The sequence below is a fragment of the Moraxella sp. CTOTU47616 genome (assembly GCF_032017465.1).
Taxonomy (GTDB): Bacteria; Pseudomonadota; Gammaproteobacteria; order Pseudomonadales; family Moraxellaceae; genus Faucicola; species Faucicola tetraodonis.
On the sequence record NZ_DALZPU010000004.1, the window covers coordinates 1 to 57,671 of the forward strand.

Annotated in this window: 51 protein-coding genes and 5 tRNA genes (1 of these 56 running past the window's edge); 17 read left to right on the plus strand and 39 right to left on the minus strand. The window is 43.9% G+C overall.

The window, feature by feature from the left end; translation table 11 throughout:
- Window positions 1-309: 309 nt before the first annotated feature.
- The 8 genes from RTS10_RS05685 to gspN form a co-directional block, all read right to left on the minus strand.
- Window positions 310-384, minus strand: a tRNA-Thr gene (locus RTS10_RS05685).
- A 20-nt stretch (window positions 385-404) separates the two neighbouring features.
- Window positions 405-478: transfer RNA gene (locus RTS10_RS05690), tRNA-Gly, on the minus strand.
- A gap of 75 nt (window positions 479-553) precedes the next feature.
- Window positions 554-637 (minus strand) — tRNA-Tyr (locus tag RTS10_RS05695).
- 43 nt (window positions 638-680) lie between these two features.
- Window positions 681-756: transfer RNA gene (locus RTS10_RS05700), tRNA-Thr, on the minus strand.
- Window positions 757-907: 151 nt separating this feature from the next.
- On the minus strand, window positions 908-1,759 hold the full coding sequence (locus tag RTS10_RS05705) for an FHA domain-containing protein (protein ID WP_312383940.1): 852 nt from the start codon (window positions 1,757-1,759) through the stop codon (window positions 908-910).
- Between the two features lie 63 nt (window positions 1,760-1,822).
- Window positions 1,823-4,264: a type II secretion system secretin GspD gene (gene gspD, locus RTS10_RS05710; RefSeq protein WP_312539571.1), complete on the minus strand. Its 2,442-nt coding sequence runs from the start codon at window positions 4,262-4,264 to the stop codon at window positions 1,823-1,825.
- An 83-nt stretch (window positions 4,265-4,347) separates the two neighbouring features.
- Window positions 4,348-5,361 carry a type II secretion system protein N gene (locus RTS10_RS05715; RefSeq protein ID WP_312539572.1) on the minus strand — a complete coding sequence of 338 codons (1,014 nt, stop codon included), beginning with the start codon at window positions 5,359-5,361 and terminating at the stop codon, window positions 4,348-4,350.
- A gap of 22 nt (window positions 5,362-5,383) precedes the next feature.
- Window positions 5,384-6,208, minus strand: coding sequence for a type II secretion system protein N (gspN, locus tag RTS10_RS05720; protein WP_312539573.1), 825 nt, complete (start codon window positions 6,206-6,208; stop codon window positions 5,384-5,386).
- Window positions 6,209-6,593: 385 nt separating this feature from the next.
- On the opposite strand from gspN, the gene RTS10_RS05725 reads away from it, so the two are divergent.
- The gene (locus RTS10_RS05725) at window positions 6,594-7,634 is read left to right on the plus strand and encodes an NADP(H)-dependent aldo-keto reductase (protein WP_312539575.1); all 1,041 of its coding nucleotides are present in this window, start codon (window positions 6,594-6,596) and stop codon (window positions 7,632-7,634) included.
- Window positions 7,635-7,770: 136 nt separating this feature from the next.
- On the opposite strand, the gene ssb is transcribed toward RTS10_RS05725, so the two are convergent.
- The 3 genes from ssb to RTS10_RS05740 form a co-directional block, all read right to left on the minus strand.
- Window positions 7,771-8,421, minus strand: a complete 651-nt coding sequence (gene ssb / locus RTS10_RS05730; protein WP_312539576.1) for a single-stranded DNA-binding protein — start codon at window positions 8,419-8,421, stop codon at window positions 7,771-7,773.
- A gap of 137 nt (window positions 8,422-8,558) precedes the next feature.
- Window positions 8,559-9,923: an MFS transporter gene (locus RTS10_RS05735; protein ID WP_312539737.1), complete on the minus strand. Its 1,365-nt coding sequence runs from the start codon at window positions 9,921-9,923 to the stop codon at window positions 8,559-8,561.
- A 180-nt stretch (window positions 9,924-10,103) separates the two neighbouring features.
- Window positions 10,104-11,093: a hypothetical protein gene (locus RTS10_RS05740; RefSeq protein WP_312539577.1), complete on the minus strand. Its 990-nt coding sequence runs from the start codon at window positions 11,091-11,093 to the stop codon at window positions 10,104-10,106.
- A 146-nt stretch (window positions 11,094-11,239) separates the two neighbouring features.
- On the opposite strand from RTS10_RS05740, the gene RTS10_RS05745 reads away from it, so the two are divergent.
- From RTS10_RS05745 to RTS10_RS05760, 4 genes are all read left to right on the plus strand, one after another.
- Window positions 11,240-12,253 carry a DUF2971 domain-containing protein gene (locus tag RTS10_RS05745; protein ID WP_312539579.1) on the plus strand — a complete coding sequence of 338 codons (1,014 nt, stop codon included), beginning with the start codon at window positions 11,240-11,242 and terminating at the stop codon, window positions 12,251-12,253.
- A gap of 131 nt (window positions 12,254-12,384) precedes the next feature.
- Window positions 12,385-15,339, plus strand: coding sequence for an excinuclease ABC subunit UvrA (gene uvrA / locus RTS10_RS05750; RefSeq protein WP_239741525.1), 2,955 nt, complete (start codon window positions 12,385-12,387; stop codon window positions 15,337-15,339).
- 217 nt (window positions 15,340-15,556) lie between these two features.
- Window positions 15,557-16,090, plus strand: coding sequence for a chalcone isomerase family protein (locus tag RTS10_RS05755; RefSeq protein WP_219330816.1), 534 nt, complete (start codon window positions 15,557-15,559; stop codon window positions 16,088-16,090).
- A gap of 396 nt (window positions 16,091-16,486) precedes the next feature.
- A complete protein-coding gene (locus RTS10_RS05760) occupies window positions 16,487-17,587 on the plus strand; it encodes a potassium channel family protein (protein ID WP_312539581.1) in 1,101 nt (366 codons plus the stop codon).
- Between the two features lie 99 nt (window positions 17,588-17,686).
- Here RTS10_RS05760 and RTS10_RS05765 read toward each other — a convergent pair whose 3' ends face one another.
- Entirely contained in the window at window positions 17,687-19,276 is a 1,590-nt protein-coding gene (locus RTS10_RS05765; protein ID WP_219330814.1) for an isocitrate lyase, read from the minus strand.
- 451 nt (window positions 19,277-19,727) lie between these two features.
- Here RTS10_RS05765 and RTS10_RS05770 point away from each other — a divergent pair, with 451 nt between their 5' ends.
- Window positions 19,728-20,765, plus strand: coding sequence for a LysR family transcriptional regulator (locus RTS10_RS05770; protein WP_007116083.1), 1,038 nt, complete (start codon window positions 19,728-19,730; stop codon window positions 20,763-20,765).
- 33 nt (window positions 20,766-20,798) lie between these two features.
- On the opposite strand, the gene RTS10_RS05775 is transcribed toward RTS10_RS05770, so the two are convergent.
- Together RTS10_RS05775 and nhaA are read right to left on the minus strand one after the other, a co-directional pair.
- Window positions 20,799-21,203: a hypothetical protein gene (locus RTS10_RS05775; RefSeq protein ID WP_312539583.1), complete on the minus strand. Its 405-nt coding sequence runs from the start codon at window positions 21,201-21,203 to the stop codon at window positions 20,799-20,801.
- 99 nt (window positions 21,204-21,302) lie between these two features.
- Window positions 21,303-22,520, minus strand: a complete 1,218-nt coding sequence (nhaA, locus tag RTS10_RS05780; RefSeq protein WP_409455592.1) for a Na+/H+ antiporter NhaA — start codon at window positions 22,518-22,520, stop codon at window positions 21,303-21,305.
- A gap of 347 nt (window positions 22,521-22,867) precedes the next feature.
- Between nhaA and RTS10_RS05785 the strand changes: the two genes are divergently transcribed.
- Window positions 22,868-24,325: a C13 family peptidase gene (locus tag RTS10_RS05785; protein ID WP_312539585.1), complete on the plus strand. Its 1,458-nt coding sequence runs from the start codon at window positions 22,868-22,870 to the stop codon at window positions 24,323-24,325.
- 199 nt (window positions 24,326-24,524) lie between these two features.
- Here RTS10_RS05785 and rpmG read toward each other — a convergent pair whose 3' ends face one another.
- The 4 genes from rpmG to RTS10_RS05805 form a co-directional block, all read right to left on the minus strand.
- The gene (gene rpmG / locus RTS10_RS05790) at window positions 24,525-24,680 is read right to left on the minus strand and encodes a 50S ribosomal protein L33 (RefSeq protein ID WP_007116087.1); all 156 of its coding nucleotides are present in this window, start codon (window positions 24,678-24,680) and stop codon (window positions 24,525-24,527) included.
- Between the two features lie 35 nt (window positions 24,681-24,715).
- Window positions 24,716-24,952 carry a 50S ribosomal protein L28 gene (gene rpmB / locus RTS10_RS05795; RefSeq protein WP_007116088.1) on the minus strand — a complete coding sequence of 79 codons (237 nt, stop codon included), beginning with the start codon at window positions 24,950-24,952 and terminating at the stop codon, window positions 24,716-24,718.
- A gap of 301 nt (window positions 24,953-25,253) precedes the next feature.
- On the minus strand, window positions 25,254-25,955 hold the full coding sequence (gene bioD / locus RTS10_RS05800; protein WP_312539586.1) for a dethiobiotin synthase: 702 nt from the start codon (window positions 25,953-25,955) through the stop codon (window positions 25,254-25,256).
- Window positions 25,955-26,077 carry a hypothetical protein gene (locus RTS10_RS05805; protein ID WP_257619540.1) on the minus strand — a complete coding sequence of 41 codons (123 nt, stop codon included), beginning with the start codon at window positions 26,075-26,077 and terminating at the stop codon, window positions 25,955-25,957. Before RTS10_RS05805 ends, bioD begins: the two co-directional genes overlap by 1 nt.
- A 134-nt stretch (window positions 26,078-26,211) precedes the next feature.
- Here RTS10_RS05805 and RTS10_RS05810 point away from each other — a divergent pair, with 134 nt between their 5' ends.
- A complete protein-coding gene (locus tag RTS10_RS05810; RefSeq protein ID WP_219330809.1) occupies window positions 26,212-27,180 on the plus strand; it encodes a ketopantoate reductase family protein in 969 nt (322 codons plus the stop codon).
- Window positions 27,181-27,309: 129 nt separating this feature from the next.
- On the opposite strand, the gene RTS10_RS05815 is transcribed toward RTS10_RS05810, so the two are convergent.
- Window positions 27,310-27,948, minus strand: a complete 639-nt coding sequence (locus RTS10_RS05815; protein WP_312539587.1) for a glutathione S-transferase family protein — start codon at window positions 27,946-27,948, stop codon at window positions 27,310-27,312.
- A 155-nt stretch (window positions 27,949-28,103) separates the two neighbouring features.
- A complete protein-coding gene (locus RTS10_RS05820; RefSeq protein WP_312539588.1) occupies window positions 28,104-30,092 on the minus strand; it encodes an oleate hydratase in 1,989 nt (662 codons plus the stop codon).
- 458 nt (window positions 30,093-30,550) lie between these two features.
- Between RTS10_RS05820 and RTS10_RS05825 the strand changes: the two genes are divergently transcribed.
- The 3 genes from RTS10_RS05825 to RTS10_RS05835 all read left to right on the plus strand — a co-directional run bounded on the left by RTS10_RS05825 (window position 30,551) and on the right by RTS10_RS05835 (window position 33,265).
- Window positions 30,551-30,847: a Trp family transcriptional regulator gene (locus RTS10_RS05825; RefSeq protein ID WP_309595553.1), complete on the plus strand. Its 297-nt coding sequence runs from the start codon at window positions 30,551-30,553 to the stop codon at window positions 30,845-30,847.
- Window positions 30,848-31,098: 251 nt separating this feature from the next.
- On the plus strand, window positions 31,099-32,511 hold the full coding sequence (locus RTS10_RS05830) for an anthranilate synthase component I family protein (protein WP_409455588.1): 1,413 nt from the start codon (window positions 31,099-31,101) through the stop codon (window positions 32,509-32,511).
- 109 nt (window positions 32,512-32,620) lie between these two features.
- Window positions 32,621-33,265: an anthranilate synthase component II gene (locus RTS10_RS05835; protein WP_312539589.1), complete on the plus strand. Its 645-nt coding sequence runs from the start codon at window positions 32,621-32,623 to the stop codon at window positions 33,263-33,265.
- 121 nt (window positions 33,266-33,386) lie between these two features.
- Here the strand turns inward: RTS10_RS05835 and RTS10_RS05840 are convergent, their stop codons facing one another.
- Both RTS10_RS05840 and speC read right to left on the minus strand, forming a co-directional pair.
- A complete protein-coding gene (locus RTS10_RS05840; protein ID WP_312539590.1) occupies window positions 33,387-33,899 on the minus strand; it encodes a hypothetical protein in 513 nt (170 codons plus the stop codon).
- A 199-nt stretch (window positions 33,900-34,098) separates the two neighbouring features.
- Entirely contained in the window at window positions 34,099-36,252 is a 2,154-nt protein-coding gene (speC, locus tag RTS10_RS05845) for an ornithine decarboxylase (RefSeq protein WP_312539591.1), read from the minus strand.
- A 223-nt stretch (window positions 36,253-36,475) separates the two neighbouring features.
- Between speC and RTS10_RS05850 the strand changes: the two genes are divergently transcribed.
- From RTS10_RS05850 to RTS10_RS05860, 3 genes are all read left to right on the plus strand, one after another.
- Window positions 36,476-36,664, plus strand: coding sequence for a hypothetical protein (locus tag RTS10_RS05850; protein ID WP_007116099.1), 189 nt, complete (start codon window positions 36,476-36,478; stop codon window positions 36,662-36,664).
- A 26-nt stretch (window positions 36,665-36,690) separates the two neighbouring features.
- On the plus strand, window positions 36,691-36,876 hold the full coding sequence (locus RTS10_RS05855) for a hypothetical protein (RefSeq protein WP_062333798.1): 186 nt from the start codon (window positions 36,691-36,693) through the stop codon (window positions 36,874-36,876).
- A 248-nt stretch (window positions 36,877-37,124) separates the two neighbouring features.
- Window positions 37,125-37,200: transfer RNA gene (locus RTS10_RS05860), tRNA-Glu, on the plus strand.
- Between the two features lie 184 nt (window positions 37,201-37,384).
- On the opposite strand, the gene RTS10_RS05865 is transcribed toward RTS10_RS05860, so the two are convergent.
- The 3 genes from RTS10_RS05865 to eno form a co-directional block, all read right to left on the minus strand.
- A complete protein-coding gene (locus tag RTS10_RS05865; RefSeq protein ID WP_312539592.1) occupies window positions 37,385-38,194 on the minus strand; it encodes an IspD/TarI family cytidylyltransferase in 810 nt (269 codons plus the stop codon).
- A gap of 76 nt (window positions 38,195-38,270) precedes the next feature.
- A complete protein-coding gene (locus RTS10_RS05870; RefSeq protein WP_312539593.1) occupies window positions 38,271-38,621 on the minus strand; it encodes a septum formation initiator family protein in 351 nt (116 codons plus the stop codon).
- Between the two features lie 174 nt (window positions 38,622-38,795).
- A complete protein-coding gene (eno, locus tag RTS10_RS05875; RefSeq protein ID WP_312539594.1) occupies window positions 38,796-40,136 on the minus strand; it encodes a phosphopyruvate hydratase in 1,341 nt (446 codons plus the stop codon).
- Window positions 40,137-40,275: 139 nt separating this feature from the next.
- Here eno and RTS10_RS05880 point away from each other — a divergent pair, with 139 nt between their 5' ends.
- The gene (locus RTS10_RS05880) at window positions 40,276-40,728 is read left to right on the plus strand and encodes a hypothetical protein (RefSeq protein WP_219330801.1); all 453 of its coding nucleotides are present in this window, start codon (window positions 40,276-40,278) and stop codon (window positions 40,726-40,728) included.
- Here RTS10_RS05880 and RTS10_RS05885 read toward each other — a convergent pair.
- The 3 genes from RTS10_RS05885 to copM are packed head-to-tail and all read right to left on the minus strand — an operon-like array spanning window position 40,720 to window position 44,050.
- Window positions 40,720-43,014 (minus strand): heavy metal translocating P-type ATPase, encoded by a 2,295-nt coding sequence (locus tag RTS10_RS05885; protein ID WP_312539596.1) that lies wholly within the window; start codon window positions 43,012-43,014, stop codon window positions 40,720-40,722. The genes RTS10_RS05880 and RTS10_RS05885 overlap by 9 nt on opposite strands.
- Window positions 43,015-43,053: 39 nt before the next feature.
- Window positions 43,054-43,266 (minus strand): heavy-metal-associated domain-containing protein, encoded by a 213-nt coding sequence (locus RTS10_RS05890; protein ID WP_062333783.1) that lies wholly within the window; start codon window positions 43,264-43,266, stop codon window positions 43,054-43,056.
- Between the two features lie 40 nt (window positions 43,267-43,306).
- On the minus strand, window positions 43,307-44,050 hold the full coding sequence (gene copM, locus RTS10_RS05895) for a CopM family metallochaperone (protein WP_312539597.1): 744 nt from the start codon (window positions 44,048-44,050) through the stop codon (window positions 43,307-43,309).
- Between the two features lie 107 nt (window positions 44,051-44,157).
- On the opposite strand from copM, the gene RTS10_RS05900 reads away from it, so the two are divergent.
- The gene (locus tag RTS10_RS05900) at window positions 44,158-44,595 is read left to right on the plus strand and encodes a MerR family DNA-binding protein (protein ID WP_312539598.1); all 438 of its coding nucleotides are present in this window, start codon (window positions 44,158-44,160) and stop codon (window positions 44,593-44,595) included.
- A 12-nt stretch (window positions 44,596-44,607) separates the two neighbouring features.
- Here the strand turns inward: RTS10_RS05900 and RTS10_RS05905 are convergent, their stop codons facing one another.
- The 6 genes from RTS10_RS05905 to RTS10_RS05930 all read right to left on the minus strand — a co-directional run bounded on the left by RTS10_RS05905 (window position 44,608) and on the right by RTS10_RS05930 (window position 52,695).
- Window positions 44,608-44,901 (minus strand): heavy-metal-associated domain-containing protein, encoded by a 294-nt coding sequence (locus tag RTS10_RS05905; RefSeq protein WP_135888454.1) that lies wholly within the window; start codon window positions 44,899-44,901, stop codon window positions 44,608-44,610.
- Window positions 44,902-45,052: 151 nt separating this feature from the next.
- A complete protein-coding gene (gene kdsA / locus RTS10_RS05910; protein ID WP_312539599.1) occupies window positions 45,053-45,916 on the minus strand; it encodes a 3-deoxy-8-phosphooctulonate synthase in 864 nt (287 codons plus the stop codon).
- A gap of 117 nt (window positions 45,917-46,033) precedes the next feature.
- Window positions 46,034-47,662 (minus strand): CTP synthase, encoded by a 1,629-nt coding sequence (locus RTS10_RS05915; protein ID WP_312539600.1) that lies wholly within the window; start codon window positions 47,660-47,662, stop codon window positions 46,034-46,036.
- Window positions 47,663-47,809: 147 nt separating this feature from the next.
- Window positions 47,810-48,772 (minus strand): porin, encoded by a 963-nt coding sequence (locus RTS10_RS05920; RefSeq protein WP_312539601.1) that lies wholly within the window; start codon window positions 48,770-48,772, stop codon window positions 47,810-47,812.
- A 401-nt stretch (window positions 48,773-49,173) separates the two neighbouring features.
- On the minus strand, window positions 49,174-50,277 hold the full coding sequence (locus RTS10_RS05925) for a porin (protein ID WP_312539602.1): 1,104 nt from the start codon (window positions 50,275-50,277) through the stop codon (window positions 49,174-49,176).
- Between the two features lie 240 nt (window positions 50,278-50,517).
- The gene (locus tag RTS10_RS05930; RefSeq protein ID WP_312539604.1) at window positions 50,518-52,695 is read right to left on the minus strand and encodes a malate synthase G; all 2,178 of its coding nucleotides are present in this window, start codon (window positions 52,693-52,695) and stop codon (window positions 50,518-50,520) included.
- Window positions 52,696-52,964: 269 nt separating this feature from the next.
- Between RTS10_RS05930 and RTS10_RS05935 the strand changes: the two genes are divergently transcribed.
- The gene (locus RTS10_RS05935; protein ID WP_409455593.1) at window positions 52,965-53,612 is read left to right on the plus strand and encodes a MiaE family protein; all 648 of its coding nucleotides are present in this window, start codon (window positions 52,965-52,967) and stop codon (window positions 53,610-53,612) included.
- A 129-nt stretch (window positions 53,613-53,741) separates the two neighbouring features.
- Here RTS10_RS05935 and RTS10_RS05940 read toward each other — a convergent pair whose 3' ends face one another.
- The 5 genes from RTS10_RS05940 to mtgA form a co-directional block, all read right to left on the minus strand.
- Window positions 53,742-53,996 carry a hypothetical protein gene (locus RTS10_RS05940; RefSeq protein ID WP_312539607.1) on the minus strand — a complete coding sequence of 85 codons (255 nt, stop codon included), beginning with the start codon at window positions 53,994-53,996 and terminating at the stop codon, window positions 53,742-53,744.
- A gap of 63 nt (window positions 53,997-54,059) precedes the next feature.
- Window positions 54,060-54,410, minus strand: coding sequence for a hypothetical protein (locus tag RTS10_RS05945; RefSeq protein ID WP_312539609.1), 351 nt, complete (start codon window positions 54,408-54,410; stop codon window positions 54,060-54,062).
- Window positions 54,411-54,537: 127 nt separating this feature from the next.
- Window positions 54,538-54,741 carry a hypothetical protein gene (locus tag RTS10_RS05950; RefSeq protein WP_099833492.1) on the minus strand — a complete coding sequence of 68 codons (204 nt, stop codon included), beginning with the start codon at window positions 54,739-54,741 and terminating at the stop codon, window positions 54,538-54,540.
- Between the two features lie 338 nt (window positions 54,742-55,079).
- A complete protein-coding gene (gene ppk1 / locus RTS10_RS05955) occupies window positions 55,080-57,278 on the minus strand; it encodes a polyphosphate kinase 1 (protein ID WP_312522694.1) in 2,199 nt (732 codons plus the stop codon).
- A gap of 87 nt (window positions 57,279-57,365) precedes the next feature.
- A protein-coding gene (gene mtgA / locus RTS10_RS05960) for a monofunctional biosynthetic peptidoglycan transglycosylase (protein ID WP_083710758.1) crosses the window boundary here: on the minus strand, window positions 57,366-57,671 show its final stretch. Its footprint extends 435 nt past the window's final position; the window shows 306 of its 741 coding nt (coding positions 436-741); its start codon lies off the right edge, out of view; it ends in the stop codon at window positions 57,366-57,368.

The following is a 57,671-nucleotide window of genomic DNA, read 5'->3' on the forward strand; positions in this document are numbered from 1 at the left end:
GTTAACGTGTGGTTTAGTACGTTCAAACTTGGCCTTTGCCATAATTTAATCCTCTGATCATTGTTAAACTGTTAGCAATACCCTAGCTCAAAGCTATAAACCAACTGGTGTATCTGTATTGCCAGTGCTGGTGTTGCCAATTTGAGTGTTGCTAGGTCACTAAAATAGCAAATTTAACATAAATTTCAAGTTTTTTCCATAGCCTTCATCTTTATGGGTAAACTTTTTTGTTATTGCTAAAACAAAAGGCAACACATCTGTGCTGCCTCAACTATTTTTTGGTTTATCTCAATGTATTTTCTATAAAACTGGAGCTCATACCGAGAGTTGAACTCGGGACCTCTCCCTTACCAAGGGAGTGCTCTACCTCTGAGCTATATGAGCAAAACTTTGGTTTAGAATAATGGAGCGGGTGGCGGGAATCGAACCCGCACGATCAGCTTGGAAGGCTGAAGTTCTACCACTAAACTACACCCGCAATGCGACCCGCCCAAGCATACTGGACTTACTGTTAACGTGATTAGGGAATATTCAGATAACAATAGCAGGCAAATGGTGGTGGGGGAAGGATTCGAACCTTCGAAGCTCTCGCAACGGATTTACAGTCCGTCCCCTTTGACCGCTCGGGAACCCCACCATAGTTGTCTTTCAAGGTACGCTTAACACGATGTGTTAAAGGATGGTGCCGGCTGCCGGAGTCGAACTGGCGACCTACTGATTACAAGTCAGTTGCTCTACCAACTGAGCTAAGCCGGCGTATCGCTTGAAAGTGGTGAGCATTTTAGCAAATATTTTTAATCTTGCAAGCGTTTTTTTAGTTTTTTTTCATTTTTTTTGCTAAAACGTAAATTTAATGATTCAAATCCCCATTTTAGGCGCTGTGCACCGCTTATTTGCTACCTAAACGCTAATACATCAACAACACGGATGCAATAATCAGCGCAATAATTACCACGATTATTATCGCGACTGTGGCGTTTTTCTTTGCTGCAGGTTTGATTGCATCAGCTTCTACTGTACTAACTGGCGATGGTTGCGCTGGCTGAACGGCTGAGACCTGAACGGATGGGACAACGGGCTGTGATGGTATTGCCTCAGTGACGACAGGCGTCTGAGCCGGCGTATTGAGTAGCGGCGATGGTGAGTTATCAACGCTTGCTACATCCACTGTTGTCGGTGTAGAAGGTACGGATTTTTCGACGTGAGTGTTGCTCATCTGCTCGCTAGGTAAAAAATCTTGCGTGGTAACGACATCTATCACAGGCGAGGCGTTGGATGCAGCGTTCGGTGATATGGGCTCAACCGATGCAGTCGATTCAGTTTGGGTATGAATGTCAGTGGTGGGTGTGAAATTCTCAATATCTTGTAAACTACCGAGAAAACTATCATCATCCAGTGCGTCGACTGGGGCATTTACTACCAAAAATACCAAGTCAGCAAAGGCAAGTTCATCGGTGGCTTGCAAAGCATGGGCGTCTGTAGCGATACGCTCACCATTGATAAAGGTACCATTGCTTGAGCCTAAGTCTTGCACATACAGCTGCTCACCAATACGGTTAATCTTGGCGTGTTGGCGAGAGATTTGTGAGGTTGCTAATACCAAATCATTGCTATCGCTACGCCCGATGCTTAAGCTTTTATCAATATCTATGGTTAAATCCGCCAACGCTGGTGACAGTCCAATGAGTTGCCATGAAGTGCCTTGCGAGTTGTCGGTGAGGTTCATCGTATTTACTGCATTAGTTTGCTGATTATCCATGCAAGTCTCCTACTCCTAAGGGGTATTTAATAGTATCATTATGCTTGGCATTATGGGACATTTTTAGGGATTTGTCACGGTGATGGTCTGCACCGCAGGCGGGGTCGCAATCACCACAGGCGTTTGAGCCATCTTTGCGCCCTGCCCTGTCTGCGCTTTAGATTGGGTAACGGTAGATTGGGTAACGGTAGATTGGGTGACGGTGTTGCTCGCTGGGCGAGTGACAGTTGTGGTCGATGAACTGCCTTTGCGAGACACGTTTGATGACGCCGGCGTGACGATATCGACACCATTGGCATACACTCTTGGCGTGTTTGATAAACTTTGCGCGGCTGGGGTAACCAAGTCGTCTGTTGGCAATTTGATGCCATTTTGCACCCTGTTGGTATTGGGGAACATGGCATTGATATTAAGTGGGATTTGTTTGAGCGTACCGTTTTTGTCAATTACCAGTTGCATGGTACGAATACCGTCTAAGCTTTTTTCTGTCACGCTTGCCACCGCGCTACCATTTCGCAAAATGGTCGGCTGTAAAAATACAATCAGATTGGTTTTGTCCGAGTTTTTGCTTTTTGAGCGAAATAAATTACCAATAATCGGCGCATCACCCAATCCTGGGACTTTTTGCTGACCATAGGTGCTGTTATCACGCATCAAACCACCCAATGCCACGGTTTGTTGGTTATCCGCTAAAATGGTGGTTTTGATTAAATTCTTGTTGGTGACGACACCGCTCACGTTATTGAGGGTGCCATCGACAATGGAGGACACTTCCTGCGAAATCTCAAGTCGCACTGAACCATTATCGCCAATATGCGGAATGACATTAAGATTGATACCGACATCCTGACGGCTCACGGTTTGAAACGGCGTGGTTGATGAGTTACTTGCCGTGGTATAAGAGCCGGTCACAAATGGCACGTTCTGCCCTACCAAAATATTGGCTTTTTCGTTATCCAACGTCAAAATAGAGGGCATGGATAACAGATTGGCATTGTTGGTTTTATTGATGGCTTGCAAAATCGCACCATAAAACTCACGATTACCGTTACTATCGGTTTTACTATTGCCAATCCCCAACAGCGCGCCTGCCACCGATGCTGCCGCCGTACCTGGGGTTTTGCTTAATATCTCAGATGCCAGACCTACTGCGGATGCACCGATATTATTAAAGTTAATCACCCCTACGCCGCTGTTGGCGTTGCCCATTGCCCATTGCACGCCAAGTTGTTGGGTATCATTGCCTGAGATTTCCATAATTGCTGCTTGAATCAACACTTGGTCACGGCGGGTATCTAGCTCATTAATAGCGTTTTCGATTTCTACCATTAACTCTGGGTTGGCATTGACGATGACGGAGTTTTGGGTTTGGTCAGCGATAATGCTAAAAGGTCTACCTTGATAGCCGTTGTTTTGCGCAGTCGTTGTGTTGCTGGTGGACGAGGTATTTAGCGGTGAGCCTGTCGGTGACACTGCGGTATTGGTGGTGGTCGCTGCGCTATTATTACTGGTATCGCTACTAGATTGAAACATTGAGCTTGCTTGCAAGGTGGTTTGGTCACCTGAGCTATTGATAGATTGATAGGCAAGCAGTCCGCGTAGCATTTCTGCAATATGGGTGGCACTGGCATATTTTAAACGAAACACGCGAAGACCACTGAGACGTTGCGTCGGTACGGTGTCTAACTGCTCTACCATTCGCTGTACTTTGGCTGTCATCTCGGCACTACCTTTGACGAGCAGCCTATCAGAAATCGGGTCGGCAATGATATTGATCAGGCTGCCACCGGTTGATGCCACAGCAGGTTGCCCTGATTGACCCGTAGCAGCTGGCGCTGTACCACCGCCCGTACCTGTCAGTGAGCTTAATAAATCCATCATGCGCTTGGCATCCACATGACGCAGCGGAATAATGGTCAGCTTATCATTCATATTGCTATCAAGATCGCTAATCAATTTTGCGTATTGATTGAGGCTGTCGGCGCGGTCAGAGAGGATAATCGCATTGACATTTGGCACCACAGCGGCATTGGCATACGGCGGCATCATCGGACGGATGACGTTTAAGATATCATTGGCATTGGTATTGGTGAGATAATAGATGCGGGTCGCCATTTGGCTACCTGCGGTATTACCGCGCAAATCCACGTCCACCCCTGCTTGCTTGGCAACGGTATCAGGGACCAGCTCTGTGGTCAGCCCGCGATCAATCGCTACAATACCATTGACTTTCATCACGGCTAAAAACAAGTCATACACTTCTTGACGGGATAAGGGTTTGTTTGAAATTACCGTCACATTGCCATTAATGCGTGGGTCTAGCACAAAGTTCTTTTGCGTGATGGTAGCAATTTGGTCGATAAACGCCTTGATATCAGCGTCTTGCAAATGCACTTTATAGCCAGTGGCTGCATGCGCAGCTGACAGACCACTGCTAAGCAAACTGATACTCATAGCCAGTGTCGTGCTCAAAAATAGTGGCTTTAGCATGGTTGGGTATTTCATAATTTACCTTATCAATTTTTAACGCATGTCACCGACTTGTGTCTCACGTAGCGATGACGTCTGTAACTTTTTACTATCTTTTATCAAAATGACTGGCGTACTGTCACGACTTGGTCGCCGCGCTGAACTTGGATTTGCGCTTGTCCTGCTTGTTGTACTTGACGTAGTAGCTGGGCATCTTGTGTTGGGTTTTGACCCACGTTTTGTCCATTGACGGAGAGGACTTTATCCCCTGTTTGTAGCCCCAATCGGTTTTTTAGTCCTGCGGACATGGCGTCGGTCACCAAATAGCCCTGCCCTGTCGCTGCCACACCCATTTGGCTTAGATACCCTGATGCATTTTGCTGAAGCCCTTGAATCGCCCCACCAATGGCTGACGATGCACCGCTTGGCGAGGTATTGGCACCATTTGACGTCGCCATACTGGGCGCAGAATCCTCTCGATCATGGGGGTCGCCTGTAGCCACTGGCGCGCCGCCAATCGCTTGTGGCGCAGCTCCGCCTAAGCTCGGTGTGGGGGTTTGTCCCATATTTGAGCCGTTGCCCACGCCTGCTGCACCGTTGGCTTGCGCTTTGGCTCTGATAGCCTCGCTTTGGTCAAGAAAAAACGGTTGCCCAAATGGCACTTTACTGGTTTGACCACTGGCATCTGCCACTATTACAAAATCGGCTGCGACTTTGACCAATTTATAACCACTGCCATCAATCATGTCGTTGATACGATAGCTTAAGGTTTTACCATTGGCGGTCAAAATTGCATACGATTGACTCTCTGGGGTGGCAATGGTCACGCCCACCACTTTAATATCTGGGGGTGTCGCTGCCGGCGCTTGCGGGGCAGTTGGCTGAGCAAAAAAATCTAATGCATTGCTATTGGCAGATTGTGCGACCAAGTTCGTCTGCAAGGGGATTGGGGTGAGTGCGGGGGGTTTGGGCGGGGCAACCAATAGCCAAATCGCTTGGCTTAATTGCCACACCAACCAAAAAATAGCTGCCAATAGCAACCAAGGATACAGTTTTTCCACCACCGCCATCGGCACAAATTTACCAGTCGTTGTTTTACGGCTCAACGAGGTGCGCTGGGTGGCTTTTATCATATCTGCTATCATCGCTACGTCTCTAATTACCCATACTGGTCAAAGGCTGACGAATGGATACCACCACACTGTCATCAGCCCCTTTGCCTTGGTACGCTGGCATATTTTTGAGCAGCCGCTGGGTCAATGACACATCGAGCATATTATCTTGGTCAAGATAAAAATCCCCTAATCGCTCGGCTTGCGGTGTAGTAAGGGCTAAATGCAAGCTTTTACCTTGCGCTGCCTTGTTGCTATTATTAATACCATTGGCGTTGGCTGCTGGCTGGACACTGGCTTTATCTGCGCTTAAGTTGCCTTGCATGGTGGGGAGTTTAATCAGGTAGGTTTTGCCGCCTGTGGGATACCCCAAATCACCGCCTGCCCAATTCATGCTGCCTTTGGCGGTTTGATAGCCTTGCTTATTTTTTTCAATAGACACTTCTTTGATAGTAATCGGTGTGTCGGGTAATTGCCAACTGACCAACTGCGCCAATGTATCAGGGCTGATTTTGCCATTAAAATCATTGGCTTGCCAGCTGGTTTTATTGAATTTGACCACGCCTTGCAAGTCGGTTTTACCAGAGCGGATATCGACCGCTAGACCCAGTTTGCCCATCAATAAATGCCACGGCTGCCAGCGCCAATCGACACTACCCGCCAGCGGCGTATTGGGGCGTGCATTGATTTGCCAATTGGCTTGACCTTGCCAAAGGTTGCCGGATATTTGCTGCAAGTAAGGGTTGTTTGGGGCAAATTTTTGCAGCAACCACGCTGCAGGTAGCTGAATCAACAAGCTTAAGCAAAGCAAAACCAGACCTACCAGCCACCATAGTTTTGTCGGACGTAATGAATTGACATTTGCCAAACTTGAATACCTTTTTACAATGATTTTTGACACCGATATTTTTGACATCAATAAAGTGACACAATCCACAAGCAGCTTAACCAACAATCAAATAATTCATGCAGGATAAAAATTGCCATTAGCGCAAAATTTTGAACCCACTCTGCGCCAACACTCGAATATTTTTCTAACTAAAATGAAACGCTTTATCATAACTGATTTTTATTGCGTTGTAATGTCAATCCATAAAAAATCAAAATTTTGTCAGGCTTGTTTTGGGCGGACTGTTTATTGCGGCTACCTGCCGCACTTACTACAATTTGCAACCGACTTTATCACCATGAGTTTGCTACAATCACCTCACTAAGCTGGTTAAAACTATAATGCAAAACACAAGGAAAATAGCATGCAATTTGATACATTGCCACAACTGGGCGATAGCGTCTCCAAAATTTGCTTAGGCACCATGACCTGGGGACAGCAAAACAGCGAGCCGGATGCCCATGAACAAATGGATTATGCCCTTGCCCAAGGTGTGAACTTTTGGGATACCGCTGAGATGTATCCGTCACCCCCTGATAAAGACAAACAGGGTAATACAGAGCGCTTTATGGGTAGCTGGTTTGCCAAGACAGGCAAGCGAAATGAGGTGGTATTGGCGAGTAAAATCTCTCGCAATGACTTTTTGCGCGATGGCAATACCAAGTTTGATAAAAAAACTATCCGTGAGGCATTAGATAGCAATCTACAGCGTTTGCAAACCGACCATATCGATATTTATCAGCTACACTGGCCAGAGCGTCAGACCAACTTTTTTGGTCAACGCGGCTATACAGAAAGTATGGCGCAGCAAGACACCAAAGAATTGACGCCATTTTTGGAAACCATCGAAGCACTCAATGATGAAATCACCAAAGGTCGCATTCGTGCTTATGGACTATCCAATGATACCCCCTGGGGCGTCATGCGCTACTTAGCAGAAGCCGATAAACATGGGCTTGCTAGACCTATCACCATACAAAATCCATATAGTTTACTCAATCGCTTGTATGAAGTGGGACTGGCAGAAATCAGTCACCGCGAGCAAATTGGGCTACTTGCCTATTCACCGCTAGCCTTTGGGGTGTTATCAGGCAAATATTTGGGAGGTAACAAGCCTGTCAATAGTCGCTTGAGCCTTTATAGCCATTTTACCCGTTATTTGAATGCGCAAGCGCAGCAAGCCACCCAAGCCTATGCCGAAGTCGCCAAAAAACATAATCTAGATATGGCACAAATGGCACTGGCGTTTGTCAATAGCCGCTCGTTTGTGACTGCCAACATCATTGGGGCAACCACCACTCAGCAACTAGCCAGCAATATCGCGTCCGTAGACTTGGTATTATCCCAAGAGGTATTGGCTGATATTGAAGCGGTGCAGACCTTATACCCGAACCCTGCGCCTTAAACCTTGTAACCCTTAAACCTCGTACCTTAAATCTTGCACCTCACTAGCAGGCTACTATCAGAAAAAACGGCATAAAAAATCCTTGCGACAGTGTGACTGTGCAAGGATTTTTTTTAAACCTAGTAAAAATTAAAGTCTAGAATGGGATATCATCATCAACTGCGCCTGGTTTTGGCATTGCCATGGCTGGGTTTTGTTGGGGATTTTGGGCAGGCTGATTATTTCCTGTATTTGCCCCTTGTGGCGCTTGGTTGCCATTCATAAATGGATTATTGCCAAATCCTGCATTTTGAGCCGCAGCTTGGGGATTATTTTGGTTTGGATAGCCACCAAAATGATTGGGTGCTTGGTTGCCACCTTGGTTGTAGCCAACTTGATTATAACCACCTTGGGGCTGGTTTTGGTAGGTTGTGCCGGCAGTGTTGTTATTAGCAATACCGCCTTGAACGCCGCCTGCTGTGCCAAGCATTTGCATTTGGTCGGCACGAATCTCTGTGGCGTAACGCTCTACGCCATTTTGATCGGTGTATTTACTGGTGCGAAGGCTACCTTCGATATAGACTTGGCTACCTTTACGCAGGTATTGCGCTGCAATTTCACCGAGTTTATTAAACAATGAAATACGGTGCCATTCGGTTTGCTCACGGCGCTCACCTGTTTGTTTGTCGTTCCACTGCTCACTTGTCGCCACGGCGATACGCGTCACGCTACCGCCATTGGCAAATTGTTTGACTTCAGGATCTGAACCAAGGTTGCCTACAATAATTACTTTATTTACGCCGCGCATAGAATTTCCTTGATAACTTTTTTGATGAATTTTTTGATAACTTTCTTGATGCCTTTCTTAATAGTTTTCTAGTATTTTTAGCCAAATCTTTGCGGATTTAGCGCAACTACAATGCCATTACTTTACTAAACTTTGCATCAAATTGCTAGCGTCTGACCGGTAAGATGTGACAAATGCTGTCGCGTGTCATCGGTCAATTTTTCTTTATCCAGTTTGAGATAAGCAATGTTTTCTTTTGGCATCATCACTATCTCATCCACACCGTCAATCGCCAAAATTTTCTGTGACCATGCAGTTGTGTCAATACCTGTTGGCAGGGTAATCGTTAGGCTGGTCAAATACGGGGGGGATGCAATCGGCAGAATAAACAATAGCGCAATGACGGTCACGATGGCGAGCACTGTCCATGACAACCACATCGGTTTGGTCAACAAAATACCGCCCATGGCACCGCCCACAAAAGCACCCAAAAACTGTGCAGATGAGTTAATACCCATCGCTGTCGCTTTGTTGGCAACGGGCGCGCGTTTGGAAATCCAAGACGGAATGGTCGCCTCAAGGCTGTTAAAGCCGATGTAATAAACCGCAAGCCCAACAATTAAACCCACGATGGTCTGACTCGCCACCGCCAAAAATACCAATCCCGCCACCAAGGTCGCTAAAGACGCCAAAAACACGGCGCGCATTTGCCGTTTTTTTTCTGCGATGATAATCAGCGGAACCGCAATGATAAAACCCAATAATAGTAGCGGCAAATACACAAAACCTTGCTGCGCCACCGTCAAACCGAGCACATCATGAAACTGGTGCGGCAATAAGGTAAACATCGCTGTCATTGACAGATGCAGCGCAAAAATCGCCAAATGCAACCGGTTAATATCGCCAATTTTTAATACTTCAGCAAACTGTGCTTTAACTGAGTGATTATTGAGATTGTGCTTTAGCACCCGATTTGGGGTGGGCACGATCCACAGTAAGCCAATGGCGAAAATCGCGGACGCCACTGTCACCCAAAACAAGCCTGAGATATCGAGCACATGCGTCAAAATCGGACCGAGCCCAAATGCGACCATCACCGACATGGCAATGGTCAGCCCCATGGTTGCCATCGCTTTGGTACGATGCTCTTCACGGGTCACATCCGCAAGCAGTGCCATCACTACCGCTGAAACCGCACCACTGCCTGCAATCAAACGCCCCAATATCACCATATAAATATCTGTTGATAAGGCGCAAATCGCTCCCCCAAGCGCAAACACCAATAACCCTGCAATGATAATCGGTTTACGCGGATATTTGTCCGCCAAAAAACTCATGGGAATCTGAAAAATCGCCTGCCCTAAACCATAGATACCGATCGCCAATCCAATCAAAAACGGCGTGGCGTGTGCATATTGTGTCCCATATACTGCAAACACAGGCACAATCATAAATAGTCCGAGCATTCGCAAAGCAAAGATACCGCCCAATCCTGCAATCGCTTTCTTTTCCGATGCATTCATGGAGGCGTTATGACTTATATTTCTCGACGTTGATTTTACTGACGTTGATTTTACTGACATGGTGGCTCACAAAATTTTGCCAAAAACGGCTTATTATATGCCTAATTTTTATCCCAGAGAATTTATTGGCAATAAAAATTATTTTAGCCTTATTATTTTGGCTTTATTGTTTTAGCCCCATTATTTTAGCATTGCGTAAGCGGTTACCATGATGGCTAAAATCACTGCGATAGCAATCATCAGCCACATCACATTTTTTTGGTTGTCAAAAAATCCTCGCGGTGACTGCTTGATAGATGATGATTTTGGGGTAGCCACTAGCGCGCCCTCTAACGGGCTATGCTTCACTTGGGTGGCGATTTTTTGCTGTTTTTGCGCTTTTTTGGCGTCAAGTTGCTGTTGGCGTTGTTGTTTTTGTGCCAATTTTTGCTGTTTGGCTTGTTGTTGTAGTTGGCGTTGTTCTTCAAGCTTAGCCTGTTTTTGTCGCGCTTGTTCGGCAAGTTCTGCTTGTTTACGTGCTGCTTCTTCGATGGCTAACTGCTCAGCTTGCTGCTGCTCGCGGAGCTGTTTATCGCTATAGCGGGCGTGAAAATCATCCATCACGGCGTTATCAATTTCGCTTAAGGTGAAAGGCATTTCATTTATTACTTCAAGCGCATCATGCACATCAACGTCGTACACGCCCGAGGCTTTGGTAGTTTTGCCATCGGCAGTGAGTTTTCTGGGTACTTGGTAATCGGCAAGGCGCTGCTGCAAGTGGTTTTCCATTTGTCCGATGGAGTCGGTGCGACCTGTCATCGCTAATGCCCAATCATTGATTTCGGCATGATTTTCGCTATTTAATTGCTGGATGATATCGCTTGCGTTTTCAACGAGGCTGATTTTGGCAAGCAGCTGACTGGGTGAGACGGCGATATACACCTCACCTGGGGTGGCTTGGCGTTTGAGCGATGCGATGGCTTGGGGGTTGCATTGTAGGCAGTTGGCTTGTTTGTTTTTGAGGGTATGACCTTTTGGACAGGGCGGCACACCGTAAGCAACGAGCGCGCCGTTTTCTTTCATTTTGGCTTTGTATTCTTTGCTCGATAGTCCGCTGGCGTCAAAGGTTTTGTCCGTTGGGATATGGTGGCTTTTTAAGAAGTCGGTTTGTTCTTGGGTTAACGTTGCCATGTTATTGTCTCAAATTTTGCAGTCACAAATTTTCTAGTTCCTTGATTTAATCAAGTATAGCAAGGTTTGCTTTCATTTGATTATTCGATTTTTAAAAGTTTTAGAATTTAATGGTACAATCAAATTTAATTTTTTATGGAAAACCTATGCAAGTTTTTAAGTACCGTACATTTTCAAGTGAAACGACACAAAGAGATATTAATAGCTTAGTCGAAAATTCTTTTTGGTGTAGTCCTAGAGAAAGACTGAATGACCTCTGTGAAGGATTTTTTACAGACAATAAATTAAAAGAAGAATTGAATGCTTTTAAGCTACTCTCAGACTTATCCAAAGCCAAAGTAAATTTCGATGACTTTCATCAAAGTATCGAGAATGTTAAAAATTCATTGCTTAGTCAAGGCATATTTTCTACAAGCAAATCACCTTTCATACATACGCTTTGGTCACTTTACGCTGATAGTCATCAGGGCTTTTGCATTGAATATGATTTAGATGATTTAGTAGCAAAAAACCCGAGCTACTACCATTCATTTGATGTTCATTATTTAGATGAACCACAAGATTTAAGTCTAGCTGATTTGCAATTAAATAATAAAGACAATAATTCCCATATGATTTTTCTGCAAAAAGTTATTGGTACGAAACATAAGGACTGGAGTAATGAGCAAGAAGTTAGAATTATTAGCTCAGTAGTTGGAAAGAACTACCACCGCCAAAGTGCGATTAAAGCAATATATTTTGGACAAAATTGTTCGGTTGAAAATAAGAATTTGCTAATGAAAGAATTAGCCAATAGAAATATTACCTTTAAAGAAATTGCTAAAATTAAGAATTCATTCAATTTATCGTCAGTAGATATGATTAATCCATTTGATGACGATAAATTGACAAAGGGTAAATTGGCAAAAATCGAAGAATTTGCGATTTATGAAAATGGTATTAAAGAAGAATATAGACAGCATATTCCTTATCTTCATAAAGTCACTGAAATAATGCAAAAAGACCCCGATTGTGAGGTTATTGAATGTATTGATTTCTCTAAGGATTCAACATTGGATAATCCAATTATCTTTGTAAATTTTCAAGAAAAAAATAAACCTTTAGTTAATAGTGTCAAGAGATTTACTTTATCTGAGATAGACAATATTTTAGGAAAATAAAGGTTTAAAAGTTGCATTTATAGAAAAAGTTTCAAGATTAAATAACTTGAAACCCCCATCCAATTCCCCCATTAAAACCCCATCTTTTTACCCAAATTTCCCACTCAAAAACACACAATAAGAAGCTCAATATGGCACAGCACGACGCAATCAAAATCCGTGGCGCACGCACCCACAATCTCAAAAACATCGACATCGACATCCCCCGCGACAAACTCGTCGTCATCACAGGATTATCAGGCTCGGGCAAGTCTAGCCTAGCCTTTGACACCCTATACGCCGAAGGACAACGCCGCTACGTCGAGAGCCTATCGGCGTACGCTCGTCAGTTTTTATCACAAATGGAAAAGCCCGAAGTCGATAGCATCGAAGGGCTGTCACCTGCCATCGCCATCGAGCAAAAATCCACCAACCATAACCCCCGCTCCACGGTAGGTACGATTACCGAGATTTATGACTATTTGCGTCTGCTGTATGCCCGTGTTGGCACGCCCATGTGCCCAGAACACCACCTGCCGATGGTCGCGCAAACCGTCACCGAAATGGTCGATACCGTCATGGCATTGCCCGAAGATACCAAGTTGATGATTCTCGCGCGCGTCGTCGATGACCGCAAAGGCGAGCATATCCAGTTGATGGAACAGCTAAAAGGGCAAGGCTTTGTGCGGCTGCGGGTCGATGGTGAGATTTATGACATTGACGATGTGCCACCGCTTGCCAAAACCTTTAAACACACCATTGATGTGGTGGTTGACCGCTTCAAAGTGCGGGATGACTTGGGTAATCGGGTTGCCGAAAGCTTGGAGACCGCCTTACGACTCGGTAGCGACATTGCCATCTTGCATGACATGGACGCTGAGTTTGAAGATAAAATTTTGTCCGCCAAACATAGCTGCCCTGTCTGTGATCGCTCGGTTGCTGAGCTTGAACCAAAATTGTTTAGTTTTAATAACCCCTATGGCGCGTGCCCCGTGTGTGATGGCTTGGGCAAACGCCAATATTTCGCTGCTGAAAAAATCATCGGGCATCCTGAAAAATCGCTCAACCAAGGGGCGATTCAAGGCTGGGATAAACGCCACGCCTATTATTTTGGCTTGCTGACTACCGTTGCCGAGCATTACGGTATTGATATGGAAGCGCCGTGGCAACAACTGGATAAAAAGCACAAAGATGTCATTTTACATGGCTCTGGTAAAGACAAAATGACTTTTAACTTTGTCGATGAACGCGGGCGCAAGTCCACCAAAACCGTGCCATTTGAAGGGGTGTTGCCGTATATGGAGCGTCGTTACCGCACTACGCAAAGCAACATCGTGCGAGACGAGCTTGCCAAATACCTTGCCGATGCCACCTGCGATGCCTGTCACGGCTCACGCTTGAACGAAATCGCTCGCCATGTGGAAGTCAGCGACCGTACCGTTGCCGAAATGGTCAAGCTATCGATTGGCGAAGCAATGGCGTATTACGAGCAATTAAAACTCGAGGGCGCAAAAGGCGAAATCGCCGCCAAAATCATCAAAGAAATCCGTGAGCGGTTGGAATTTTTGGTGAGTGTGGGCTTGGATTATCTCACCCTTGCCCGCTCTGCCGAAACCCTATCGGGCGGTGAAGCTCAGCGCATACGCCTTGCTAGCCAAATCGGGGCAGGCTTGATGGGCGTGATGTATGTACTCGATGAGCCATCAATCGGCTTGCACCAACGTGACAATGACCGACTGCTGCAAACGTTGACTCGGCTCAGAGATTTGGGCAATACCGTGATTGTCGTCGAGCATGACGAAGATGCCATTCGCCTAGCCGACCATATCATCGATGTGGGCGTGGGCGCTGGGGTACATGGTGGCAGTATCATTGCAGAAGGAACGGCAAAAGACATTGCCAAAAATCCCGAATCATTGACGGGGCAATATTTATCGGGCAAAAAGAAAATCGCAGTGCCAACCGTGCGTCACCGAGCCAAAATCGCCAATGACGATAAATATGAAAAAATGCAAGACTCCGCCATTCCGTTAACCAAAAACCAAGCGAAAAAAGCGGAAAGCGAGAAAAAAGAAAAAGCCAAAAAAGGTAAAGTCGAAGCCAAACCCTTGATGCTGACCTTGACAGGGGCAAAAGGTAACAACCTTAAAAACGTGACCTTAAACTTGCCGATTGGTGTATTTACAGCCATCACAGGCGTGTCGGGTTCGGGTAAATCGACCTTAATCAACCGCACCTTATTGCCACTAGCGACCACACAGCTCAATAACGCTACCACGCATGTTGCCGAAGAGTTTGACAGTATCACTGGGCTAGAACATTTAGATAAAGTCGTCGATATCGACCAAAGCCCGATTGGGCGTACCCCTCGCTCCAATCCTGCGACTTACACGGGGGTATTTAGTCCGATTCGTGACCTATTCGCCCAAGTACCCGAGTCCAAAGCTCGTGGCTATCAAGCAGGGCGCTTTAGCTTCAACGTGAAAGGCGGGCGCTGTGAAACCTGCCAAGGCGATGGTTTGATTAAGGTTGAGATGCACTTTTTGCCTGATATGTATGTGCCTTGCGATGCGTGTCAAGGCAAACGCTACAACCGTGAAACCCTGGAAATCACCTATAAGGGCAAAAATATCAATGACGTGCTCAATATGACGGTGGAAGATGCGGCAGAATTTTTTGAGGCGATTCCGGCAATTTACCGGCGTTTGCAAGCCCTACAAGAAGTCGGCTTGGGTTATATTCGCTTGGGTCAGTCTGCACCAACCTTATCGGGTGGTGAGGCGCAACGGGTGAAACTTGCCAAAGAGCTGTCCAAACGTGATACCGGTCAGACTTTGTATGTGCTCGATGAGCCGACGACAGGTTTGCATTTCCACGATATTGCCAAGCTCTTAGACATCTTGCATACGCTACGTGACCGAGGCAATACCGTGGTGGTGATTGAGCATAATCTCGATGTGATTAAGACAGCCGACTGGATTGTGGATTTGGGTCCTGAAGGCGGTTCGGGCGGTGGTGAGATTATTGCTGAGGGCACGCCTGAGGAGGTAGCGCAAAACGCGCGCTCACACACAGGGCGTTTTCTAAAGCCGATGTTGCAAGCCTAAGTTTGTTACCAGCGTAGGTTTGTTGGAGGCATAAATTTAGCAATAAGGGTTAGTACGTTGTCGTCTAACCCTTTTTTAACCAATCATTGCTCTATGACTTGCTGTTCATTGATAATACTTTACATTTCGCCCCAATATTCACACAATGAAACGAGATAAGGATATTGCGACATTATCCAGGGACAAAAAAACGTCAAGGAACGATAAGGATGCTAGGATGATTTTATTTAAAGGAAAAACCAACGATCTTGAAACCCTATTTCCCCCTACCCTAAAACTAGATGGTCAAATCTGCGTGCGAAATGGTATGAGCATTCGTAGTAAATTTATGATTGGTATCTATGATATTGCCCTATACTTGGGTGAAATGACTGAAGATGCCGAAACAGCCATTACTTCACGTTATGCCAAGCAATTGCGCATGGTGTCTCGCCGCAATATCAAAGGCTCGTTACTGGAAAGTGCCTTCAAAGACGGCATCAGAGCGAATAGTAGCGCAAAAGAATATCAAAAAATCGCCTCAGTGATTGATGACGTGTTTGGTGAGTTGTTCAAAACCAACACCATCAAAGAAGGGGCAATGTTTACGATTGAATTTTCGCCAGAGCATGGCGTTCGCTTAAATTATGATGAGGTTGGCGATCTTCCTTATATCAAAGAAGAAGGCTTTGACCAAGCTATTCTTCGTGCTTGGCTAGGCGATAATCCCATCTCACTTGAGATGAAAAAGGATTTGCTCGGTCAACACTAATATTGACTGCCTATTTTTATACTTCCCATATTTTTAGACTTCCCATCAAGTATGGGAATTTAATCTAGCTAGTTGATAGTGCCAGTAACTTTTTTGCTAGGTTTAATAGGGTTATATGTATTACAACCCTATTTTAAAGATGAATAGCGGCATTATTGATATACTTGGCGTCATTCAACCCCATAAATGGGCATTCATCCCTTACCTGCCTAGCTTTCTTTACTTTCTTTGTTTTCTTTTATTCGATAACAAGCAAGTTGGCTTTTTTCATTTTTATCCCAATAGTGGCACTTTTGCTTTGAGCCCTTTATCCTGTCGTCCATCAGGGGTTACTACAATACTATGTTTCTTTTTAAATGGGTATGCTAGTCTAAAGCAAAAAAAATTAGGCAGCTTATGAAACCACTTGCGCAAAAGCCCACTAAACCAATCATATCAACCCGTAACACCCCCCAAACCTTTACCCTCAATAAGCTTGCCAAACCTATCGTGCGCGATGATATTTTTTCGTTGCCGCCTGCTGTGTATGGCACTATCTATTTGACGCTGATTCCGCTATTTGGCTTTTTGTACAGTACCTTGCCAAATATGCAGTTTAACCATGAAGACGTGGGCTTTTTGGAAGCCATGTATTTTAGTACTATCACGGTCACTACCACAGGGTTTGGCGATATTACCCCAACCAATACCTTTACGCGGGCGTTTGTGATGATTGAAGCGACCATTGGGGTGGTGTCTGCAGGTTTGTTTTTAAATGCGATTACTTATCAGCGTGAAGAAAACATGAGTAATCTGATGGACGCCTATGAAGCGAGAAAAGAAATCTCTTATGCCTTCGCGCGCCTGCACAGTCATGATAGTTTGATTACGCTTAACATGAATACTTATCTAAACCGGGTTAATCAACTGCTGGGCATAGAATCAGAGCAAACCCCAGTGGCGCAATCTGACCATGAGGGTCGCGCTAATTTAAACCGCTCACCTGATTTGCCCGCGGCGCCTGACGCCAAAGTCCCTCAGCAGCTCATCGGTATTCATGAGCCTATTCCCGAAACGCTAGCATTTACTAATTTACAGCACTTATTTAATGCCTCGGCACGCTTGACCGATGACCCGCGCAAGCCGTTGATTTGGTACTATTATCAAGCCTTGGATGAATTGGTCAATAGTATTGAGAATTTGGTGCGTGAAACCGAAACCTATCGCTGGGCAGATTTGGAGTCGATTTGTATTCAATATTTAAGTGATATCAAATCCTATGACTCTAGCAGCTATATTTTGGCAGAGCCGAATTTTGAAAAGCAGCTTGCGGATATCCAAGCCCAGCGCCAGCAAGACATGTTACTTATCAGCGAATATCCAAGTGATAAAGCGGTTGAGCTGTCGAACGAAAATAGTTTAAACCCGTATATTATTTTGTTTATGGGTATTCAGACCACCATTGATTTTATCAAAAAATTCCAACTTCGCTATCAAGAAATTATGCAGACTATCTAGCTTTCAAGAAATCATACAGACCATTTAATTTTATCGGCTCATAAAAAAACACCCCACATACCGTGAGGTGTTTTTTTTACTCAATCAGTCAATGAAGAATTAGTGACCAAACTGGTTGGCAGTGTTTTTGGCGCCGCCTGCTTTAAGTGCCATTTCACCTGAGAAGATTTCTTTGTGGTCATCACCGATGTCAGAACCTGCCATGGCTTGGTGTTTAACTGCCGCAACGCCTTCGCGAAGTTCTTTACGTTGTACTTCTTCAACGTAAGCTAGCATACCTTTATCACCGAAGTAACCTTTTGCCAACTGGTGCGTACTTAATGCCGCCGTGTGGAAAGTAGGTAGGGTAATCAAGTGGTGGAATACACAGGCTTCACGTGATGCATCAGCTTGGAAGGTACGCGCTAGCTCATCAGCAGCGGTATTCAACTCAGTGTTGTCGTAGTCAGCAGACATTAAGTTTGCTTTGTCATAAGCTGAGATGTCTTTGCCTTCTTTTTCCCATTTTGCGATGACTTGTTTACGGAAGTTCAGCGTCCAGTTGAATGATGGGCTGTTGTTGTAAACAAGCTTAGCATCTGGCACTTGCGCAGCGATACGGTCAGTCATTGATTTGATGTGCGCAACGTCTGGTGTTGGCGTTTCAATCCATAGTAGATCAGCACCGTTTTCAAGGGCAGTCACACAGTCAAGTACCACGCGGTCAATGTTGGTGCCTTCGCGGAATGAGTACAAGCCGTTTGGCATACGAGTTGGGCGAACCAATTTGCCATCACGTTTTAATAAAACATCATACTCGCTTGCATTTTCTAACGTCACTTCTTCAACTTCTAAAAAGTCTAAGTATTGTGAAGCAAGGTCGCCTGGCTCACGTGACACAGGAAGTTTTTGCGTTAATGATGCACCTTCAGAGTCAGTACGGGCAACGATGATACCGTTGTCAATGCCAAGCTCTAAGAACGCATAACGAATTGCGTTAAGTTTTGAGATGAAGTCTTCGTGTGGTACGGTGACTTTACCATCTTGGTGACCACATTGTTTAGCATCTGATACTTGGTTTTCAACTTGGATAGCACAAGCACCTGCTTGGATCATTTGTTTGGTGAGCAAGTAAGTCGCTTCTTCGTTACCAAAACCTGCGTCGATGTCAGCGATGATTGGTACGATGTGTGATTCAAAGTTGTTGATTTTGTCTAAGATGGCTTTAGTGTCTTGACCTGCTTCTTGCGCCGCATTTAATTCGCGGAAGTAATCGTTTAATACTTTTTCGTCCGCTTGACGTAAGAAAGTGTAGATTTCTTCGATTAATTTTGGCACAGCGGTTTTTTCGTGCATAGATTGGTCAGGTAGTGGACCAAATTCTGAGCGAAGGGCAGCAACCATCCAACCTGAAAGGTAGATATATTTACGTTCAGTAGTACCGAAGTATTTTTTTACCGCATACATGGTTTGTTGACCGATAAAGCCATGCCACGCACCAAGAGATTGGGTGTATTTTGATTTGTCAGCATCATAAGCTGCCATATCACGACGCATGATGTCGGCAGTGTATTGAGCGATTTCTAAACCTGTTTTGAAACGGTTTTGGATAACCAAACGCGCAGCATCATTTTCGCTGATGTTTTTCCAGTTACCATATTTGGCTTTTAGTTCGCGGATATGGTCAATCGCTGAAACGTAAGTTGACATAGCAGTCTCCTGTTGAGGACGGTGGGATAAAAAAACTTAGGATGATTGTTGTGTTGTAATAAAAGTAAAAGTCTTAATAAGCCAATATTTAGCGAGCATTAAACACCGAAAATATGAATAATGTTTAAGACACAAACTAAATCTCCAAAATAGTCTAACAATTTTTTTAACAAAATACGTGATATTTTTTACAGTGATATTAAATAGTCTGTTAAAATTAAGAATTCTATTTTGGCACTCATAAAGCTTTAAGTTGGCTTAAATAATGGAATGAATGCACTATACCCTTTAATTCATAATTTAGCTATTTAATGATTCGTATCTTTAGTATTTATTTAAAATATAGTATAATACAATCAATAACTTAAGTTCTATTGCTAAGTTTTAGCTCTGTTAAAACTATCTGTTTTAGCCTTTTTTTCTTAACTTTTAACTAGACAAACAATAATTTATGGATTTACAACGTGTGGATTTGAACCTTTTGGTGCATCTTGATGTGTTACTTCGAGAAAAAAACGTCACCAGAGCCTCTGAACAACTCGGCATTACCCAGCCCGCCATGAGTAATATTTTACGTCGTTTGCGTAAGTTGTTTAATGATCCCTTGTTGATTCGCTCATCTGAAGGCATGACGCCGACGGAGCGGGCGCTTGAATTACAGCCGCGCGTACGCGAATTGTTAGCGGATTTAACCCAGCTATTAGAGCCGCGTACTGAGTTTCGTCCTTATACCTCAAGTCGTGTGTTTCGGATTATGACGTCAGATTATGCCGAAGCAACGCTAGTGCCTAGGCTAGTTAAAGCGCTGCGCAGTGAAGCCCCAAACGTGATTTTGGACTTTTTGACGCCATCGGATGTATCGTATCGAGATATGGAGCAAGGGCGTGTTGATTTGGCGATTAATCGTTTTAACGAGGTACCGCAAAGCTTTCACCAAGTGCTGATTTGGCGTGATACTTTTAGTTGTTTGTTGTCGGCTGATAGTCCGTATGTCAATCGCTTTAACCTAAAAAATTATCTTAAAGCTCAGCACGTTTGGGTCTCTAAAACAGGGATGGGGGTGGGTTTTGGGGTGAATCCCGAAAAATCTGGTGGACTTGGCTCGATTGATGCGGCGTTGCAGCGCCTCGGTCAAAAACGTCAAATCAGTGTCTTTACCCGTCATTATCAGATGCCTGCCATGCTCACCGCCAATAAAGACTTAATTGCTACGCTGCCGACTCGGGTGGCGCGCATGCAAGCTAATAATGATGATATCGTGATTAAAGAGCCGCCATTTTTTATTCCAGAGTTTGAATTGACGATGGCATGGTCGCCACTATTACAGCATCACCCTGCGCATCGTTGGTTACGTCAGTTGATTCAACATGTGTCGCGACAAATCATCGCCGAAGAGCGCATCAAGTATCCGCTACAAACTGCGATTCAAGACGGTTCGCTGCATACCCAGCCCATTGATTTGGTTGAAATTGATCCTGACCGTCAATGATTAAGGGTCAGACAAGCGGCTTATAGGACTGGTCTAGGATTGGCAAATTTTATCCACCCAAAGCTCATACGGATATTTTCCTAAATGTCCGTAACGTCCTTTTTCAGTTACGCGCCCTTCAATGCAGACAGGTAAACTAATCGACACGCCCGTTTGACCTTGCGCTTTGGCATACTCGGCTAACAGGTTGTTTGGGTCAAATACATGGTATTTGGTCGTACCGTCATTAAATTCAGATTGCTCTAAGCTTTGGGTAAAGGTGCCGTTTAGCGTCAGCGTTTTTTTGGGTACACTATCAATGCTTTCTTTGATATCGTTTAACTTACCATTTTGCAGCGATTGGTACGCCACGCTGGCGCAACTTGCCAATAGACCAATTATCGCCACACCACCGCCCAACCATGCGGCTTTTTTACCCATTATCTTGTTAGTTAGCATGGTGTTTTCCTTATTATTGATATAAAAAAAATGATAGCAATATTCGTTGCTATCATTTGTAGATTTTATTTATCGTTACACTACCCTTGGGTAAATAGCTTAGCGAATATAGGTATGATCCTCAGGGTTACTCACCTGCTGTGTCAGCGCTTGGGTTGGTAAGACTTTCTTAAGATAAAAATACCCTAGCATACCTGCCAATAATGACCCTAAAATAATGCCAAGTCGTTCGTCAAACGGTTTGACCTCAAGTCCCGCAAAGGCAAGCCCACCAATAAACAAACTCATGGTAAAGCCAATACCACATAAAATCCCCACGCCAAATACTTGTCGCCAGTCAACATTGGTAGGCAAGCTAGCTAACCCAAGCTTGACGCCAAGCCAACTAAATAGCATCACCCCAATCGGCTTGCCTAGCAGCAGTCCTAGTGCGATACCGAGCGGTACCGTATGCAATAGCGAGGATATCCCCGTACCTCCGAGATAAATGCCCGCATTAGCAAACGCAAAAATCGGTAAAATAATAAAACTGACTGTGTCCTGCAAGTCATGTTCAACCGATTCGAGGGGTGAATGCTCAGGGTGCTTGTTGTCTGTCATTGGGATGAATAGCGCAAGCAGCACACCGGCAAGCGTCGCATGTAGCCCCGACTTTAACATGGCTGCCCATAGCAAAACGCCAATCATTATATAAGCGGTGGTGCGGGTGACGTTAAAGCGATTCATGAGCCACAATATCACCAAACATACCCCGACCCAAGCCAGTGCCGCCATCGACAAACCCGATGAGTAAAATAACGCAATAATGATAATCGCACCGATATCATCAAAAATAGCAATCGATGCCAAGAATACTTTGAGCGCGGCGGGCACGCGATTGCCCAGTAACGTCAGCACACCTAAGGCAAACGCGATATCTGTCGCCGCCGGAATCGCCCAACCTTTCATCAACTCTGCGTGCTGATAATTGAATGCGGCATAAAAAATCGCAGGTACCATCATACCACCGACCGCAGCAATCGCAGGCAAGACGACTTTTTTGACCTCTGATAGTTCGCCCACTAGCATTTCCCGCTTAAGCTCAAGCCCCACTAAAAAGAAAAACACCACCATCAAGCCATCGTTGATCCAATGTAGTAAATGATGATCGATACTAAAAGAGCCGATTTTTATCGAAATAGGCAGATGCAAAAAGTGCTCGTATATGTCACTCATCGGAGAGTTTGCTACCAGCATCGCCAACACAGCGGAAAACGCCAACACTATACCCGCCGCCATATCGTGTGCCAAAAATTTTTTAAATTGGTTAAATACTATCATCTGTCTAAAACTCTTTTTAATACCATCTTTTATTTATGAAATATACCACACTTAAACCAAGCAAAATAGCCTACAATACCATCATACCATATATTTTATTATATCATATAATCTATTTTTATGATAAATAATTTCATAATTCTACATTAATAGAAAATTTTATTCATTTATTCACTATTTTAGATAAATTAATTTTTTAGCCGTATGATTTTTTGGTGTTGATAGTTAAGATTCTAAACATGAATGATTAATAAAGTTGTTAACACCCCATGCCTATTTTGTATTATTATTTTATCGCTACTTGCCTACCGATTTAGAATCAGCCTTTCAATAGTGTGGATATTTTGCCAACTTCTCTTACCGATCTTGATTTAACCCCGCTCAAACGTTTTTCTCATAACGTTATCGCCAATATCCGTGCCACGGGTCACATGCTAATAGGTTCAAAACGCGCGTTTTATTGGGTCAAGCCCACTGTATGGCAGTTTTTGTTGTTTGGATTGACGGCACTGGCGAGTAATTTGCTGTTCTCGTGGTTGGTGGCTGAAGATGCCACCCATTTTAATCCACAAGGGCTGATTAGTTATTTGGTATGGCCGATGGTGATGTTGGTGGTAGGATTGATTCTTGCCAAACGGCATTTTAATGCCATGCTAATTTTTGTGCCGGCGATTTTGTGGCTGTGTGCTGATACTTTCATGATGCTGGTGCAAAGCTTGATTCAGTTTATATCAGACTTGGGCTGGCTACCTGAATGGACGTTTGATACGATTGGTATTATGTTCGTATTGGCGTTTGTCTGGCAGTCGTTATCGCTGTTATGGATTTTTGGCAATCAATTACGCTGGTCATGGATTGAGCGTGTCCTGATTATGCTGGGTGCGTTTGCCGTACTCAGCGTGTGGCAAAAAAACGTGCAATCTGAGCCGATTTTTCAATCTGACCCCGTCGAACCCGTGGTCACTGAAGCGGCATTTTATGCGCAGCCTGAGCTTCTGGCCGATATGCTAAATAACGTGCAGCCGCAACGCCCGACTATACATGATTGGTACTTTATGGGTGTCGCAGGTCATGGCGAGCAAGATGTATTCCGTTCAGAAATTGAGCTGACCAAAGATTACTTTGACCATCAATTTGGCACAGCAGGACGCTCGGTGGAACTCATTAACAATGCCAATACCCTGTCTGCGCTACCGATTGCCAGTAAAACCAGTATTGAACGCGCTTTGCAAAGTATCGCCAAAAAAATGGATGTCAATGAAGACGTGCTATTTTTGACCTTGACCTCGCATGGGGGTGACAAGGTGATTGAAATGTCCAACCCACCGCTAGCGCTCGATAATGTCGATGCCAAATGGCTACGCCAATCATTGGATAAATCTGGCATTAAATGGCGCGTCATTGTGGTATCAGCCTGCTATTCTGGCTCATTTATCAATGAGTTAAAATCGCCAGATACCCTCGTGATTACTGCCTCAGCTGCGAATAAATCATCGTTTGGCTGTTCTAATGAAGCCGAATATACTTACTTTGGACAAGCATTTTTTGCTGAAAGCTTACCCAAGCTTCGCCGTTTTCAACCTGCGTTTGAAGCCGCCAGCAAACGCATTGCTGAACGGGAAAAAATGATGGGCTTTGAGCCGTCTGAGCCGCAATTGGTGATGGGTGAGGCTATTAAAGCGATATTGCCAGAATTTGAAAACAGTCTCAAACCCTTACCTGCGGTTGTCATAGTCCCATCGACTGCTGCCAGTGCTACTAGTGATGCCCATACCTTAAATACCCACCAACTGCCCAAGTAACATCGGCTGTCTCGGCTATTTCAGCTACCAAGACGCCTTGCAACTCGTCTTACCATCCATCGCGGTAGCGATTAGGAACAATTGATATTTTCTGCCAATTTTTTAGCGATTTTATAACTTTTGCACATAAAAAAAGTGGGTTAACCTAAGTTACCCACTTTTTTATCAAATAGCGCGTCAAATAGACTGTGTCAGTCAATTATTTGATTTTAGCTTCTTTGAATACAACATGTTGACGTACCACTGGATCAAATTTTTTGATTTCCATTTTGTTTGGCATGGTACGTTTGTTTTTAGTCGTGGTGTAAAAATAACCCGTACCTGCAGTTGAAACTAATTTGATTTTATCACGCATCGCAATTGCTCCCTAAGAATATGAAAAGGCAAAAATTAAATTTTTTCGCCACGAGCACGCATATCAGTTAAAACTTGGTCAATACCAACTTTATCAATGATACGCATACCTTTGGTAGTCAAGCGAAGCTTAACAAAGCGGTTTTCGCTCTCTACCCAAAAACGATGGGTGTGTAGATTTGGTAGAAAACGACGGCGGGTTTTGTTGTTTGCGTGAGAAACATTGTTACCTACCGCTGGGCGTTTTCCAGTCACTTGGCATACTCGAGACATGGCTTACTCCTAATCGGTGTGCATGAGGGCTGCTCATGCCTGTCACAACTGATACTCGCACATCTCGCATATCATTGAAGCTAAAAAAAGCTAGGGTTTCAACGATTCTAGTGTTGAGTATCTCAGTTTGAATCAATAATTAATCTTTTGGCGGCGTACTTAAAATTAGCTACTCACGGGTAGTCACTTGACTTGCGTCAATCAAAACCATTTTAAGCAAGCGTCAAAAAATCGCTAGTAAATTTAAAGCCGCTATTTATACCATAACTTATGCCAAAAAGCAATGTGATTGGATAAAAATTTAATGGGTTAAAACGCCTTGTTTGACCATCAAGGGTGGTAGGTTTTGATACCCAGGATACTTGCGTAAAATTTGCTGACTTAACCAGTCAATTTGCGCATCGACAAACGGCGTGTCGGTCTGTAATTGGTTAAAAATAACCAAAGCGACTTTTAGCCCTGCTTGCCAAATTGCTTGTAGGGTTAGCATGGCATGATTAAGGCTACCAAGCTTGATACCGACGACCATAATCACAGGGTATTTGAGCGCGGCTGCCACATCAGCAAGCGTTTCTTGCTCGTTAATAGGGGTAAACCAGCCGCCTGCCCCTTCAACCAAAATCACATCGGCAGGATAGGCTGCGATGGATTTATGGATGGTATCGACTAATTGGGTGTTGGTGAGTGTCATGTTATCAAGCTGCGCGGCGATATGCGGTGAGCAAGGAGTCGCTAGCTGGATAGGCGCAATGACAGACAGCGGTGGTTTGACATTGGCAAATTGATTGATGCGCCTTGCATCATCGCTATATGTTTGCCCGTTGTCATCGGTTTCTAGACCTGCGGTGACTGGCTTGATGGCATATACACTTTTGCCTTGTTCAGCCATGCTTTTGACCAGTTGCGCAGTAGTGGTGGTTTTACCGATTTCGGTGTCGGTACCTGTGACAAAATATGCGCCGTTTAGGGAAGATGAAGCATCGTTAACATTGGATAGATTCATTATTTCTTACTTGCTTTATGGTTAATGGTTTGGGTGGTTTTTTGAGCTGATTGGGTGATTTTTTCAATTCTTTGCTCAAACGCTGGCATGAGTTCTTGCAAAGTTTGTTGCTGATTTTTCATAAGCAGCCTATAAACAACCCATGAACACAGCCATTTTTAATAATTTCATTGTGATTCCTTTTTTATCATGCCTTATATTTTCTGCTAAACTTTATCACAACTTTAATCAATGTCGCAAAATAACAGGAAAAAAGATGAACGATTCACCGATTATTGCCATTGTTGGATTTGGCTCATTAGGGGCGTTATTTGCCAGTCTATTAGCCCCAAACATGCCTTTTGAGAACTTGCGTATCGTCGCCGATACTGACCGTGTCAACCGCTACCAACAGCAAGGTTTATTGGTAAATGGCGAGCCATTAACACTCAACTATGTCACACCAAATGAAAGCCCTCATTCAAACCTAAGTCCTGCCGATTTGGTGATGGTGTGTACCAAATTTTATCAGTTACATGAGGTGTTACCGCTCATCAAAAGTCAACTTGGCGCCAATACGCTGATTGTTTCTGCCCTCAACGGTATCGCCAGCGAAAAAGTATTGGCAAACGCCTTTGGTGACGAGCGCATTGTGTATTGTGTGGCGCAGCAAATGGACGCCATGAAAAATGAGCCGCATGAAAAAAATGGGGAAAATGCTAGCCAACTGATTTATCGCGATCATGGACAATTGGTCATTGGCGCGATGACAACTGATAACGCTGAACGCGCACGCGTGCAACAAGTCGATGCCCTCTTTAATCAAGTCAATTTCCCGCACTCAGTAAGCGATGACATGCCGCGCCAGCTGTGGGGCAAATTGATGTTAAATACCGGCGTCAATCAAACCGTGGCATTGTATCAAGGCACCTTTGATACCGTGCAACAAGCGGGTGAAGCGCGCGACATGTTCAAAGCCGCGATGCGTGAAGTGATGGCAGTGGCACACGCTGAAGGCGTAACCTTAACTGAGGAAGATTTCAAAAAATGGTTGGCGATTATGGATGCGCTGGATCCCAAAGGCATGCCCTCGATGCGACAGGATTTAAAAGCAGGGCGACGCTGTGAGCTTGATTTGTTTGCAGGGACGATTCGCGAATTGGGGGATAAGCATGGCATTGACACCCCGGTCAACGACACCCTATATGATGGCATCAGTGCATTAATGGCTAACAATCAGTCATGATGACAACCCTAGCGCTATTGAAAAAAACTAGGCATAAAAGCAGTAAATAGAAACGGTGGATAAAAGCAATGAATAACCACTACAAATAAAAAAGGGCATCTAGCTTGCCCTTTTTTATATCAACAACCGTTATTTTTTACCAAAACGCTCACTCATTTGCGCATAAAAACGTGCCACATGTTCACCCACTACACTGGCATCTTTGGGATTAAACTTCATTACTCGCCCAAAATCCAAGCCAACATACAACACGATATCAGCGAAGGTGAGTCTATCACCGAGCAAGTATTTATGACTCGATAATAGCTTGTCAAAGTACGGCAATGCTTTTTTGACACGGTTGATGCTCTCTTCTGCCATACCAGGCACTTGGTTTCCCATCAATGCGCGAGATGGATGCCCATGCTGGAAAGCCAGCATCATGTTATACAGCACGTGAAACTCCGCATTGCGTGACATTGCGGTGATTTTGGCGCGTTGTATAGGGTCTGAGCCCATCACTTGCTTACCATTGCCTGCAAGTCGAATATCCAGATATTCACAAATGGCATGTGAATCATTGAGCACAGTGCCATCATCAAGCACTAATACAGGCAACAGCCCGAGTGGATTGACCGCCAAAAACTCCGGTGAGTTTTGCTCATTTTTGCCAATATCCACGTTGATGACTTGTAAATTATGAATATCATTGATATCAAGTTCTTTGACTTTTAACAATAAGTCGACCTTGCGCGGGTTTGGCGGGGCATTCATGGTGTATAGTTTCATCACTTGTTCCTTATGATGTGTGATTTTACCTTTAATATACTTGAAACCACCGTTTTACGAAATAGGGTTTTTAGGCGCAAAGGAAATTTCGCTGATAAAAAATCCCCCTAGCGTCAGGAGGATTTTTCGGTTTAAGGACAAAAGTTTATCGAAGCTTATTTTTTATCCTGCGCTTTTTGCTCATCTTTTTGCTCATCTTTATGGCCTTCTTTATGCCAAAAGGCTTTGACTACTTCAAATTGCTCGGCAAGCGTCTGCATCAACGAGCTGTCTTTGGGCGCTTTTTTGGCGACGGGTGGCAAGATGTGCTCATAATAGGTATTGGCGAGCACTCGGCGCAGTATGCCCTCCCCGATGAAGCCTTGGTCATCGTTGAGTGTACTGGCAGAGCGGAGTATGTTGCGAATATCGTATTGGGTTGGTACGATATCAGGCACTTGCTTATTACAATCTGTTAGCGTGTACACCGCGACCCGCGCCGAGCGTACCGAAGTTTCAACGGTGAACACCACATCATTGTTGGTCTCAACAAATTGACCGATGAGACCTAAATTGGTGCAGCCTTCGGGTACAATTTGCGGACGGTCGCCTTTGGCACGTGGCATAAACATCGAAGTGATATAGGGCATATAGGCGGTGTTGGCGATGGTATTGGCTAAAATATCATCTTTTTGCTCAAGCAAATCTAGGTGGTATAGCAGCTCCATCACAATTTCATGCCCCGTACATTCTGGCATGGTTTTTGGCACATAGTTGCCTTTTTTATCCATCAATAGCCCATACACCCATATCACCACCACGTCTTTAGGTTGGTCAAGAAATTGCGGTTGGCGGTTAATAGTAAAGCTCATAAGCCAGTTGGAATCGGTGATGGTAACAATACCGCCTGTGACTGTTTTGCCTGATAGCGGCGGATTGACACAGTATTTTTCGCTGATTTTGCGCAAAAGCGCCGAGTCTTTGCAAGTTAATGTTGCTGACATCCAGGCAGATTTGGGCACATGGCGGTTAAATTTTTCTGGACGACCAAACACAGCGGATTGTTTGGCAAGGTCATTCCATAGTACCCAGCCTTTTGTTTTTCCCATTGTATCATCAGTTAGACGGATATCAGGCGCAGTGTCACTGGTGCCATAGCGCGTATCTTCCGTCATTGACCCTGTGGTAATAATCACAAAATCATTGTCCCGTACAGGGATATGGACTTGTTGACCATGTTGGGTGGTTGTCAGCCCTTTAACGATTTTTTTGTCGCCTTGCTGCTCAAAATCAACCGCTGTCACTAACGTGTCACTTTGTAGTTTGACGCCTTTATTAATTAAAAATTTTTGCGCAGGTACCACAAAGCTGTCGTATTGGTTGTATTTGGCAAATAACAAGGTCGACATATCTTTGATACCATCTAAGGCTTCCAAAAACCGGTGCATATAAAGCTTGCACTCAAGTAAGCTGTGCCAGTTTTCAAAAGCAAACATACTACGCCATAGCGTCCAAAAATTACTGTCCAAAAAACTTTGGCTAAAGTAATCTTCGATGGTGAGATTATCGAGTTCGTCTTGATTTTTTAGTAATAAACGGACAATAGCAAGTTGGTCGGCTTTATTGAGATTAAACTTGTGAAAATCTTTGATGTCACCTTTGTTATGAATCAACCGTGCTTTAGAATAGTTGGGATCATTGTCATTAATCAAGCGGTATTCATCAAGGACTGAATAAGGCTCTGGTAACTCTAGCGCCGGTATATCTTGGAACATATCCCAAAAATTCTCATAGGTGGTAATCATTTCACGACCACCGCGCATGATATAACCGTCTTTGGCATTACCAGCGCCATCGAGTGAGCCGCCTTGCACCGCTAATTCTTCTAAAAAGGTAATGTTCTCGCCTGGGATATGGGCATCTCGGATAAAATAATACGCCGCTGCCAGACCGCCAATACCGCCGCCGACGATATAGACTTTACTGTCTTTGAAACGTCCGGTATCAAAGCCGATATTACGCTGATAGTTACCACGGGCATCGCTAAACGGCATCGAATTGCCAGGTTGATGAGATTGATAATCCGCGCGCTGTGGTTGGTGATCGACCTTTTTAAAAACCATATTTTTCAAAAAATCACTGTTGTTCTTAGCGTTGGTTGTCATAATGAAGTGCCCTATTTTGAATAAGATTAGTATTGAATAACATTAGCGTTAGCTAACTCTTTAAACCGCGCTGCTACCTTTTGACATTGATCTTAACTGCCCATTCTTAATTGCCCATTAAGACTGCTACACAATAACTAAAGACAACGGCGCGGTTATAAAATTATGATTGATAGTCATTGTTCATAATTAATAAACTCAGTTAGATTTCTAACTAAGCAATTTTATTATAACCACATTATACAACCTCGCTAAAGCGACTTTGTGTCGACTAAGCTTTGATTAAATATTCAGTTATTTGCGCTTTTGTAATCAAACGTAACCAGTTATCGCACCTATTGAGTTTTCTAAAGGGATAAAAATCGATTGAGTTCACTTGCTAAACCCCGTAAAATGTATCACTATACTAGAACACTGAAATGCTTTACTTGTTATCTTTTACTCAAAAAAAACCTACTATGCCGCACACTTCGCCATCACCACTACCCGCCTATGATTATTTGGTTGAGCTACTGAGCCAAACTGATGATAGTGACTTTATCCGCGAAATTTTGGCAGCGCTACTGACTGAAAAAGAACAAAAAGAAATCGCCAATCGCATCCAGATTTTTGCCTTGTTCCAGCAAGCGCTACCACAACGCGAAATCGCTGAGCGCTTGGGGGTGGGCATTGCAACCGTATCACGGGGCGCCAAAGCGTATGGTCAACACGATATCAACCAATTATTGCCAAATCTGAGTCATTTGAACCTATAAATTCGTGATAATGGCTTCAAGCGTAAATAAGCCCATCACAGTAGCATACTTTTGGGTGACATACTTTGGGGTGCGTAGAAGGGCGATGAAAATCCGTGAGAAAATAACTGTGATGCCATAAAAGAGTTGCAAGCAGGGGTTAATCTGATTACAATGTATCATCATACTAGAACACTGAAACATCGATTAAAATTTAAGCCGTTATAAATTTAAGACACTGTAAATTTAGCATATTATAAATTTAAGACACTATGATGACTACACACGCCAAACCGCCCAAAATCGCCCTTGCCAGCAAACCAAACTTGATTAAACTTGCACAAGACATTGATTTTTTTGAACTCTTTAAACGCATCGAAGCCAAATATGCTACCTGTTTTTTACTAGAATCGTTGGGCGAAGAAAGCTATATCTCACGTCATCACGCCATCGGCTTTGACCCTGCGATGACGGTGTTGGCAAAAGACCGCCATACCTTGACTATCACCAACAATCGCACGGGGGAAAGCACGGATTATACCTGTGACAATCCTTACCAACTACTGCGCGAAATCACCCCACAACATGTGATTTCACGTAGCCATACCGGCGGATTGGTCGGTTTTTTGGGATTTGATAGTGTCAATTTTTTTGAGCCGAGCCTTAATATTCAAACCAGTGATGATTTCGAGCCGTTCAAATTCGGGGTGTACTTAGATGGGTTAAGCCTTGATAAGATGACCGGTGAAATTTTTTATTATTATTACGATACCGACCACCAAAGCAATCGTATTGACGAAATCAAGTCATTATTGAATGCTATTTCGCCTGACTATACCGAGCCCACTGCTGAGCATTTGGGCGATGGGATGAACCGCGAGCAACATGCGGCAGCAGTGATGAAAGTCAAAGAAGACATTAAAGCTGGGCTGATTTTCCAGTGTGAAGTGGGTTTCAAGTCGCATTATCGCATCCAAGGCGACACCATGCCAATTTATAGTAAACTGCGCGAAGTCAACCCGTCACCGCATATGTACTATGTCAAATTTGGCGCCCAAAAAATCATCGGCGCATCGCCTGAGTTGTTGTTCCGATTGCGCAATGGTGAGATGGAAACCTTCCCACTGGCGGGCACCACCAAACGCGGCAAGGATGAGACCGAAGATCGCCAATTAGCGCGCGCCTTGCTCAATGACCCCAAAGAAATCGCTGAACATAATATGTTGGTGGACTTGCATCGTAATGATATCGGGCGGGTGGCACGCTTTGGGACGGTAAAAGTGCGTAACTTAATGGATATCAAGCGCTTTTCACATGTCCAGCATATCTCCAGTGAAATCGTCGGTATTCTTGACCCTAATCATGATATGTTCACCGCGCTTGCCAGTAATTTTCCCGCAGGCACGCTATCGGGCGCACCCAAAATTGAAGCGATGAAAATTATAAATACCCTAGAACCCGACGGTCGCGGCGCTTACGGTGGCGCACTCGGTCAGTTTTGTTTTAATGGGGATTGTATTTTTGCTATCCCGATTCGCTCGCTGTTTATCAATGGCGAAAAAGCGTATGCGCAAACTTGCGGCGGCAATGTATATGACTCCAACCCTGAAGACGAATATGAAGAAATCGTACGAAAACTGTCTGCGATGAAAGTTGTACTGTCCAATTTTGCGCCAGTGCAGTAAAGTCTGCTCCATCATGACGATACGGCAACTAGATACGTATGATAGCGATGTATATCAGCAGTATTTTAAACGTTTAGAATAACCGCCAAACCTATTTTTAGAGTTGACTATGCAAGTGTTAATTATTGATAACTACGATTCTTTTACCTTTAACCTATACCAATATATTGGTGAAATCCTATCCTCTGAATATCCAGGTGCTTTTCAGGTCACGGTCAAACGCAACAACGAAATCACGCTAGATGACGTCAAAGCCATGAATCCTGACCGCATTATCATCTCCCCAGGTCCAGGTTCGCCCGATGACCCTGCGTATTTTGGCGTGTGTGGTGAGGTCATTACTGAGCTTGGCAAAACTATACCGCTACTAGGCGTGTGTCTTGGCATGCAGGGCATTGCGCATTTTTTTGGTGGTCAAGTGGTGCGAGCCAATGTGCCCATGCATGGCAAGACGTCACCGATTCGCCACGATGGTCAAGGCGTGTATCAAGGTTTGCCACAGCAGCTTGACATCATGCGTTATCATTCACTGATGGTCGACGCCGCCTCACTCCCCGATTGTTTGGTAGTGACCAGCGTGGTGTCTAGTGAGCAACATAGTGATAAAAATCTCAAAGATGCCAGTCTAGCAGGCGATGAAATCATGGGCATTCGCCACCGTGATTATCCGATTCAAGGGGTGCAATATCACCCAGAATCCTTCGCCACCGAAGGCGCCAAAACGCTGCTAAAAAACTTTTTGTGGCAAAACTAAAGTAAATCCATCTCGGTGAAGCCATCGCAGTGAATCAATGGCGGCATAGCCATTGCACCCAATATCGCAATAGGGTTTATGCCATCAGGCGCTACCCTATCAAATTTGTTAGTAGGTTTATTTACAACAGCAGCAAAATCACCGACATAATCGCTCCCACCGCCACAAATGCCAAGCCACGCTTAAAAATTTTGGAGCTTGGAGTGAATAAAAATAAACTCGATACCACAAAAAATAATAAACTCAAGCCAAACAATACATTGAGCCCACCCATACTACCTTTAGAGGGCGCTTTATGAAAATTCACCATTTTATCTAATACCACAGGCAGCTTTTTGCTGGTATAAGTCACCTCACCGGTTTTACTATTGTACTGTCCATCTTTAAAAAGCTGTATATCACCCTGCTGCTCCCTAAAATCGATGTTTTTCATTTTTAAGGTTTTGGCTAAATTTTTCTCATCAAGATTGGTTGCCACGACTTGCTTGACAGTTTTTGAAGATTTTAAAAAATCAGTGTCGCGAAATACCAGCAACATGCCACTTAGCGAATAGACGAGCATAATGCCAACCATAAAGAATCCAACATAGCGGTGCCCAAGCCTCATGTAGATACGAAAATCTTTCATTGTCATTGTTTGACTGCCTCTTAAAAAATTGAGCCGTCATTATCCAATAATAGATTGATAATGTAAATAATAATGATTATCATTTAATTAAATAACATCGCACCCATCTACACAGACCAATTTTTGCGCCATTGGTTACTGCTGCAAACGCGCCAAATATAGACCTCAAAGAGAAAGCCTATGAATCAAAAACCGTCAATCAAATTTAGTGAGACTGTTTTAACACATAGGCGTAGGCAATCTTTTTACCTTGGTCGTCATACTCCCAGTACACGCCCTGCACTTCTGGCTCAAAGCCTGGCAAGCGATTAACCCCTTCTTGCAATGCCAAGAAGTAATCAAGCACCGCCCCATCCCACACTTCCCCAGGTACAATACAGTACACCCCTGGTGGATACGGTAGTGCACCTTCCATGGCGATTCTGCCTTTGATGTCATGCAGCGATACCAGCTCGACATCATTACGGATAAAGGCGTTATGGGCATCAAATGCGCTTATAGCAACCTTGGGACGATGTTCGCGCTCAAACATTTGTTTTTGTCGTTTGTTCAGCTGATGCTTGGCATAGAAGTTATGCATGAGTTGGCAAAGTTCATTGATGGTGAGTTTGCGGTACTGCGGGTATGCCTTAGCCAGTGTCGGTAACACCTGGGTGACGGGGCTGTTTTCGCGAATGTGCTTTTCAAAACTGACAATACGGGCGACCAAGTGCTGGAATTTTGCCAAGGTTTCGGCAGGCGTCAGTAAGAATAAAATCGAGTTTAAATCGGCTTTTTCTGGAATGACCGAGCTTTCACGCAGATAATGCGCCAAAATCGCGGCAGGAATCCCTGTGTCTTCATACTCACCGGTTTGCATATCAATGCCTGGCGTGGTCAGTAGTAATTTACAGGGGTCGATAAAGTATTGGTCATCGGCATAATGCTGAAAATCATGCCAACGCGCCCCTGCCTCAAAGCGGAAAAAACGAATATCATGGGCAATGGTTTCAGTATCGTAGTCTTGCCAAGCTTGCCCATCTACTGTAGGCGGAACAAACGGCAAAATCATGGTACAAGTGTCTAGCAGCATTTTACGAGCTTCGATACCGCCGATGACACACTCATGCCACATGCGCTGACCGGCTTTACCTTCATGCATTTTGGCATTGACATCAAGTGAGGCAAACAACGGGTAAAACGGCGAGGTCGACACGTGCATCATAAACGAGTTGTTAAAGCGTTTATGATTGACATAACGGGCTTGCCCGCTGATATGGTTATCTTTTTTATGGATTTGTGAGGCTTGAGAAAAGCCAGCTTGTTGCTTGTGTACCGATTGGGTGACCAAAATCCCAGGATCATTTTCACCGAGCTCAAGCAGCAGTGGCGAGCAATCACGCATCATCGGGATAAACTGCTCATAACCCACCCAAGCACTGTCAAACAAAATATAGTCACACAGATGCCCGATGCGATCCACCACTTGGCGGGCGTTATAAATAGTGCCATCATACGTGCCCAGCTGAATTACCGCCAAGCGAAATGGGCGGGCATCATCGGCTTTATCGGGCGCAACTTCACGAATACGCTCACGGATTTCGGCTTCATCAAAACAATGGGCAGGAATGCCGCCAATCAAACCATAAGCATTGCGGTCGGTCTCTAAATACACAGGCGTACCACCTGCCATGGTTAAGGCGCCTTGGTACACAGATTTGTGATTGTTACGGTCAAACAGCACCAAATCACCATGCGCCACTAAGGCACCAATCGCAATTTTATTGGAAGAGGAAGTACCGTTGAGCACAAAGTAGGTTTTATCCGCATTAAAAACTTTCGCCGCATGCGCTTGTGCCTCAAAAGCTGGTCCTTCATGAATTAGCAAATCGCCAAGACGGACATCGGCATTACAGGAGTCGGCACGAAACAGCGTTTCCCCAAAGTATAAATAAAAGCGTCTGCCCGAAGGATGCTTACGAAAAAACTGTCCGCCTTGGTGCCCAGGACAGTCAAACGCCGCATTGCCATAGTCGGTGTAGTCCATCAAGGCTTGGAAAAAAGGCGGATCGAGGGTGGCGATGTAATCCGCCGCTGCCGCATTGACCAATTGGCCGTTATAAAACTTTTGATCATCTGCCAGCTCTAGCACACCATACACATTGGGTAGCCATTCATCAGGCACTACATCACCATATTCAATCGCCACAAATATCGGAATAGCAAACCCCAAATCTTCAATATCTTGATACACACGCGGCAGGTCTGTCATCGTGACCACAATTGCTGCAATATTGGTATAGTCGGTCGATTCAATATCGATGGTACGATAATTAAGATTTAGGGCGTATTCGATGCCGTCACTGATGACTACTTTCATAATTATTTTCCTTGCTGCAACCGTGTCAGTTGCCAAAGCGTTTTTTAGACAATTATCTTAACGTAAAAATATGAAAAAGTGAAAAAAAGTACTTTTGTAGACGCTTATTACAGTGTTTGAAAATAGCCAGTAACATCGCTACCACACATCATTACGTGAATGACGTAAAATAGCTGTTAAAACCTGTTACACTAATGCTAACAATAATAAAAAGGACACTTTCATGGGCGTAGATAACAGTATTTGGACTACTATTATTATGTATATGATTGCTGCCGTAATCTTAGGCATATTAACATATTTATGGCTAACGTTCCGACTCAAGAAAAAACAGCGCGATGATGCGATTCGTAATCAAACAATGGGAGCTAATCAAAGTATTGATAGCCAGCGCATCGATAATCAGCGTTAACTTAGATTGTCTCACAAGGATCAAGTATGCAAGTAGATAGTCAAATCTGGATGACCATTTTAGGTTTTATCAGTTTATCGATTGTGATTAGCATCGTAACCCATTTTTGGATTCGCTATCACTTAAAAAATAAAGCCGCTAAGCTGCCGCCGCAATCTCATACGACGCGTGCTCATACAACACCTAAGTCGCATCAGAAAAATCACTCATAAGCACGGTGTGAAATTTTTAGACAACACTTTTTAGAAAACACTGTAATTAAGCGCATTAGTTGGCTAATGCGCTTTTCATGCCGCTTTACCAAGTATCATGGGTCAACGTATGATGGGCTAATTGTTAAAAATATAAAAAAATACATAAAAAACAGTTGACGGCAAAAATAAAAATATATATTATACGCTCCACTTCGACATTAACGGTGAAAGCGGTCGAGGTCACGCTATAAACTAAGCGTGCTAGTGTCCCCATCGTCTAGAGGCCTAGGACATCGCCCTTTCACGGCGGTAACCGGGGTTCGAATCCCCGTGGGGACGCCAATTTTTTTAGTGTTACCACTAGAAAATACAGTTAAAAAGCCATACTAATTTAGTATGGCTTTTTTGTTTTTGTGGCTTTATAAATTCTCATTGCCGTTTTTTGCTCGTGCGCTTTTTTTGTTATGGGCTTCTTTTCTTATGCGGTTTTTAGCGGTAACCTCAATTTGTTGCAAAGCCATTTTTGCTAAGGTTTTGCCAAATACACCTGCGCAAACTGCAAATCCTCTGGAAACGTCAATTTGATATTGCTATGACTGCCTTCCACCAATAACGGCTGTTTGCCAAAATGCTCAAATAAACTGGCTTCATCGGTAAACGCAATCGTTTGCTCAATGGCTTGGATTAGATAATCATACAGTGTTGGCAATGGAAAAATCTGCGGGGTTTGTGCTAACCACAACTGACTGCGATCAAGCGTTTTTTGTGCCAACACTTGGTCTTGTGAATGGATGATTTGTTTGACCGTATCACGCACCGGTACTGCTAATAAGCCACCCGCCGACTGTTGCGAAAATTGCTGTGTGGTCTGTGTGATCAATTTTTCTATATCGCTCGGATTGACACAAGGACGCGCAGCATCATGAATCAGCACCCAATGATTATCATACGCATGATGACTAGCTTTTTCACTGAAGGCCTTATCATTAAAAGCCTTGTCACTCAATGGATTTTGATATTGTTGCCAAATCGTTTGCACGGCGTTAAACACCGAATTCATTCGCTCCTTGCCACCTATCACCCACTCGATTGGCATGCTAAAGTTAAGTGTTTTGGCAATCGTGTCTTCTTCAGAAATTACCAAATAGCAACTGCTTAGCTGGTGAACTTTGCTTAGCGCCGCTATGCTGTGTTGTAGCACCGTCTGACTGCCAATATGGGTGTACTGTTTTGGCATCTGACTACCAAAGCGTTTGCCAACGCCTGCAGCGACGACCACGACGTCAATCGTAAGGTTGTTAGATAAATTGGCAGGTATTGTGCTAAGTTCTGACATGGCGTCTTTTCAACAATAAAGTAAACAGTTGACAGTAAAAATTGAGACAAATATAACTTTGGCAGTTTTTATGCTTTTATGGGTGAGGGGTGGCGGTATTGTGGGCGGTCGGTGTGACCACATCGGTACTGTACACACTGCTAGCGGTCGACATTTGCACAAAAGTTTCGCCTTGTTTGATTAAACCTAAATCGGAGCGAGCGTGTTCTTCCACCGCTTCAAGTCCGTTTTTTAAGTCTTTGACATCGGCAAGCAATACCTCATTGGCTTTTTGCTGATCGGTATTGATGGATTGCTGTTCGCTGATTTGTTTATTTAACGCTGCCAAATCGCCCCGACCATTGGTGCCAAACCAATACTGGTATTGTAGACATAACAACACAATCACCGCAAAAATAATCATAAACAGTTGACGCAAATAAGTCATGACAGCACTCAATAATAAAAACTTTTGGCATAAAAAAACCTTAACCCACGCATTGTAGCAAATTCAATGTCATGGGTTAAGGTTTTTATCACTTCAATGCTTTATCAAGCTCTAATATTTAAGCTTTTGGATTTAAGCTTTTGGCGCTAAGCTTTTAAAGTTAGGCTTTTAAAGTTAGGCTTTTGGGTTACGTAAACCGATAAACTCGTCAGCACCGTGGTAGCTTGCAGTGACCATCTGCTCGATACGAAGCAGTTGGTTGTATTTGGCAACACGGTCAGAACGGCACAGTGAGCCTGTTTTGATTTGACCTGCAGCTGTCCCCACGGCTAAGTCAGCGATGGTGCTGTCTTCAGTCTCACCTGAGCGGTGTGAGATGACGGTGGCATAGCCATTTTTCTTCGCTAGATAAATGGCGTCTAAGGTTTCTGATAACGTGCCGATTTGGTTAAATTTAATCAAAATCGCATTGGCAATATGTTTGTCGATACCTTCTTGTAGGATTTTTGGGTTGGTGACAAACAAATCGTCGCCCACGAGCTGTACTTTGTCGCCCAATTTTTGCGTTAAGTACGCCCAGCCATCCCAATCGCTTTCATCTAGACCATCTTCAATCGAGATAATTGGGTATTGGCTCACAAGACCTGCTAAATAATCCGCAAAACCTTCTGAACTAAAGGCTTTATTGCCTTCGCCTTCAAGTACGTATTGACCGTTCCCTTGCTCATTTTTATGGTAGAACTCTGATGCGGCACAATCAAGCGCTAAGTAAATGTCTTTACCTGCGGTATACCCTGCTTGCTCAATCGCTTGCATGATGACTGTAATCGCTTCTTCGTTTGAGCGTAAGTTTGGTGCAAAACCGCCTTCATCACCGACCGCGGTATTTAAGCCTTGTTTTTTTAGCACAGATTTTAGGCTGTGGAACACTTCTGTACCCGCACGCAACGCTTCACCGAAGCTGGTAAAATTAACAGGCTCAATCATAAACTCTTGGATATCAACGGTGTTGTCCGCGTGGGCACCACCATTTAGGATGTTCATCATCGGCACCGGCATTGATAGTGACGTTTGCCCACGTAGGTTGGCAATGTACTGGTGAAGTGGCAGTTTTTGTGATTGTGCGGCGGCACGGGCTGCTGCTAAAGATACCGCTAAGGTCGCATTGGCGCCCAATTTTTCTTTGTTTTCTGTGCCATCAAGCGCTAATAATTTGTTGTCAATGTCTTGTTGTTTTGATACATCCATATCAACCAGTGATGAACGAATTTCACTGTTGACGTTGGCAACGGCTTTTTTGACCCCTTTACCCAGATAGCGTGATGCATCACCATCACGCAGCTCAAGCGCTTCACGTGAACCTGTCGATGCCCCCGATGGTGCTGCTGCACGACCGATAGTACCATCCGCTAAAATCACATCGGCTTCAATGGTTGGGTTGCCGCGTGAGTCCAAAATTTCGCGGGCAATGATATCTTTGATTTGGTTATTGGTGGTGGTTTCTTCAGCGTACATGGCGTTTCCTGTTTTTATTCAGTAAAAGTAAAATTTTCGCCATAATAGCATATTTTGGTAAGTTTTTTTAGTAGGATAGAAAACCATATTTTGTTAGACTCATCGTAATAAATATCTACTCATATAAGCGAAAATCGTAATGATTAAAACCTCTTTATCCATCACAACCTTATGCACTTTTTTGCCGCTGATTTTGTTGGGTTGTCAATCAAAAATTTTATCAAACCCACCACCAACGGTCATTACTCATCCTGAAGTCAAAAAATCACTTGATATAAATAAGCCTAATCTTTCTAGCCCTTTAGTTGTTATGCCTAGCGTTCTTACTAAAGAAGGTTATCGTATTGCACCGATGGCAAAACTGACGGGTCCACTTAACTTAAAAGATAATTGCTTGATGATAGGTGATCAAGCGGTTGTTTTTCCAGCCGAAACCACGAGCTGGGATGCGCAAAACCAAATTCTAACTATAAGAAAAACCAAATACCGTTTAGGCGATACTATGTCCGTTGGTGGGGGTGAATATTCTTATGCAGCGCTACAGCCACAACCTAAAATTAATTGCAAAGTCGATAAAGTATGGCTAATGTGACACTTTAAATCGAGTCAATCGCAGCGCATTGAGTAGTACAGAAATCGAGCTCAGTGCCATCGCCGCGGCCGCAATCATCGGATTGAGTAGCCCAAACGCTGCTAACGGTATACCAAGGCAATTATAGATAAACGCAAAAAATAGGTTTTGCTTAATATTAAGCAGGGTTGCGCGGGCAATTGTGACCGCATAATCGACATGTTTGAGCGACTCGCCCATTAGCCTTGCCGTGGCGCTATGTTTGGCAATATCGGTTGCGCCTTCTACCGCAAAACTTGCGGTCGCTGTTGCCATTGCAGGCGCATCATTCACCCCATCGCCTACCATTGCTACTTTTTTGCCTTGTTGTTGCCATTCATCAATGCGCTGCGCTTTGTCACGTGGCGACAGCTCGCCAAGTGCCTTACTGGCGTTAATCTGCTGACCTATATAATCCACCACCGATTGCTTGTCACCACTCATCACTACTACATCTAGATGATGGGCTTGCAGCGACGCAATCACCTTTACACTGTCTTGTTTAAGCTCGTCGGCCAACGCAAAGGCTGCCACAGGGGTGTTATTGATACTTACCGCCACTTGACTGGCAATTTGCCAAACGGGATTGGCTTGGATAGTCGCTGCAGGCAACTGAAGATTGGCAAAACTTGGCGTGCCGATTTTCACCCGCCCAATCGTGGCTACCTGTGCCTGTATCCCCTGCCCGAGCACTGTCTCTACATGGCTTATGGTAAATGCTGCTGGACTTTGAGGCGTATCGGTCTGTTTATTGTAGGTTTCAGCATAGTTCACTAGCGTGGTCGCAAGCGGGTGGTTCGCATGACGTTCGACACTGGCAACGAGCTGCAGCAGAGCTGCTTTATCTAAGTTAAACAGCTTTAGATTGTCATCTATCAGGTACGATGCAGATAATTGGGGTTTACCTTGGGTGATGGTGCCTGTCTTATCGAATACTACCGTATCAATTGCACCTGCCGCTTCTAAGGCTTGCGCATCTTTAAACCAAACCCCTGAGCGTGCTGCCACACCCATGCCCGCCATGATGGCTGCCGGCGTCGCCAGTCCCAATGCACAGGGGCAAGCAATCACGAGCACCGCCACCGCGCGCATGAGTGCCGTGTCAAACGCGCCTAAGAACCAATAATTGGCAAAAAAAGTCAACAAAGCGATGGCAACCACCACCGGCACAAAAATCCCCGCGACTTTATCGGCGATACGGGCGATATGGGCTTTACTGCCTTGGGCGTCGTTGAGCGCTTGTATCATATCGCCAAGCCGTGTTTGACTGCCTTTGGCGGTGACTTGGTATTCAAAGCTGCCGTTTTCTACCATGGCACCTGCCAGCACCGTACTGCCAATATGTTTAGACAGGGGCACTGATTCACCCGTCAAATGGCTTTCATCACACCAGCCTTCGCCAGCGGTGACGATGCCATCCGTGGCAATGCGAGTACCTGCTTTAGCACGTAAAATTTGACCGGCCGTGACTTGCTCAAGGGGCAGGGTTTGCCACTGCTCATCTTGGCTTTGTGGATTGGGGTTTTTAACTTCCACTTGCTCAGGGGTGAGCGCTAATAGCAAATTGATGCTATTTAGGCTATGTTTTTTGGTACGGGCTTCTAGGTACTTGCCCATTTTGACAAAGGCAATCACCATCACGCTGGCTTCAAAATACACATGGGGCATGCTATGCGCCATCCCATCATGCCCCATTTGGGCTGTGGTTTGCAGATAGCTCAACCAACTATAGGTTGAATACGCCCAAATTGTCAGTGTGCCAAGCACTACCAGCACGTCCATATTGGCAAGACCGCCTTTGATACTCGCCCACGCACTTTTATAAAACGGTATCGCCAAGCCAAACTGTACGATAGTTGCCAACACAAATTGTAGCCACAGCGGCGGCATCAGCGCGTGGCTGCCCATCATCATGCCTGCCATACCAATCAAAAAAGGCAGCAAGCAAATCCAAACCGCAATCAAGTTGTAGGGCACTTTCTGCTCATGGGCTTCATGCGCAAATAGCGCGTTCTGCGGCTGTACTTTTGCCTCATAGCCTGTCTTTTTCACCCATTCTACAATCTGCTCGGCGTTGGTTTGTGAGGCATCAAACTGCACCTGCGCCACTTCATTGGCATAGTTGACATTGGCTTGCACTATCGCAGGCTTTTTATTGAGCACTTTTTCGATGCGGCTGGCACAGGCTTGACAAGTCATGCCATCGATATCAAGAATGATTTGCTCGGTATGGGCGTTGTCTGACGCGTGTATCGATTGGGTAGTCATGATAGTGTCTGTCTTGTACATTGTCTTTGCGTGGCGTCGTTATACTACGTCAAAGCCAGCGTCTTCAATCGCTTCTTTAAGCGTGCTTTGTTGTACTTGGCTGTCATCAAAGCTGATGGTTGCGTTGTTATGATCAAGGCTGACATCGACAGATTGCACCCCTGCCACTTGGTTGAGGGCATTGGTTACGCTTTTGACGCAGCCGCCACAAGTCATGCCTTGGATATTTAAGGTGATGGTTTGGGTTGTCATACTACGCTCCTTTTTTACGTTTACGTGGCTATTTTTTTAATTAATGGGCTTGTTTGCTAAGCCAGTCTTGCATTTGTTTGATTTCTGGCGTTTGCGCTTGTTTAATCTGCTTGGCGAGTGCTAGCATCGCTGGATTTTTACCATAGGTTTGTTCTATCGTTGCCATATCAATCGCGCCTTGGTGATGCGGTATCATACCCTTGGCAAAGGCGATATCAGGATTGGCGTCCATAATTCCTTGCATCATGGCATCGTGGTTGCCCATGGCTTTTTGCTGATAGGCTTGCGTTATTTCTTTGGCATTGCTCGCGGCTGGTTGACTGTCTTCGTTTTTGGCTAACCAAGCTTGCATATATTTGATTTCACTTTGCTGGGCATCGACGATTTTTTGCGCAAGGGCTTTCATCTCGGCATCTTTGCCATATTGCAGCTCCACTTTTGCCATCGCAATTGCGCCTTCATGATGCGGTATCATGCCTTTGGCAAATCCCACATCGGCATTCTTAGCTTGCATCCCTGCTGACATGGCTTGGTGCATTTTATTCATGATATCCATATAAGCCATGATATGAGGCGGCTGTGATTGTGACTGCGTATCCGCTGCCGGAGCCATATGATGCATTGACTGGGTTTGGGTCATGCTCGCATGGGTACTTTTCGAATTGGTACTTGTAGCATGGCTACTTGATGCTGTCGCTGCAGTTTGGGTAGTGTCATTTTTTGTACAAGCTGTCATACCTAGCGCCAATGCCACCACCCATGGCAAACCCACGATGTTATTCATATTCATATCCTTCAGGTTGCTTTTTTAGGTTCTTTGAAAAAAAAGATTGATTTATCACACTGTGGTATTACTATAAACCTTAACATTAGGTCAAGGTCAAGCAAAAAATGAATATTAATGAAGTCGCTAAATTGACTGAATTATCACCTAGGCAAATTCGTGAGTACGAAAAACTCGGTTTATTACAGACCATTCAGCGCACGGACAGTGGTTACCGTGTTTTTACCGATACCCAATTACAGCGTCTAAAATTTATCAAACATGCCCGTGATGTGGGATTTTCGTTAGCGCAGATTGAAGCGTTATTGGCTCTACAAGACAACAAGCAGCGAAGCAATGCCAAAGTCAAAGAATTAACGCGCAATCACATCGATGAACTAAACGATAAAATACAGCGGTTACAATCAATGAAAGCCACCCTGCAAGGATGGCACGATAGTTGTTTGGGAGATGGCTCGCCTACCTGTAGCATTCTAGAGGGTTTACAAGATGGTGTACAAGATGATTCAGTGACCAAGCACACTTGCCGCACCGAGCATAGCTAATGAACAAACAATTTAGGAAAGTCTACCATCTTTTGCCAAATCACCCGCTAAAGTGCGATTGTTGGCAGGGTTGGCAGGTGCTTCAATCGGGAACGGCTCGGTAATATAGTCGACATTGGTCAGCGCAGCTTTGAAGGCAAAAACTGATGTCTGGGTATCATCAAAGCTGACAATCACGCGATGATTTTCAGGCTCAAGATGTACTGCCTGCACCCCGCCGATGGTGGTTAGAGCTTTCATGACTTCCTCATAGCCTGCAGGGTCATTAATGCCTTTTAAATCATACGCGACTGTTTGAATTGCCATGGTTATTCCTGTATTTATGCGGTGGGTGATAAAATATTTTTCTAGTCCTGTAATCTAGCACTATAACATAGCCAAAAAAAAGCCTCGTTATTGATTGATAGCATTTTAATAACAAGGCGTTGCAAATTTGTGTTTAAAACTTGCGTAAAAATTAGTGGGTATCTAACACCTCAAACCCTTTGACTAAGGTATCAAGCTGTTTTAACTGGGCTAAAAACGGCTCAAGCTGACTCAGCCGCAGCGCACAAGGACCATCGCATTTGGCAACATCAGGATTTGGATGCGCTTCCAAAAATAACCCTGCCAATCCTGTTGCCATGCCAGCGCGTGCTAACGTGGTAATCTGTTCTCGGCGACCGCCTGCACTATCTGCACGCGCACCCGGCTGCTGAAGGCTATGGGTCACATCAAAAAACACGGGAACCTGCATTTTTTTCATAGTGTCAAAGCCAAGCATATCGACAACGAGATTGTTATAACCAAACGCGCTGCCACGCTCGCACAAGATGATTTTATCATTACCGGCTTCAAGGCATTTATTGATGATATGTTTCATCTCATGGGGTGCCAAAAACTGTGCTTTTTTGACATTAATAATCGCACCGGTTTTTGCCATCGCTGCTACCAAGTCAGTTTGGCGACTCAAAAACGCGGGCAACTGGATAATATCCGCCACGGCTGCCACAGGCTCAGCTTGGTACGGTTCGTGTACGTCAGTGATAATGGGCACATTGAAGGTTTTTTTGATATCGTGTAGCCATTCGATACCTTTTTCCAGACCTGGACCGCGAAACGAGTACAAGCTTGAGCGATTGGCTTTATCAAAACTTGCCTTAAACACATAGCCGATATTTAAGCGCTTACAGATTTCAATATAGCTTTCAGCAATTTCAAATGCCAAGTCTTTACTTTCTAGTACATTCATGCCGCCAAACAGCACAAACGGTTGATCATTGCCGATGGTGATATCATTGAGCTGAATATGGGATTGTGGTGTCGGTAAGTTAGCTGTCATAGGGCTCTCAGTATGTTGTCAAAGTTTTTATTGATTGTCACTATAGCATAATTGGCTATAGGCAATGGCTAAAAAAAAACCACCTGTAGCAGATGGTTTTGTTGTGCATTATAAATACTATTTTTTGGTTTGTTTCGCCGCTGCAACAAAGCTATTGAACAATGGATGACCACCGCGTGGCTGGCTGGTAAATTCTGGATGGAATTGTACCGCCACATACCAAGGATGATTGGCAATTTCTACTGACTCGACCAAATGCTGTTTGGCTGAATAACCAGAAATTTTCATGCCGGCATTTTCCAGCTGTTCAATATAGCGACCATTCATTTCATAGCGGTGACGATGGCGCTCAGTAATCACAGGGCTGCCATAGATTTGGCGCAGTTTGCTGTCTTCCACAAGCTCGGCTTTTTGGGCACCCAAACGCATAGTACCGCCTAAGTCCGAGGCGTCACTACGCACTTGTAGTTCACCTTTTTCATCAAACCATTCTGTAATCAAACCAATCAATGGCGCTTTGGTTTTTTTATCAAACTCTGTTGAGTTGGCGTCAAGACCTAATACATTGCGCGCAAACTCAATGACGGCTAATTGCATTCCCAAACAAATTCCCAAATAAGGCACATTGTTTTCGCGGGCATAGCGAATTGCTTTCATTTTACCCAAGGTGCCGCGCTCACCGAATCCACCAGGAACAAGCACAGCATCGGCAGCTTTAATATACTCAAACAGGCTATCATCATTTTCAAGTTTTTCGGCATCCACGTAGTCAATATTGACTTTGACATTGTTTGCCACGCCCGCATGTAGCAAGGCTTCATTGATTGACTTATAAGCATCAGGCAATTCGACGTATTTACCCACCATTGCCACAGTTACAGTTTCTTGGGTATTTAACAACGCTTGGGTAAACTGGTGCCAATCACTCAAGTCCGCCTCTGGGGTATCTAACCCAAAGCGTTCACAAATCAAATCATCTAAATGCTGGGCATGCAAGATACTTGGAATTTGATAAATGGATTTGGCATCTGGGCAAAGGATAACGGCACGTTGCTCAACATTGGTAAACGATGCAATTTTTAGGCGATTATCATCGCTAATCGCGTGTTCACTACGGCAAATTAGCACATCAGGTTGCAAGCCAATGCTGCGTAATTCTTTGACTGAGTGCTGGGTTGGTTTGGTTTTGCTCTCGCCTGCACTCGCGATATAAGGCACTAGGGTTAAATGCATCAGCATCGCATTGTTGCGACCAAGTTCAACTTGCATTTGACGCACCGCTTCCATGAATGGCAAGCTTTCAATATCACCGACAGTACCACCGATTTCAATTATCGCAATATCGTAGCCTTCGCCACTGGCACGGATACGCGCTTTGATTTCATCGGTAATATGCGGAATGACCTGTACCGTACCGCCCAAATAATCACCGCGACGTTCTTTCTCAATCACTGCCGAATAAATACGCCCACTGGTAAAGTTGTTGCGCTGGGTCATTTTTGAGTGGCGCAAAAAACGCTCGTAATAGCCCAAATCAAGGTCAGTCTCTGCGCCATCTTCGGTAACAAATACTTCACCATGCTGAAACGGGCTCATTGTACCTGGATCAATATTGATATAAGGGTCCATTTTGGTCATGGTGACTTTCAGACCACGTGCCTCAAGAATCGCGGCTACCGATGCAGCGGTGATACCTTTGCCAAGTGAAGAAACGACACCGCCAGTTACAAAGATGAATTTTGTCATGTTATCTATTTCGCTCGTTGGTAAAAAAGAATTTTACTCGAAAATGCCTAGGTTTAGCAAAAAATTATTTTTATCAATAAATCGCTCACTCATAAAAAAATCCACTCATCGCTGAGTGGACTTTTTGATAGCAAATTCTAGTAAAGATTAGAATTTGTATTCGATACCAGTACCGATACCAAAACCGTCTCGGTCATCTTGACCTTCTTGCTCTAGATTTGAGTAGCCAGCGTATACATGACCCGTTGCATTGGCATTGAATGCATACTTACCACCTAATACTAAACGCTGTGCGTCCTTACCATCAACACCGCCAACATTTGAGGTCATTTCAGCTTGCGCATAGGCTGTCCAAGGCGTTGCAGTTTTGTAGGTTGCACTTACTGCAGCCAAGTTTTCTTTGTCACTTTTGTCTAAATCACTGATTTGATACAATGCACCAAGACCAATTTGGTTATTTAAGTCATAGGCACCGCTTAAGCGAGTAGTATTGAAATCACCTGATTTGATGTAGGTTGCACCAGCACGGAATGGTTGATTTGCTGGCTCATACTTCACACCTACACCAAACGCTTCTGCATCTGTGGGTAAATCAGATGCGTTATCCTCTTTAAATGCATACATACCCATGAATTGAAGACCGTTATAGGCTGGTGAAAAGTAAGCCATCGCATTGTTTACACGGTCACCATCCCAAGAGGCCGCATTGAAACCGTCGTATTGACCTACAGTTTGGCTAACGTAATTGATGTTGTCATCGATTGCAGACAAACGACCAGCAACCAAAGTACCATATTGTTTGTTAGATAGACCTAAATAAGTGTCACGTGAATGAAATTGATTTTGTGATTTGCCTTTCACAGTGCCACCGTTGTCACTATCAATTTCAACACCATACTCTAATTGGTATACCAAGTCAGTATTAGCTGTTAGTGCTTCGGCACCTTTAAAACCAATACGCGAGGCAGTAGAATTCAACTTAGTGGTTGATTCATCGTCAAAATCAGAATAATCAACTGTAACTAACGCTTTACCATAAACAGTTGGAGCAGCATGGGCAGCAGAAACTGAAAGTGCAGCGACGGCTGTGGCTAAAAGTAATTTTTTCATAGGACATCTCTATCAGGAAAAACAAATTTTAGATAACTGGTGACTTGTCAGCACCACTACCTCTCCGAACGACCAAAGCAAGAAAATCTTTACTTTGATTATTATTAATAGCGTCAACTATTAACTGTATAAGTCTAGCAATAAAGTATGAATATATTTACATTTTATTCGTACTAATTACTAAAAACATACTTCTAACTACTAGGATAACAATTTTGAAATATTTTGCAATAGTTTTTTTAATTTTTACGTGATTGTAAGTTTATTTTTAATCTTAGTGACATAATATTCTTTCTAGTATTAAATCATATTTTTTTTAATTAATTTTTTAGCGTTAATGAAAATAAAAAAGCTAACTAAAAAATTAGTTAGCTTTTACAGCAATCTAAAAGTTAGATATATTAGAACTTATATTCTAAGCCACCACCCACGATTGTTCTATCTGAAACATTATCAGTATCGATTTGTGCAGCGTACAAGTGACCTTTGGTAGCTTTGTTAAAGCTATATTCAGCACCTAACGCAACTTCAGTAGCATCACGGTCTTTCACGCCACTTTGGTTTGAAGTGTCAATATATTGTGCTTTAACCGCCCATGGCGTTGCCCCAATTTTGTATTTACCGCTTAACAGCCATGATTTCTCATTATCATCAGTGTTAAAGTCATAATTTTGATATAGCGCACCCAGTGTTAGACCATCAACCATGTTCATTTTGCCCATATCTACTGAGCCCGCTAAACGCCATCCACTTGTATCTTTACCATATACTGAATTGTCATAACCTAAACCGATATATACACCATTTTGGTCATAGTTTACCATTGCAGAGTAAGCATTTTTCTTGTCACGATAGACGGCAGGTTTAGCTGGTGTACCTTTAGTGTAACCAATAATATCTTTACCAGTCACATCATAAATCGCTTGTGGTGCAACGGCTGCAACAGCTGGCGTAGCTACACATTTATCATCATCATTTTTAGAGCATTCATCGAGGCTCACCGCGCCTAAAAAAGTAACTGGCGTACCTACCAATGTTGGTGATTTATAAGCAATCACATTGTTAGCACGTTGTTCACCTGCCATTAGCTTGCCTAGCGCTACATTGTCATAATCATTGAATACATCAACACTACCTTTAGTTAGTTTAAATGGTGTGTCATGACGACCGGCAAGTAAAGTACCCATTGTATTGTGGGCTAAGCCAATAAAAGTATTACGTGAGTAAAATTGATTTTTACCATTTGTATCAGCATCAACATCAATACCGTATTCCAATTGATAGACTAATTTAGTCGTATCAGTAAGATCATCTTCACCTTTAAAACCAATACGTGAAGAGTTAGAGACTAATTTTGTACTAGAAGTATCATCATTTTTAGCAGTTTTATCATCAACATCTGTATATTCGCCAGTTAATAAGACTTTACCATATACAGTTGGCGCAGCATGGGCAGCAGTGATTGAAGCTAAAGCGATGGCTGAAGCGATTGCGATTTTTTTCATAAGGATTTCTCCACAGTATCCTAGGTGAAACTACACAGATGCGTAGCAATTCTTTTGTATAGATAGATTTTGCCAACAATTTGTTACAAAACAATGAAACAGTTAACAGAATCTAAATTTAATTGTGAAATTAGAGTAATTCATTCTGAAACATTTTGCAATATTTTTATGCCATAAAAAAACCACCAGTTACAAATCTGATGGTTTTTTGAATAATTGATATGTTTGAATAGCTAAAATCTAGTTAGCTTTGAGATTAAGACGGGCTTGATGTAACAATGGCTCAGTATATCCGCTGGGTTGTACTGTACCTTTAAAGATAAGATCGCGAGCTGCATTGTATGCCCAAGTGTTATAGTCATTTGCCATTGGGATATAAGCCGGATCGTCTTTGCTTTGTTCATCGACCATTTTTGCCATACGTTTGAGTACGTCATCCACTTGCTCAGGCGTCACAACCCCATGCGCTAACCAGTTGGCAACGTGCTGGCTAGAAATACGCAAGGTAGCGCGGTCTTCCATCAAGGCAACGTCGTCAATATCTAGTACTTTAGAACAGCCAACGCCTTGGTCAACCCAGCGCGCTACATATCCTAAAATACCTTGAATGTTGTTTTCAAGCTCGGCAGTTTTTTGCTCATCTGTCCAGTTGGTATCCGTAGCAAGTGGCACGGTCAAAATGTCATCTAGCTTGGCAGGCTCGCGGTCTTTGATATTATCTAACACGTCCATGACGTTGGTTTCATGGTAGTGCATGGCGTGAAGCGTAGCACCTGTGGGTGATGGTACCCAAGCACAAGTCGCGCCTGATTTTGGATGATTGGACTTGGTGGCAACCATTTCTTTCATGTTGTCAGGTTTTGCCCACATACCTTTACCGATTTGCGCTTTACCAGGTAGACCTAATTTGACGCCTATGTCTACGTTCCAACGCTCATAAGCATTGAGCCAATCGGTATTTTTCATGTCGTTTTTACGGACAAAGGGACCGGCTTTCATACTGGTGTGCATCTCATCACCGGTACGATCCATAAAGCCTGTGTTAATAAAGATAACGCGGTCTTTGGCAACGCGGATACATTCTTTTAAGTTAACGGTCGTGCGGCGCTCTTCATCCATGATACCGACTTTTAAGGTATTCTCGGGTAGGTCTAACGCTTTTTCAACCGCGGCAAACAAGTCAACTGTAAATTGTACTTCTTCAGGGCCATGCATTTTTGGTTTTACGATATACATTGAACCTGTACGTGAATTGCTTAAGCTGTTTTTACCCAAGATATCTGGCAGGCTACACAGTGGTGTGATTAGCGCATCCATAATACCTTCATAAATTTCTTCTTGCTGACCTTCAAAATCGACTAAAATCGCGGGGTTGGTCATCAAGTGACCGACGTTGCGAATTAGCATCACTGAACGGCCGTGCAGGGTAACTTTGCCACCATCTGGCGCGGTGTATTCACGGTCGGGGTTCATGGTACGAGTGGTTTGTTTGCCATTTTTTTCAAAGCTGTCTTTCAGGTCGCCTTTCATCAACCCAAACCAGTTGCGATATACTTCTACTTTCTCTTCGGCGTCAACGGCAGCGACTGAGTCTTCACAGTCTTGAATGGTGGTAACCGCGGCTTCCATCAAGACATCTTTGATGCCTGCAGGGTCATCTTTACCCACATGGCTTGATGGGTCGATTTGGATTTCGGCATGTAAGCCGTTATTTTTCAGTAAAATACCCGTTGGATTTGCCGCGTCGCCTAGGAAACCTGCGAATTTTTCTGGCTGGGCTAGTGAGGTGGTTTTATCGCCTTGGCGTATCACTAATTTACCGTCTTCAACTTTAAAACCAGTGACGTCAGCATATTGACCCTCAGCTAAGGCAAAATTGCTATCCAAGAAGTTTTTGGCGTATTTTACAACTTCGCCGCCACGAACAGGGTTGTAGCCTTTGCCTTTTTCTGCGCCATTGCTCTCATCGATGACATCGGTACCGTATAGCGCATCATACAAGCTGCCCCAACGCGCATTCGCTGCGTTTAGCGCATAACGGGCATTACGTACAGGCACTACCAACTGTGGGCCTGCGATATGGGCGATTTCGTCATCCACGTTTTGGGTCTCAACCAAAAAGTCATCGCCTTCTGGCACGATGTAGTTGATGTCTTTTAAAAATTGGGTATAAGCGGCTTTGTCGATTTGACCGTTGTTAGCGGGGTTTTTGTCATGCCAGTCATCGATTTGGTTTTGAATCTCGTCACGTTTTGCCAACAATGCTTTATTACGGGGTTGGAATGCTTTGACAATTTTTTCAAATTCTTGCCAATATTTTTCGTTATCGATGCCCACGACTGGCGTAACTTCATTGGCAATGAAGTTATAAAGCTGTGTATCAATCGCTAGACTACCCTTTTGAACACGTTCTGACATGGCATTTTTCCTTATGTTTTGACCTAAAATAGCAAAAAACTCACATTTGATTATACGAACATCATTTATAAAAATAAAGAAATAAAAACTATTTATTTTTTAAATAATCGTTATATATAAATTTTTGTGCTAAGGGTTTTATTACTGATTTTTGGTAAAATATCACTTTATTAACTTGTCAATAAGTGAGTAATTCTTTGTCAAATTCCGCTCTTATCCATAACCCAGTACAAACGGACAGCAGTTTTGATGAATTAGCTGTCATCGACTTGGATAACGATAACTCTGTCTATCAGCCAAAGCCCATTGATATCACCCCTGTTTTGGCGTTTTTGGGTTGTACGACGTCGGATAAATGGCTCAAAGCCGCCATGGCAGATTTGCCGACCATCATCCAAGATCATGCCAATTGTGAAAAAAAAGCCGCAGGCACGGCGATGAATTTGATTTTTCGCTATATGTCGCATACCGAACTGCAATTAAAGCTTGCTCAGCTGATTCGAGAAGAAATGCTCCATTATGAGCAAGTGATGGGATTGATGGCAGAGCGTGAACAAGCGTGGCAACATATTGCTGCAGGTCGCTACGCCGCAGGTATGCTCAAACATAAACGCACTTATGAGCCGCAAGCGATGATAGACACTTTAATTATTGGTGCTTTCATCGAAGCCCGATCGTGTGAACGTTTTTGGGCACTGTCACAAGTGATTGAGGATGAGCGTTTGGCAAAATATTATCGCTATTTGCTAAAATCAGAAAGTCGTCATTTTGAAGATTATCTGGCATTGGCACAAAGTATCAGTGACGAGCCGATTGATGCGCGGGTGGCGTTTTTTCGTCAAGTAGAGGCGCAGCTTATCGATGAACCAGATGATGAATTACGCTTTCATAGTGGCGTACCTAGTTGGATTGCGTAAGGTTGGATTGCGTGAGGTTTTTGTAGACTGTAACGATAAAAAAAGCTAACCGTCAAATGGGGTGGATGGTTAGCTGTTATGGTTAGCTATTAGAATTTAATCCTTAAACTGACTCACTGCAACTTACTGTCATTCACTACCAACGCTTGGAATAGAACCATCAGGATTAATAGTGCGTTTTTGGGCATTTTCTGGGGTAGTATAAAGATTATGCTCATTAATAGTGTCGCTTTTTAGCTGGTCATTACCAACCGCGTCCCCGCCAATGGTATGTTCATTGACATTATCATCAAACGCTTGTCCCGGTTGGTCACGACGATCGACAAACTCGGCAGACTTATCGCCTAAATTGACGTGTTTGGTTTGTGCTTCTGGTGAATTCATGGTCATTCCTTTTTGGGTATCAACGCAATAAAATGCTTAAACCTAACTTAATGATATCGAAAATTAGTGATCTCGGTCGATATCTACACTACCATCTGATAACGTATGAAGTGAATTTTCTGCATTGAGATTGGCTTGGGCAGTTTGCTGCAATCTCTGCGCCTCTTCCTCAGAAATACGTGCCACATTTTCATCCGATAATTCGCCCTTCACCACGTCTTCTGCGGATTGGACTTTCACCGCCGCTTGTGGGGTATTATCAAAAATATCGGGCGTTTCCATTGACGGTGACATGCCTGTAGTGACACCATCTCCTGATTGGTGGGTGACACTGTCTTCTACTATAACAGCTTGCGGGGTCACGGCGACACCCGTCTTTGGGTCTACAATTTCTACGTTATTTTGATTTTGCATTTTTCATTCCTTTAATTAATTGTTATCGCTCAATAAGTTATTATTTTTATAAGTTGAGCTGTATAAATTAGTCAATCAAAACTGAATGATTAAAAGCTTAGTATTTAAAAGTTTAACAATTAAAATTTTAATGGTTGTCAGTACGCAATGAGTCGTCAATAAACGGGGTATTTTCACTTTTGTCTAAGTCTTGTGGCTCACCTTTCACGCTATTTTGTTTATCTAAATTTTCTGATAATTGACTGGGATCCACATTTTCTGTCGCTTTTTGAATCTCGGTTTGGTTGCTTGGCTGATTCTGTTTTTGGTTTTGTGCTTGATTCTGTGACATGGTAATTTTCCTTATGATTTTTTAGTATCAATTTAAGTCAAAGATTTCTAAATAGCACGCGATTAAATGCTGATGTAAGACACTTGCCAATTCAATCGCTTTCATACTTTTGCTTTTATAAGTTCGATAGTAGCAAATAAAGCTAGTTTGTGATAAGTGTTCGCGTAACAAGCTGTTATCACTATGTGATAAGTGTTTACCTGTGTGAAATTTTGGCAGATTTATTACTATTCGGTAAATTTTGAACTCTAGGTGTAAATCAGCGCATTCATCAACAAAAAAACCGCTATCTTCTGTAGATAGCGGTGTAATTGACTCAAAACCTATAACTAGCAAAATTAGCTTTTTCTGGTAATTTTGGTCAATAAATAATCTTGTGCCGAAAACGCTGCTTCACCTTCACCAGGGGTAATCGCTCGCCATGTGCCTTTGGCATCAAGCTCCCATGCATTGACATTGTCTTTGAGATAATTGTGCAAATCTTCCATAATGCGTTTGAAGACGATGGGGTCTTCAATGGGGAAAGCCACTTCAACACGGCTAAATAAATTGCGATCCATCCAGTCTGCACTGGCGCAATATAAACGGTGGGTGCGTTTGCCATTAGCATTGGGATTTTGATGCCCATTGGCAAAATAATACACGCGGGTATGCTCCAAAAAACGCCCGACGATAGAGCGCACGGTGATGTTGTCGGATATGCCGGGTAATTGCGGACGAATACAGCACATCGAACGGATAATCAGATTGACTTTAACGCCTGCTTGCGATGCTTCATATAGCTTGTCAATCAGTAGTTTTTCGGTCATCGCATTGACCTTGATGATGATATGCGCCTCTTTGCCTGCTTTGGCATGGGCAATTTCGTTGTCGATAAAGCCCATGAGTCTGTCATGCAAGGTGAAGGGTGCATGCAGTAGTTTTTGCACTTTGGCTGGTTTGCCCATGCCTGTGAGTTCGTTAAAGATTTTATGCACATCTTCGGTGATTGCCTCATTGGCGGTAAATAGACCATAGTCGGTATAAGCTTTGGCATTGCCCGCATGGTAGTTGCCCGTGCCCAAATGCACATAGCGGCGGATTTTATCTTCCTCACGGCGTACAATCATCATCAGCTTGGCGTGGGTCTTGTAGCCTACGATGCCATACACCACCACTGCCCCAGCCTGCTGCAGAAAGTTTGCTACTTCAATGTTGGATTTTTCATCAAAGCGCGCGCGTAGCTCAATCACGGCAGTGACTTCTTTGCCTTTACGCGCAGCTTCGGCAAGTGCCTGGACAATTTCAGAATTTGTCCCTGAGCGATAAAGGGTCTGTTTGATGGCTAATACATGCGGGTCATTGGCGGCTTGGCGCAAAATGTTGACCACAGGTGAAAACGAATGAAACGGATGATGCACCAATACATCTTGCTTACGAATGGCATGGAACACGTTTTCATTTTTATCCAAGCTATCACGGCGAAACGCTTTGGGAATGGCATGATTAAACGACTGATAACGCAAATTTGGGATTTTAAAATCAAACAACAAGCGCGTCAAATTGACAGGACCATTGACACGGTATAGCTGCTCTTGGCTTAAACCAAACTCATCAAGTAGATAATCCACCATCGGCTGTGGGCAATAGGTCGTCACTTCTAAGCGCACTTTGGCACCAAATCGTCGGTTTTCCAATTCACCTTCCAACGCTTTCGCCAAGTCTTCGACATCATCGGATAAATCTAAATCGGCGTTACGGGTCAAACGAAATTGGTGGCAGCCAGTGACCGTCATGCCAGGGAACAAGTCTTCGATATGCCCGTGAATCACTGCGGTGAGCATGATATGATGTTCTTTACCGCCTGTCAGTTCATTGGGTAAGCGAATAACCCGCGGTAAGCTTCGGGGTGCAGGGACAATTGCCATGTTAATATCGCGACCAAAGCCATCTTTGCCCTCTAAGCCCACCATAAAATTCAAGCTTTTATTGACCAATCTAGGAAAAGGATGCGCAGGGTCAATACTAATCGGCGTCAGCACCGGCGCGACTTGTTCGGCAAAGTATTTTTTTACCCATGCGGCTTGCTCTTGGGTCAATTCATCACGTTTTAAGTAGCGAATGTCTTGCTCCGCCAGTGCAGGCAAAATTTCATCGTTCAAAATACGGTATTGCTCATCTACCGCATGATGGGCGATTTCAGAGATATATGACAAAACCTTACTGGGGCGTATACCATCGATACTGCTCACCACATCGCCCATTTGTACTTTTTGCATCAAGCCTGCGACACGGATTTCAAAAAATTCATCTAAATTGGATGAAAAAATGATCAAGAAAAATAGTCTTTCAAGCAGTGGGTGGCGGGGATTGGTGGCTTGGGCGAGTACCCGCTGATGGAACTGTAACAGTGACAATTCACGATTAAAATACAGCTCGCTATCGTCTTGTTTGTATTCAAACACGTTTGGGTAGCAAATACTGTTAAAGCCTAGTATCGGATTAATTTCTGATACATACTCTTCGCTGGGTCTATCTTGTTTAGCAGTGTTTGGCATAGCACAGTCCTTTTATGGTCAAGCATTTTTAACAGTGTAAAGTTAACAATGTAATGATAAGCGTGTAATGATAAATGAGTTTCTTGACTATTCCGTGTCGGGCAAATCTGCCGCACCCATGCGCCGTAAAATAATTTGGGTTTTGTTAAGCAGGCGGCGGTCGTTACGGTGGTCTTCAAAATATTTGGGGTTAGGTAGCATGGCAATCAAAGATGCGGCTTGTCGCTTGGTCAAATGCGCTGCCGACTTATGGTAGTAGTGCTGAGCGGCTGCTTCAATGCCATACACGCCTTTGCCAAACTCTGCGACATTGAGATAAGCAAGCAAAATCCGCTCTTTGGTCCACATATTTTCAATCATCAAGGTAATTAACGCTTCTTCGCCTTTGCGAAA

What these genes read in the sequence shown, in the direction of transcription:
- RTS10_RS05705 (WP_312383940.1), bottom strand. Translation starts at nt 1,759, where the DNA reads ATGGATAATCAGCAAACTAATGCAGTAAATACGATGAACCTCACCGAC.
- gspD (WP_312539571.1), bottom strand. Translation starts at nt 4,264, where the DNA reads ATGAAATACCCAACCATGCTAAAGCCACTATTTTTGAGCACGACACTG.
- RTS10_RS05715 (WP_312539572.1), bottom strand. Translation starts at nt 5,361, where the DNA reads ATGATAAAAGCCACCCAGCGCACCTCGTTGAGCCGTAAAACAACGACT.
- RTS10_RS05725 (WP_312539575.1), top strand. Translation starts at nt 6,594, where the DNA reads ATGCAATTTGATACATTGCCACAACTGGGCGATAGCGTCTCCAAAATT.
- ssb (WP_312539576.1), bottom strand. Translation starts at nt 8,421, where the DNA reads ATGCGCGGCGTAAATAAAGTAATTATTGTAGGCAACCTTGGTTCAGAT.
- RTS10_RS05735 (WP_312539737.1), bottom strand. Translation starts at nt 9,923, where the DNA reads ATGAATGCATCGGAAAAGAAAGCGATTGCAGGATTGGGCGGTATCTTT.
- RTS10_RS05740 (WP_312539577.1), bottom strand. Translation starts at nt 11,093, where the DNA reads ATGGCAACGTTAACCCAAGAACAAACCGACTTCTTAAAAAGCCACCAT.
- RTS10_RS05745 (WP_312539579.1), top strand. Translation starts at nt 11,240, where the DNA reads ATGCAAGTTTTTAAGTACCGTACATTTTCAAGTGAAACGACACAAAGA.
- uvrA (WP_239741525.1), top strand. Translation starts at nt 12,385, where the DNA reads ATGGCACAGCACGACGCAATCAAAATCCGTGGCGCACGCACCCACAAT.
- RTS10_RS05755 (WP_219330816.1), top strand. Translation starts at nt 15,557, where the DNA reads ATGATTTTATTTAAAGGAAAAACCAACGATCTTGAAACCCTATTTCCC.
- RTS10_RS05760 (WP_312539581.1), top strand. Translation starts at nt 16,487, where the DNA reads ATGAAACCACTTGCGCAAAAGCCCACTAAACCAATCATATCAACCCGT.
- RTS10_RS05765 (WP_219330814.1), bottom strand. Translation starts at nt 19,276, where the DNA reads ATGTCAACTTACGTTTCAGCGATTGACCATATCCGCGAACTAAAAGCC.
- RTS10_RS05770 (WP_007116083.1), top strand. Translation starts at nt 19,728, where the DNA reads ATGGATTTACAACGTGTGGATTTGAACCTTTTGGTGCATCTTGATGTG.
- RTS10_RS05775 (WP_312539583.1), bottom strand. Translation starts at nt 21,203, where the DNA reads ATGCTAACTAACAAGATAATGGGTAAAAAAGCCGCATGGTTGGGCGGT.
- rpmG (WP_007116087.1), bottom strand. Translation starts at nt 24,680, where the DNA reads ATGCGTGATAAAATCAAATTAGTTTCAACTGCAGGTACGGGTTATTTT.
- rpmB (WP_007116088.1), bottom strand. Translation starts at nt 24,952, where the DNA reads ATGTCTCGAGTATGCCAAGTGACTGGAAAACGCCCAGCGGTAGGTAAC.
- bioD (WP_312539586.1), bottom strand. Translation starts at nt 25,955, where the DNA reads ATGAATCTATCCAATGTTAACGATGCTTCATCTTCCCTAAACGGCGCA.
- RTS10_RS05805 (WP_257619540.1), bottom strand. Translation starts at nt 26,077, where the DNA reads ATGAAAAATCAGCAACAAACTTTGCAAGAACTCATGCCAGCGTTTGAG.
- RTS10_RS05810 (WP_219330809.1), top strand. Translation starts at nt 26,212, where the DNA reads ATGAACGATTCACCGATTATTGCCATTGTTGGATTTGGCTCATTAGGG.
- RTS10_RS05815 (WP_312539587.1), bottom strand. Translation starts at nt 27,948, where the DNA reads ATGAAACTATACACCATGAATGCCCCGCCAAACCCGCGCAAGGTCGAC.
- RTS10_RS05820 (WP_312539588.1), bottom strand. Translation starts at nt 30,092, where the DNA reads ATGACAACCAACGCTAAGAACAACAGTGATTTTTTGAAAAATATGGTT.
- RTS10_RS05825 (WP_309595553.1), top strand. Translation starts at nt 30,551, where the DNA reads ATGCCGCACACTTCGCCATCACCACTACCCGCCTATGATTATTTGGTT.
- RTS10_RS05830 (WP_409455588.1), top strand. Translation starts at nt 31,099, where the DNA reads ATGATGACTACACACGCCAAACCGCCCAAAATCGCCCTTGCCAGCAAA.
- RTS10_RS05835 (WP_312539589.1), top strand. Translation starts at nt 32,621, where the DNA reads ATGCAAGTGTTAATTATTGATAACTACGATTCTTTTACCTTTAACCTA.
- RTS10_RS05840 (WP_312539590.1), bottom strand. Translation starts at nt 33,899, where the DNA reads ATGACAATGAAAGATTTTCGTATCTACATGAGGCTTGGGCACCGCTAT.
- speC (WP_312539591.1), bottom strand. Translation starts at nt 36,252, where the DNA reads ATGAAAGTAGTCATCAGTGACGGCATCGAATACGCCCTAAATCTTAAT.
- RTS10_RS05850 (WP_007116099.1), top strand. Translation starts at nt 36,476, where the DNA reads ATGGGCGTAGATAACAGTATTTGGACTACTATTATTATGTATATGATT.
- RTS10_RS05855 (WP_062333798.1), top strand. Translation starts at nt 36,691, where the DNA reads ATGCAAGTAGATAGTCAAATCTGGATGACCATTTTAGGTTTTATCAGT.
- RTS10_RS05865 (WP_312539592.1), bottom strand. Translation starts at nt 38,194, where the DNA reads ATGTCAGAACTTAGCACAATACCTGCCAATTTATCTAACAACCTTACG.
- RTS10_RS05870 (WP_312539593.1), bottom strand. Translation starts at nt 38,621, where the DNA reads ATGACTTATTTGCGTCAACTGTTTATGATTATTTTTGCGGTGATTGTG.
- eno (WP_312539594.1), bottom strand. Translation starts at nt 40,136, where the DNA reads ATGTACGCTGAAGAAACCACCACCAATAACCAAATCAAAGATATCATT.
- RTS10_RS05880 (WP_219330801.1), top strand. Translation starts at nt 40,276, where the DNA reads ATGATTAAAACCTCTTTATCCATCACAACCTTATGCACTTTTTTGCCG.
- RTS10_RS05885 (WP_312539596.1), bottom strand. Translation starts at nt 43,014, where the DNA reads ATGACTACCCAATCGATACACGCGTCAGACAACGCCCATACCGAGCAA.
- RTS10_RS05890 (WP_062333783.1), bottom strand. Translation starts at nt 43,266, where the DNA reads ATGACAACCCAAACCATCACCTTAAATATCCAAGGCATGACTTGTGGC.
- copM (WP_312539597.1), bottom strand. Translation starts at nt 44,050, where the DNA reads ATGAATAACATCGTGGGTTTGCCATGGGTGGTGGCATTGGCGCTAGGT.
- RTS10_RS05900 (WP_312539598.1), top strand. Translation starts at nt 44,158, where the DNA reads ATGAATATTAATGAAGTCGCTAAATTGACTGAATTATCACCTAGGCAA.
- RTS10_RS05905 (WP_135888454.1), bottom strand. Translation starts at nt 44,901, where the DNA reads ATGGCAATTCAAACAGTCGCGTATGATTTAAAAGGCATTAATGACCCT.
- kdsA (WP_312539599.1), bottom strand. Translation starts at nt 45,916, where the DNA reads ATGACAGCTAACTTACCGACACCACAATCCCATATTCAGCTCAATGAT.
- RTS10_RS05915 (WP_312539600.1), bottom strand. Translation starts at nt 47,662, where the DNA reads ATGACAAAATTCATCTTTGTAACTGGCGGTGTCGTTTCTTCACTTGGC.
- RTS10_RS05920 (WP_312539601.1), bottom strand. Translation starts at nt 48,772, where the DNA reads ATGAAAAAATTACTTTTAGCCACAGCCGTCGCTGCACTTTCAGTTTCT.
- RTS10_RS05925 (WP_312539602.1), bottom strand. Translation starts at nt 50,277, where the DNA reads ATGAAAAAAATCGCAATCGCTTCAGCCATCGCTTTAGCTTCAATCACT.
- RTS10_RS05930 (WP_312539604.1), bottom strand. Translation starts at nt 52,695, where the DNA reads ATGTCAGAACGTGTTCAAAAGGGTAGTCTAGCGATTGATACACAGCTT.
- RTS10_RS05940 (WP_312539607.1), bottom strand. Translation starts at nt 53,996, where the DNA reads ATGAATTCACCAGAAGCACAAACCAAACACGTCAATTTAGGCGATAAG.
- RTS10_RS05945 (WP_312539609.1), bottom strand. Translation starts at nt 54,410, where the DNA reads ATGCAAAATCAAAATAACGTAGAAATTGTAGACCCAAAGACGGGTGTC.
- RTS10_RS05950 (WP_099833492.1), bottom strand. Translation starts at nt 54,741, where the DNA reads ATGTCACAGAATCAAGCACAAAACCAAAAACAGAATCAGCCAAGCAAC.
- ppk1 (WP_312522694.1), bottom strand. Translation starts at nt 57,278, where the DNA reads ATGCCAAACACTGCTAAACAAGATAGACCCAGCGAAGAGTATGTATCA.